This window comes from Pseudomonas sp. GW821-FHT09D08 (assembly GCF_059416305.1).
The window spans coordinates 1-41,351 of record NZ_JBWKOX010000034.1 but is presented as its reverse complement, the minus strand read 5'-3'; the positions used below and the strand labels follow the sequence as shown (position 1 = coordinate 41,351).

Sequence of the window (41,351 nt, the reverse complement as noted above, 5' to 3'; positions counted from 1 at the left end):
AGTTCAGTCGGTTAGAATACCGGCCTGTCACGCCGGGGGTCGCGGGTTCGAGTCCCGTCCGCTGCGCCATATTCGGTCACCTGGCCCACTGAACGCCAGGTCACCACAGAAAGCCCGCTCAATGAGCGGGCTTTTTTTTGCCTGCGATTTGATCATCCTGCGCCTTGCCGTTGTGCATGGCCTGCTCCTCCCGAACTGTGCTGGTGCGTCATGACGTGGGGGAATACCCCCATGCACATTGGTCGATTGCGCCCCCGGCCGCTTAAACGGTTATCTATCACCACGCGAAGACTTCCAGGCGAGCTACCGGCAGCAGGACGCTGCGGTGCCCGCTCTCTAACAATGGCCTGTCAGGGCGATAAAAATAGTCTGCAAGGGGAATGGCACTGTATGAAATATCCATTGCGTCCGTTGGTGTTCTGGCCAACGTTCCTGATTCTGCTGGCGGCGGTGATCGCCAGCTACATCGACCTGAATGCTTTCCTCGCGGTCAGCAAGCAACTCAACAGCATCATCCTTAACAACTTTTCATGGCTGTTCAGTGCCGGCTCGTTTGCCATGGTGGTGTTGACAGCGATTGTCTATCTGTCGCCCCTGGGCAGGGTGCGTATCGGTGGCGAAGACGCTCAGCCGTTACTGAGCAAATGGCGCTGGTTCATGGTGGCGCTGTGTACCACGCTGGCGGTGGGTGTGTTGTTCTGGACCACCGCCGAGCCGCTGTACCACGTGTATGGGCCCCCCACCAGCCTGCCGATCGAAGCGGGCAGCGGTGCGGCGAAAAGCTTCGCCATGTCTACGATGTTCCTGCACTGGACCATCACCCCCTACGCCATCTACCTGGTGCCCTCGCTGGTATTCGCGCTGGTGTTCTATAACCGGCGCAGCAACTTCTCAATCGGCGCCATGCTCGAACCGTTGCTGGGTGAGGCGCGGGTCAAACGCTATGCCGGGCTGATCGACACCCTGGCGATGTTTGCCTTGGTGGCTGGCATGGCATCGTCCCTGGGCACCGGCGCGTTGACCTTGTCGGGTGGCCTGAGCCAATACATCGGTGGCGAAACCACACCGTTCCGCCTGGGGATCATCATCGCGATTATCGTCATCACGTTTGTGGTCTCGGCGGCGAGCGGCCTGCAGCGCGGCATTGTGATGCTGTCGTCGTTCAACACCTGGATCATGCTGGCCTTGGGGTTGTTCGTGCTGTTGTGCGGGCCGACTCTCTACATGTTCAGCCTGGGTGTCGAGTCTTTGGGTGTTTACCTTGACACTTTCTTCAGCCGCAGCCTGTTCACCGGCGCCGCCAGTGGCGACACCTGGCCGCAGAGTTGGACAGTGTTCTACTGGTCGGTGTGGTTTGCCTGGGCGCCGGTGAGTGCGCTGTTCCTCGGTAAGATCGGCCGTGGTTACACCGTGCGCGAATTCATTCATATCAACATGCTTTACCCGGCGCTGTTTACAGCGGTGTGGATCTGTATCTTCTCTGGTACGAGCCTGTATTTCGATGCGCTCGGCGATGGCAGCCTTAACCGCGTGCTCAACGAGCAGGGCGTGGAGCACGTGCTGTACCAGATGTTCCAGCAACTGCCGGCCAGTGCTCTGATGATCGCGTTCTTGCTGTTCGTGGCGTTCATCTCCTTTGTCACGGCGGCGGACTCCAGCACCGACGTGATCGCCAACCTGTGCAGCAAAGGCGTGACGGCCGATTCCGACCTGGATGGCAACCCCGCGTTGAAAATCGCCTGGGGCGTGATCATCGGCACAGTGTCGTGGGTGATGGTGTCGTTCATTGGCATCGATGGGGTGAAGATGCTTTCCAACCTCGGCGGGCTGCCGGGGATGATCCTGGTGCTGCTGGCCAGTACTTCGCTGATCTTCTGGCTGAAAAATCCGACATTACTCGATGTGAAAAACCTACAGTCCGTGACTCAGCCCAACCTGAGTGGCGCCAGCCCCGTCGCGGAATTTGCCCGCTAGAAGCTAAAACCTGTGTGTCTCCCCACGCGCTCCCAGGCGGGCGCGTGGGGGGCGTTTGTTCGCAATAAATGTTTGGAGCTACCGATGGAAATCGTTACCGAATTTGCCTACAAGGTCCGTGAAATCGAGCACTGTCTCATCCCGTTGAGAGACGGCACCCAACTGGCGGCACGTATCTGGCTGCCGGAGACCGCGGGCCTGCAAACCTTTCCGGCGATCCTGGAGTACCTGCCCTACCGTAAGCGTGATGGCACCGCCGTACGTGACGCGCTGACCCACCCTTGGATGGCAGGGCAGGGCTATGTGTGTGTGCGTGTGGACATGCGTGGCAATGGTGAGTCCCAGGGACTGATGGCTGACGAATACCTGGTGCAGGAACAGGACGACGCCCTTGAAGTGATCGACTGGCTATGCCGGCAACCCTGGTGCGACGGGCATGTCGGCATGATGGGCATCTCCTGGGGCGGATTCAACGGCCTGCAAGTTGCGGCACGCCAGCCCGAGGCGTTGAAGGCGATCATCACGTTGTGCTCCACCGATGATCGTTTCGCCGACGACATCCACTACAAGGGCGGCAACCTGCTGATGGAGAACTTCGGTTGGGCCGCGACCATGCTCAACTTCAGTGCCGCAGTGCCCGACCCTCTGCTGGTGGGTGATGATTGGAAAACCCTCTGGCTTCAACGCCTGGAGGCGATGCCGCTGCTTGCCGAGACCTGGTTGAAGCACCAGACCCGTGATGATTACTGGCGTCACGGCTCAGTGTGCGAGGACTATTCGCAGATCAAGGCGGCGGTCTACGCGGTGGGTGGCTGGGGTGATGCCTACCGCAACACCGTCTCGCGTCTGATGGAGCATTTGCCAGGACCGAAAAAGGCCATGATCGGCCCGTGGATTCACAAATACCCGCATTTCGCCGTGCCCAATCCCGCGATCGGCTTCCTGCAAGAGGCCAAGCGCTGGTGGGACCACTGGTTGAAGGGCATCGAAAATGGGGTGATGGATGACGCTGCCTGCACCTTTTACCTACAGGATATTCTGCCGCCCAAAGGCAGTTATGCCGAGCGCCCAGGTACCTGGGTGCAGACATCGGGCTGGCCTGACCCGCAGGTGCAATGGACCGATTTCAGTCTTGACGAGCGCGGCCTCAACCCCGGCCACCAGGCCTTGGCCGTTGCTCGCAGTGTGTGCTCGCCGCTGACCACCGGCCTGCATCAGGGCGAGTACTGTGCCATCTGGTTTGGTCCCGATGGGCCCACGGATCAGCGCCGCGATGACGCCCACGCGCTGTGTTTCGACTCCCAGCCCCTGACCGAGCCCCTGGCGCTGCTGGGTGATGCACGCTTGAAGTTGCGTCTCGCCAGCGACACCGCCTGCGGGCAACTGGTGGCGCGCTTGAACGCCGTGGCGCCGGACGGGCAGGTCACGCAGGTCAGTTACGGGGTGCTTAATCTCAATCTTCGCGAGGACTTTTCCCACGTCACTCCTGTAGTCCCGGGTGAACCGATGGACGTGCACCTGAACCTTGACCATGTCGGTATGCGCCTGCCCGCTGGCTACCGTTTACGCCTGGCGTTGAGCACCGCGAGTTTCCCGTTGTTATGGCCCAGCCGTGAGCTGACCACCCTGACCTTGCTGCCGAGCCTGCACAGTTTGCAGTTACCGGTTTTTATCGGCGAGGCAGTGGAGTGTCCGTTCGATGCGCCCCAATCGGCGACGCCGGCTGCCCTGGAAGTCCTGCGCGCCGCTGCGCCGAAACGGACGTTGATCGAAGATGTGGGCAGTGGCGAGGTGTGCGTGAAGATCGAAGATGACCTGGGCGCCATGCGGTTTATCGACCATGGCCTATGGGTGGACCAGCGTTGCACCGAGCAATACCGCACGTTGCCTTGGAATCCGTTGTCGACGAGTGCTGATATCCAGTGGCATTACCGCGTGGGCCGCGACGCATGGGAGGTGGAGGTGGAAAGCCGCCTGAGCGTGCATGCCGATGCCGAGTGGTTCTATGTAGAGGCGGAGCAAACGGCCTGGGAAAATGGCCAGCTTGAACACCGTCGTCAATGGAGCAAGCGTGTGGCCAGGGTCGCGCTGTGACTGAGCAACTGGCAGGATACCTGCCAACATGATCTCTGCGGGCGTGGGGAAACCTGGGCCCGTTTCTGCCATTGGAACTGCCCATGTCGCGCCGAAACGTCGATCTTCCCCCGCTCAATTGCCTGCAAGCCTTTGAAGCGGCAGCCCGCCATTTGAGCTTTACCCAGGCCGCTCATGAACTGAACCTGACCCAGAGTGCGGTCAGTCGCCAGGTCAAGCGGCTGGAAGAAGACCTGGCGCGCCCACTGTTCTACCGACTGGCCCAGGGGCTGAGCCTGACACCCGCCGGGGTGCGTTTCTTTCGCACCATCCAGCGCTTGCTGCGCGAGCTGGACCGCGAGTCCGCCGAGTTGCGTCGGCGCGGTGCCGATCGTCAACTGACCCTGGCCAGCACGCCTACCATCAGCTCCATCTGGCTCGCCGGCTTGCTGCCGGAGTTCCAGCGCGAGCACCCGGACCTGGATATCCGCATTCTGTGCAGCGAAAGCCCCAGCCACTTGGATGTCAGTGAATATGATCTGGGCCTGTTCTATCACCTTGACGAACTGGCCGCGCCCCATGGCCTGGAATTGTCACCGGTGTTCGACAGTGAGCAGGTCATCACCGTATGCAGCCCTGGCTACATAGAGCGCCATGGTCCGATTCACGATGTTCAACACCTGCTGCACGCTCACACCTTGCTGATCGTCGAGGACCACTACCATGACTGGCTGACCTGGACCGATTGGTTTGCAGATGTTGGTGCCCACTACTACACCCCGCGCCATGCGTTGCGCACCAACAGCTATCAGTTGTTGATGCAATCGGCGGTCATGGGCCACGGCGTGGCCCTGGGCTGGAAGAGTTTGCTCGCGGGCGAGTTGGCGTCGGGTCGATTGCAAATGGCCTTGCCCCACACCATGCACAGTCGCGGTCGCCTGCACCTGATGCAACCTCATCATCGTAATCCGCCTTTGGCGGCACGCAGTTTCCGCCAATGGTTGCAGGCCCACGCCAGCCACTTGAACACGCCCTCCGAGTCGCCATGAACCTGACCTTCCTGACCTTCCCCGCGCTGTATAGCGCCACTATCCTGATGCTCACCGGCAATGGGCTGTTTTTCAGTTTTATCGGCCTGAGCCTGAGCAGCCAGGGCATCAACGAGGTGTGGATCGGTGCGCTGACGGCCGCGTACTACGGGGGAATGGTCTGTGGGGCCAAGTTCGGACATCGCATGATCGCAGGCATCGGGCATGTGCGTTCGTATGTGGCCTGTGCCGGCGTCGCCACCATCATCGTGTTGCTGCATGTGCTGTTCGAGCAACTGACGTTCTGGCTGGTGCTGCGATTCGTGATGGGCGTGGTGATGATGAACCAGTACATGGTCATCGAAAGCTGGCTGAACGAGCAGGCTGAAAACAACCAGCGCGGCGCGGTATTCGCCGGCTACATGGTGTCGGTTTCCCTGGGCTTGATGCTGGGGCAGGGCATATTGATAGGGCTCCCGGAGCTGGATTTCAAGCCGCTGGTGATCGTGGCGATCTGCTTTGCCGCTTGCCTGCTGCCAGTGACCATGACCCAGCGACTGCACCCGGCGAAGCTCGTGGCGGCCCCCCTGGAAGTGGGTTTTTTCTGGCGCCGCGTGCCCCAGGCGCTGACCACGGTTTTTGTCACCGGGCTGATGATCGGCGCGTTTTATGCGTTGGCGCCGGTATTCGCCACCCGCAACGACCTGAGCACCGCCCAGGCCGGTACCTTTGTTGCGGTATCGATATTTGCCGGTCTGTGTGGCCAGTGGCCGATCGGTTGGTTGTCAGACCGTATCGACCGCTCCCGGCTGATTCGGGCCTGCGCCCTGGCCCTGGGGATGGTGGTGATTCCCCTGTGGGGGCTGGTGCAGTTGCCGTATGCCCTGTTGCTGGTGTTCGGCTTTCTCAGCGGTCTGTTGCTGTTCACGCTCTACCCGCTGGCGGTGGCGCTGGCCAATGACAACGTCGAGCAACCCCGGCGTGTACCGTTGAGCGCCATGATGCTCGCCACCCACGGCATTGGTGCCAGCCTTGGGCCGCTGCTCAGCGGTACGCTGATGACCACCTACGGGCATGGCGCGTTTTACATGCTGTTCTCGGCCTGCGCACTATTGCTGGTCTGGCGCGTGCAGCCCAAACAGGTCACTGGCGAATACCGCGTCGAAGGGGCGCCGTTGCACCATGTGGCCATGCCCGAGCATCCGATGGGCGCCATGGCCGCGGTACTCGACCCGCGGGTGGATGACATTCCCGAGGAACTGGTGATCAACGAGCCCGTGCCCGACAGTAAACCGTGACGGCTACTTGGCTTTTTTCTTGCGCGACTGGCGGGTAGCAAGGTGCTCGAAGCAAAACGAGGCGGTGCCGAATACGGCGATCAGGGTGAGTACGATCATGCCGAGGGTTGCGCTTTCCACGGTGGACTTCCTACGTGATGGGGTAGGTAGTCACGGTAGAGGCACGGCGAAAACGGCTCAATAGACCCGACGCGATCCTTACGGCACCGGGGCCATTGTTACGCACTCTTTACGGGGCGTTGCGGCTGTGGCGGTAATCGCTGACGGCTTCGTACACCGCCTTGCGCAAGCGATTGATGCCACCGATGGGCCGATGCTCGGCTATGCCAAACCATGGGTTGAACGACTGGTTGTCACACGCCAGGTTCTGCTCGGGCGTATCGAAGTCCTGAGCCGGGATCCGCACCCTGGCCACGCTCTCGTAGGGCGCATCGCTCTCCTTCCACTCGATGCTGGTGTCTTCGATCGGCATGAACTTCTGCGGGTTCTGCCGCTGGATCTGCAACACGAAACATGCCGGCACGCGGTCGGTGGACAGCTGCTGGCTTAAGGCGCTGCGCAGGAAGTTCGGCAGGTCCTGGTTCTGCTTGGGCAGGGCGTATTCCGGGCAGCCCTGTGGGTCGGGCGCGACGCGGAACTTGGCATTGGCCGCGCCGAACTTGTAGGGCGATACCGAAAAATAGGTGGTCTGCGTCGGGCTGGCCGGTGCGGGTGCCAGGGTTGCCAGAGCAATAAACAGGTGACGCACCTGCCAGCTGCGCGGGTCGGCCTTGGGGAAGAACGCCAGGACTTTCTTGCCATCCGCCTGGGCGCCGATGTTCTGCGCGTACTCCGCTACATCGCTGACAAAGAAATTCGGGTGGCTGAACATCACGAAGTCCTGTTCCGTGCGGGCCTGCTGGTCGGCGAGCAATTGTTTGCCCGGCACATCCAACAGCTTGAGCGCCATGCCCCGGGCATCGCGGATGCTGTCGAACTGCGGGTAGGCGTTGCCGTTGGACAACCGCATCATGGCCTGCCAGGTCTTGCCTGGTTCGGCAAATACACCCTGGCGCAACGCCGGGTCGAGATCGGCCAGCACACTGACTTCGGCTTTCACGCAACCATGGGCCTTGGCGTGGGCATCGCGCAGGTAGCGCGTGCCTTCGCGATGCTGGTCAACGATGCGCACGGCGGTCTGGATAATGCCTTGCGTCATTGCTGCTTCACCCGCAGGGATCTGCTCGTCCGGCGACACCGGCCCGCTGTGCTGCCAGGCAAACCACGCCGTGCTCGCCAGCCAGCCGAGCAGGCCCAGGCCCACCAGCCACAGCAGGGTCTTGCCGAGAAACCGGCCAATGCCCAGCCACAGGCGGGCGAGGAGGGAAGGTTGGTCGTATCGAGATCGGATCATCATGGCAGTTGTTGCTCCAGCGGGCCGCCCAGTACTTTGAGGTATTCCAGCAGTGCCCAGCGTTCCTGCGGCAGCAAGCTGCGGCCGATAACGCCATTGCCACGCTTGCCGGCACGGAATTCGTGGCCGCTGTTGTGGTTGCCGGTGAGTTTGGTATCGAACAGGAAGGCATTCTTGAACGCTGCGGTCTCAAAGCCCAGGTGACGCGGGTCGTAGTTGAAGGTGCCTTTATAGAAGGTGGTGCTGCGCTCGTCCTGGGGCGAGAGCAACTGGTAGATCGTCGGCACCGAGCCGTTGTGCAGGAACGGCGGGGTCGCCCATACACCGGCCAGCGGGCGGGCCTTGTAGGCACGCAACTCGCGCACGCCAATGGGCAGGCCGTAGCCATCCAGGCGCGGGCGCTCGGCCGGGGTGACGCCGGCAGCGCGGTAGGCGTGGTCTTCGACGAAGGCCGTGACGTAGGCCAGGCCCTTGGCCACGGACATTTTCTTCAGGTCCAGCGGCTCGGTGGGGGTGGGGTGGAGTTCGACATTGAGCTTGGCCAGCTCCGCCGGGTCCCACTGCAGGGCGCTGAGGTCATAGCGCTGGTCGGCAATGTTGCTGGCGGTACCGGGGTCGGTGCCGATGTACGCCACCGGCAGCATTTTCAGCTGCTGCACCGGGCGGCCATGTTCCTCGGTGACGGCCGGCACATGGCAGCCGGCGCAGTTCTCGGCGAACAGCGCACGGCCCTGGGCGGCGAGGGGCTTGTCGACGGGGCCGAACAAGTCCTCGGGCCAGGTCGGTGGTTTGAGGCGTTGCAGGGTTTCTTCGATCCGGTTGAGGTCACGCACCCTGACACTCGACGGGTAGCGCGCATCGCCCTGAAGCGGTTGGCCGGCGGCGTCGAAAAAGCTCAACGTCGCGCCTACACCGAGGGCTTCACCGATATTACGCGCCATGGGTTGCTGGGCCGAGCCGTTCCATTGCACCCAGTCGAAGGTCCAGATGTCCCACAGCTGCGGGTAGTCCACCGGCGCATTGGCGACGCGGTAGTTGTCTGGCGAAATGGCATCGCCAAAGCTGGCATTGGCGATTCGGCCAAAGGCGTCGGTGCGGCCCGGGCCTTCTTCGGTGGGGTAGAGGCCGCGGTGGGTGTCGTTCCAGGCGACCTTGAGGAACTGGTTCAGCGACTGTTTGAAGTCTTCGCGCAACTGGCTGTGCTCGGCATCGTAGCGATCCCCCAGCACCTGGCGGGCAAACCGCTCGAATTTCCAGGGGTTGTAGTAGGTGGCGGCGAGGCTGGCGACCAGGGCCTGGCCGAAACTGCCACCGCGCAAGGTGGGTACGCTGGAGGGCAGTACGTGTTGGGCCGAGCCGCCGTCGATACGCAGGGCCTGGCCCTTGAAGTGCAATTCGCCGGTATGGCAGGCGGCACAGGTAATATCCAGGTACTCGACGTTGCTGTCGGCGTTTTTGTGCCGGGCGAAGCCCACGGGCAGGTTGCCGGGGTTTTGCGTGGTGGGTACCTGCTTGGGGTCCACCAGGAAACCGAAGCGCGCCAGGTACTCCGGCGTGGCAAAACGCCGCTCGGAGAACGGCAGTTCCAGGGCGGTGAACCAGTTGTAGTGCAGGCCTTTTACTTGGGTGCCCTGGGGCGTGAAGTAATAGGTCTGGCGGTCGGCGGCGCTCCATTGGTCCTGGTAGTGCACCTGTTCCACCGGCACGTAGTCGGGCAGCCTGGGGTTGACGGTGTAGTACAGCACCACGGCCACGATCAGGCCCAGCGCGATGAGTATCAGCAGTAAAACACGGGAAAAAATGCGCAAGATGGCTATCCTTGTCTCGGCCTTGTCGAGTGGTCGCGTTGTTATGCCACTACGCCACGGGTGCGGCAAGTGGCCATGAGTCAGATGAGAGGCGGTCCCGCGATCCGTCGCGGGCTCCCATAATGAATGAAAATGCTTTTAAACACGTGAACTTATCGGAAGTTTCCTGCTCACATGCCGGTAGCCATTGGTCGTGGCCGCCTGATAAGCTCGCGACTTTATTCGAATGCCCTTTTGGCGCATGAACAAGGAAATAGCATGAAACAGCATCGGTTGGCGGCGGCGGTGGCCCTGGTTAGCCTGGTACTTGCGGGTTGTGATTCGCAGACCAGCGTAGAGCTGAAAACCCCGGCGCAGAAAGCTTCCTACGGCATCGGCCTGAACATGGGCAAAAGCCTTGCTCAGGAAGGCATGGATGACCTGGATTCCAAAGCGGTAGCCCAGGGCATCGAAGATGCCGTCGGCAAGAAAGAGCAGAAGCTCAAAGACGACGAACTGGTTGAAGCGTTTGCCGCACTGCAGAAGCGTGCTGAAGAACGCATGACCAAAATGAGCGAAGAGTCGGCAGCCGCCGGCAAGAAATTCCTCGAAGACAACGCCAAGAAAGACGGCGTAGTCACCACGGCTTCCGGCCTGCAGTACAAGATCACCAAGAAAGCCGACGGCCCACAGCCTAAGCCGACTGACGTGGTGACTGTTCACTACACCGGCAAGCTCACCAACGGCACCACCTTTGACAGCTCCGTGGATCGCGGCAGCCCGATTGACCTGCCGGTCAGCGGCGTGATTCCTGGTTGGGTCGAAGGCCTGCAACTGATGCACGTTGGCGAGAAGGTCGAGTTGTACATCCCGTCCGACCTGGCCTACGGTGCCCAGAGCCCGAGCCCGGCAATCCCGGCCAACTCGGTGCTGGTATTCGACCTGGAACTGCTGGCCATCAAGGACCCAGCCAAGGCTGAAGCCCCGGCTGCACCTGCCGCCAAGAAGTAATCGGCGCTTGAACAAACAACGCCCCGTCTTGACGGGGCGTTGTTGTTTCCGGGGTTTTCAAAATCAGTGCCTGTAGACATCCGATCGAACGCCCGTACGCGGTAACAGTCTGATGTAAGACTCGAGTACGGGTATCGGCACATCTGCGCCAAGTCAATGAATTCTTGGGTTTTTTTGATGTGCGCAAAAAACGCCCGATCTGACTGGAAGCCTTGTAGACCGTGGCTTTCAGCCGGTAAAACAGGCTCTGTTCACAAGGTTATCCACAATTTGTGTGGATAACCTTTCTGTTTGATGGAACTGGAGTGACAGATGAAACCACCCTTCAATTTCACCCGTTTCCTGCCCATGGCTGCGCGCTTGCTGGGCCGTGGACGTTTGCCGACCCTGCTGTTTGCTGTCGCCGCCAAAGGCTCCAGCCAGGGCAACCGCCTGGGCAAGCTCAAGGATGATCTCAAACTGCTTCAATCCCTGTGCCTGGCCTACTGGCGTGGCGAGTACCGGGCCATCAGCCCAAAGGCGCTGATCTCTGTGGTGGCGGGGTTGATGTATTTCCTCAGCCCGATTGATGCGATCCCGGACTTTATCCCCATGTTCGGCATGCTCGACGACATCGCTGTACTGGCGTGGGTCATGAAGACCCTGGAAGGCGAACTGAGCGCGTTTCGCGCCTGGCGTGACGCACAGCGCCCGGAAAAACTCGCGGTGGTTGAGCGTTTGCCTGCGACCCCAGCCTTGCTGGCCAGGGAAAACCCGCAAAAAAACGGATGACGTGGCTATCCCCCTGCGACCTTTGTGGCTGTTAGGATTACACTCCTAAGGAAAGAGCTTACTCAGTAAGTGCAGTTATCCTACGGGGCGGTCATGGATATTCAGATAATTTCACGCAATGGCGAACCCGAGTATGCGGTGTTGCCATGGGATCAGTACCAGGCGCTGCTAAAAGCCTCCGGTCAGCAACAGCCTTCACCGACGCCTTCTCCTACTGCCCAAGCCGCACCTGACCAGGTTTTGCGCCCGCTCGCAGACCTGCGCGGCTTGCGTGAAGCCAAGGGCCTGGCGATTGAAGCGTTGGCCCGCACCGTGGGCATCAGCCCCTCGTATCTAGGATTGATCGAAAGTGGTGAACGTCAGCCGGATGCCGCAATCCGCCGCAGCCTGGCCTGGGAATTAGGCGTTGCAGGTTGGAGGGATGAATCTTGAGCCTACGTATCAGTCGTCAACATTGGGATGGGTTACTTAACGAACTGGATCAGGCGCGCCGCCAGCGCCATCTGCTGACCTACCGGGCACTGTTGGAGCGCCTGCAATTTCCGACGCCGGCGATGCAAACCCTGGCCGCTGCCCTGGAGCACCTGGCGGCGCTGGACGCCAAGGCCGAGCAACCGTTGCGCAGCTCCCTGGTGATCAGCCAGGGCGCCAGTCGCCTGCCGCGTACCGGGTTCTTTGAATGTGTGGAGCGCCTGGGGCGTTTCAGCGGGCCGTCCGATGGCGTGGCCGCCGCCTCCTGGCATGCCTCGGAAGTGGTGCGGGTGTTCGAATACGAGTATCCGGAGTCTGCCGAGGCTTAAAGCGCCTGGGCCAGGATGTCCATGCTGTCGATCACATGGATGCTGTAGCCGGCCATGTCCTTGGCATGGTGCTTGGCCTGTGAGGCCAACTCTGCCAACTGGCTGGCATCGAGTTGTCCACAGGCCTGTGGATACAAATGCACCACCCCGATCGACAGTGACAGCAACGCAAACTCCTGGCGTACGCCCTGGCGGTTCAGTGCCACGAAGCAGCCGGCGTCGAGGTGCTCGGCGCGGTAGAAGCGCCGGCACTGGGTATGGAAATCGTCCAGCAGCTGGTTGAGCCGCTTGCGCCAATCCTGTGGCCCCAATACCAGCAGAAAGTCATCGCCACCGATATGCCCGACAAAGTCGCGGCTGGGGTCGACCCGGTCGTTCAGGCACTGCGCCAGGCACAGCAACACCTCATCCCCACGCCCGTAGCCGTAGATGTCGTTGAACGGCTTGAAGCTGTCGATATCCACGTAGCAGATCACCGACTCCCGCTGTTGCTGCAACAGCCGCGTCAGGCACTGCTGGATCGGCACGTTGCCGGGCAGCAGGGTCAGCGGGTTGGCATAGCGTGCCTGCTGAATTTTCAGTTCGGTGATCAGCTTGAGTACATCGATTACCCGGCCCAGGCCGAGGTAGTCGCCATTGAGGGTGATGATGAAATCTTCTTCGATACGTTGCCGGGCGCGGCTGGTCAGCAGGCGGCTGACCTGTTGCAGCGACTGGCTCAACTCCACCGCCAGAAAATCCGTACTCATCAGCCTGCTGATGGGCTTGCGTGCAAACAGGTCGGTGGCAAACGGCTTGAGCAGCGCATCCGACAACGAATGCCGGTGCACGATCCCCACCGGGTGGCCGCGTCCATCCAGCACCGCCAGGGAGTTAAGGTTGGCCTGGCGGCGGAATGCCTCCAACACCTGGGCGGTGGCGGTGTCCTGATCGACCGCCGGTTGCTCGTTGAGCAAGGCGCTGAGGTCGCCGGCTTCTTCGCTGAGGGCCACGTTGGCCTGGTCGGGCTTGGGCAGCATCTGGCGCGCTTCCTGGGGCGGCTGCTCCTGTGGACGGCAGAGCAGGTAACCCTGGACCAGGTCGACGCCCATCTCGGTCAATACCGCCAGCTCTTCCGGCAATTCGATGCCCTCGGCGATCACCTGGGCCCGTGAGGCCCTGGCGATCTGCAGGATAGAGCCGACAAACTCACGCTTGAGCGCATCCTGATGGATACCGTCGATAAAATGCCGGTCGATCTTCACGTAATCCGGGCGCAGCTCCGACCACAAGCGCAGGCTGGAATAGCCGGCACCCAAGTCATCCAAAGCAATCGAAAAGCCCATGTTGCGGTAATGGTGCAGGGCGGTTTGCAGCAGGTCGAAATCGTCGGTGGGGGTCTGCTCGGTGAGTTCGATCACCACCTGGCTTGGCGGGATGCCGAAGTCGCGCAGCAATTGCAGGGTGCGGCCCGGTTGATGAGCGGTCTCCATCAAGGATTCCGGCGAGACATTCAGGAACAGCTTGCCCGGCAGCTTTTGCTCGCTGAAGCGGCGGCAGGCGCTTTCGCGGCAGGCCATTTCCAGTTCGCTGAGTCGTCCCGCATGGCGCGCCACCGAGAACAGCGCGATGGGGGAGTGCAGCGGGCTGTTCGACGGGCCGCGGCTGAGGGCTTCGTAGCCAAGGATGCGCCGTTCCGACAGACAGATAATGGGTTGGAACAGGCTGTGCAAACTGCCTTGAGCCAGGATAGAGCCCAATGCACTCAGCTGTTCGGTCATAGTCATGGCGATCTCGATCGAAAAAAAAGGACCGCGGGCGTTACGCCGACGGTCCTTCATTTCACGACAGAATGATGTCTATATGATGACACTCCAAGGAGCGATCACATTAAATAGCCATCATTTACTGCTTGGCCACCTGTTTGGTGATTTTCAGGTAGTCCAGCAGGATCCGGCCGCTCTCGGCCAGGTAAGCGTCGTCTTCCGGCTTGGTTTTATCCGCTTCGGTCGGCAGCGCATCCTCGTCTTCTTTCTTCAGCTCCTTGAGGGGTTCTTCACCCTTGGCCTTGCGGCGGATGTTTTCCAAGGCAAGTTGCTTGTTTTCGATGTCGGAGTGCTGTGCACGACGGTCCACTTCATTGAGGCTGACGGTTTTTTCTTCCATCAACTTCTTGGCCAGGGCCAGCTTGTCGCGGATGAACACAAACTCGGCATCCTTGGCGGAGCGGGTATCGTGGTCAGCCTTCAACTGCGCGAGGAACGGTTTGAACGGGTCCGAGGCCGGCTTGATCGCAGGACGGATGGTGTCCCATGGCATGGCTTCCGGCAGGGCGCTTTCGCCGATTTCCTTGGTGTCGATGATCGACGGGAAATCGATGTCCGGCAGTACGCCCTGATGCTGGGTGCTCTGCCCGGATACCCGGTAGAACTTGGCCAGCGTCAGCTTGAGCTCGCCATGGTTCAGCGGCTGGATGGTCTGCACGGTGCCTTTGCCGAAGGTCTGGCCGCCGATGATCAACGCGCGGTGGTAGTCCTGCATGGCGCCGGCGAAAATCTCCGAAGCCGAAGCCGACAGACGGTTGACCAGCAACGCCATCGGGCCTTTGTAGAAGGCACCCGGGTTCTCGTCTTCGAGCACGTCGACACGGCCGTCAGCGTTGCGTACCAACACGGTCGGGCCCTTGTCGATAAACAGGCTGGTCAGCTCGGTGGCTTCCTGCAGGGAACCGCCGCCGTTGTTGCGCAGGTCGATGACCACGCCGTCGACTTTTTCCTTTTGCAGTTCGGTAAGGATTTTCTTCACGTCGCGGGTGGTGGACTTGTAGTCCGGATCGCCGGCACGGAAGGCCTTGAAGTCCAGGTAGAAGGCCGGGATTTCAATCACGCCCAGCTTGTAGTCCTTGCCATCCTGCTTGAGGTTGAGGACTTTCTTCTGCACGGCCTGGTCTTCGAGCTTCACCGCTTCACGGGTGATGGACACGATCTTGCTGGTCTGGTCGTTCGGTGCATTGGTGTGCGGAATCACTTCCAGGCGCACCACGCTGCCTTTCGGCCCGCGGATCAGCTTGACCACTTCGTCCAGGCGCCAGCCGACCACATCGACCATCTCTTTGTCGGCCTGGGCCACACCGATGATCTTGTCGGCAGGCGCCACCTGCTTGGTCTTGTCTGCCGGACCGGCCGGCACCAGACGCACGATCTTCACCTGGTCATTGTCGCTTTGCAGGACGGCACCGATGCCTTCCAGGGACAGACTCATGTTGATATCGAAGTTTTCCGCGTTATCTGGCGACAGATAATTGGTGTGCGGATCGTAGGACATCGCGAAGGTGTTGATGTAGGCCTGGAAGATGTCTTCTGCGCGGGTCTGGTCCAGACGCGCCAGTTGATTCTTGTAGCGCTTGGTCAACAGCTCCTGGATAGCCTTGGGCTCTTTGCCGGCGATCTTCAGGCGCAGCACTTCGTCCTTGACGCGTTTGCGCCACAGGTCGTCGAGGGCGGCGGTGCTGGTCAGCCAAGGCGCGTCCTTGCGGTCCACCAGAAGGGTTTCCTTCTGGGTGAAGTCGAGCTTGTCGACACCCTTGTCCAACTCACCCAGGGCGAAGTCCAGACGCGCTTTCACGCGGTCCAGGTAGCGCTTGTAGATGGTGAAGCCAGGCTGCAGGTCGCCGCTCTTGAGGAAGTCGTCGAACTGCGTCTTCCACTTGTCGAACTCAGCGATATCGCTGGCCAGGAAGTAGCTGCGCGACGGATCCAGCAGCTTGAGGTAGCTGTCGTAGATGATCACCGAGCGGGCGTCGTCCAGCGGCGGCTTGCTGTAGTGATGACGCTTGAGCAACTCGACGACGTTAAGGCTGGCAATCACCTCATCGCGGTCCGGCTGAAGGTTGTCCCAGCTGTTGGCTGCGAGCGTATTGGTCGACATCGACGCGAAGCCGATACCAATGAAAAGAGCGAGGGCGGTGCTGGGGAACAGATGCTTCATGCTGATTCGACGCGGGGGCAATTGATAACGCATATTAGGCCGTCTTTGAAGTTGCCGGTTCCATAGGGGCCGGTCGCATAATGCAAAAAGCCCGACGCTACTGCTACGGGCTCAGTCCAGACTCACTATGGAGGCACTGTGAAAGCATTGCAAGGCGTTGAAGGTCATGTGGAGTGGTTGGACGAACCCAGTCCTACATGTGATGTAGGCCAAGTTCGCATTCGCGTGGCGGCTGCGGGCCTTAATCGCGCCGATTTATTGCAGCGTGCGGGGCTCTATCCGCCACCGCCTGGCGCCAGTGCCGTACTGGGCCTTGAGTGTTCCGGGGTGATCAATGAAGTGGGCCCGGGTTCGTCCTGGCAGGTGGGCGATCGCGTCTGTGCACTGCTGGCCGGTGGCGGCATGGCCGAAGAAGTGGTGGTGGATGCACGTCATGTGCTGCCGGTGCCGGAAGGTCTGTCGCTGGTCGAAGCGGCGGCGCTGCCGGAGGTGTACAGCACCGCGTGGCTCAATCTGTTCCAGCTGGCGGGCCTCAAGCCCGGTGAGAAAGTGTTGCTGCACGCCGGCGCCAGTGGCGTGGGCTCGGCGGCCATCCAGCTGTGCAAGGCATTTGGCAGCCCATGCTGGGTCAGCGTCGGCTCGGCGCAGCGCCTGGCCTACTGTGAAGACCTGGGCGCCCAGGGCGGCGTAGTACGCACTGACGGTATCGAAGGGCTGCGGGATTTCGGGCCATTCGATGTGATCCTCGATCCGGTCGGCGGCAACTACGCCGCGCTGGACCTCAAGCTGCTGGCGCTGGACGGTCGCTGGGTGTTGATCGGCTTGATGGGCGGCCGCGAGGCGCAACTGGACCTGGCCCAGGTGCTGGCTAAGCGTGTGCAACTGCTGGGTTCGACCCTGCGCAGCCGTGACGATCAGTTCAAGGCCGACCTGTTCAGCGACCTGAGCCAGCATGTATGGCCGCTGTTTGCCGAAGGTCGCCTGAGCCCGCAATTGGCCAGGACGTTCCCGATCAAGGATGCCGAGGCGGCGTTTGCGGAGCTGGCGACTAACCAGATCGCCGGGAAGCTGGTGTTGGTGATTGACGAAAGCCTGACCTGATCCCGGATTGGAATAGGGTCGATGTGGGAGGGGGCTTGCTCCCACATTTGATTGGATTTCAAGTCGGGATAGGCGGTGTCAGACCCAGTGGTGGATTGGCCAGCCGGCCTTCTCGGCATGCTCGCGCAATACCGGATCCGGGTTCACCACCTGCGGGTGCTCCACCTTCAGCAACAACGGCAAGTCATTGCGCGAATCCGAATAGAAATACGCGCCGTCCAGCGTCTCACCTTCCTGCTCCAACCATTCCAGCAAACGCGTGATCTTGCCTTCGCGGTAGGTCAGTACACCGACGGTACGGCCGCTGTACACGCCATGACTCACTTCCAGTTCAATCCCCAGCACCTCATCAATGCCGATACGCGCCGCAATCGGTTTCACCAGGTGAGTCCCCGAGGCGGAGATCACCAGGATCCGGTCGCCATTCGCCCGATGGCGGGCGATGGTCTTGGTGGCGTCGCTGTAGATCAGCGGTTCAATCACGTCCTCGACCCATGGCTCCACCAAATGCTCGATTTCCTCCGGGGTGCGGCCGATCATCGGTTCCAGGCTGAAGTCCATGAAGTCTTCCATGGCCAGCTCGCCCCGGCTGTAGGCGTCCATCAGCTCGTTGTTCCTGTCCATGAACGACGCCGGGTCGACCCAGCCCAGGCGCCCCATCTGTTCGCTCCAGAGGGTGGCGCAGTCGCCGTGGATCAGGGTGTCGTCCAAATCAAAAATTACCAATGCCATCCGTTACGCTCTCTCAAGATTCACTGCGGCTCAGGCTACTTCACATAGCGCACTGGGGTCGATGGAAAGTGCCAGGCGCTGGCCGTCCGGGTGCAGATCGTCTGCCGAGCGGTTGAGCACGTCCACCACCAATTCCACGCCACGGGCTTCGATGCGGTAGCGAATCACGTTGCCCAGCAAGCTGTGGCTGCGCACCAGCGCGTCGAGTTCGCCGTTGCGGCTCAGCTCGATGGCCTCCGGGCGAATCGCGATGCGCCCGCTGATCGGGCGTTGCAGCAGTTGGCTGGCCTTGTCGGCGTCCAGCAGGTTGTAGTTGCCGATAAAACCGGCGGCGAATACATCCACCGGTGCGGTGTAGAGGGTCTCGGCATCGCCGCTTTGCACGATCTTGCCCTGGTTCATCAGGAAGATCCGGTCCGACATGGTCAGGGCTTCTTCCTGGTCATGGGTCACGAAGATCGTGGTCAACCCCAGTTCGCGCTGGATCTGGCGGATCTGTTCGCGCAGGTGCTTGCGAATCCGTGCATCCAGCGCCGACAGCGGCTCATCCAGCAGCAACAGGCGCGGGCGGGTGACCAGGGAGCGGGCCAGGGCCACCCGCTGGCACTGGCCGCCGGACATCTGGTGCGGGTAGCGGCCGGCCAGGTCCTTGAGTTCCACCAGTTGCAGCACTTCCTGCACGCGCTTGTGGCTGTCATCGGCGTTGACTTTTTGCATGCGCAGGCCGAAGGCGACGTTTTGTTCCACGGTCATGTTGGGGAACAGCGCGTAGCTCTGGAACACCATGCCGATGTTGCGTTTCTGTGGGCTCAGCGGAACGATGTCCTGGCCGTCCAGCAGGATTTTCCCACTGTCCACCGCGGTCAGGCCGGCGATGCAGCGCAGCAGGGTGGACTTGCCGCAACCGGATGGGCCGAGCAGGGTGACGAACTCGCCCTTGGCGATTTCGCAGTTGATATCACTGAACACCGGGGTGCCGGCGTAGCCTTTTTGCAGATGTTGGACGCTGACGAAGCTCATTGGCTTTTGTCCTTGTTCAAGATATTGGCGGCCCAGGTCAGCACCAGCACAAAGAAGAAATAGGAAATCACGACGGCGCTGGTGAAGTGGCCGCTGCTGTTGCGCATGTTGTTCAGGTACACCTGCAGGGTTTCGTAACGGGTGCCCACGAGGATATTGGCGAACACGAACTCACCGAACAGGAACGAGAACGACAGCAGCAGCGCCACCATCAGGCCTTTGCGCAGGTTGGGCAGCACCACGAAGAGCGCGGCCTGCCAGGTGCTGGCGCCAAGCAGTTGCGAGGCGTCCATCAGGTCGCGCAGGTTGATGGCTTGCAGGTTGTTGGTGATCGCCCGGTACATGAACGGCAGCGCCACGGTGAAGTAGCAGCCGATCAGGATCCACGGCGTGCCCACCATCGCCAACGGCCCGGAGCCGTACAGTTGCAGAAGGCCCACCGACGACACCACCGGCGGTACCGCGAAGGGCAGCAGGATCAGGATGTTCATCAAGGCGTCGAGCCTGGGAAAGTGGTAATGCACCACGAACAACAGCGGCAGAATCAACACCACCGACAGGATCAACGCACCCACGCACACCAGCAAGGATTGCCCGAAGGCCATCAGGAAGCGTGGGTCGCTCCACAGCTGCACATACCACTTCACCGTGAAGCCCGCCGGCAGAATGGTTGCTGACCAACTGCTGGCAATGGAGTAGACGAAGGTGCCAATCAGCGGCAGCACCAGGATCGCGAACAACAGGTACACCACCACGCGGTGGTAGAGGGAGGCCGGGCCGGCTTCAGCGCGAGACATGGTAGCTCCTCTTGAGCAGCAGTTGATGGACCACGGTGACCACGGTCATCAGCGCCACCAGCACCACGGCCAGGGCGCTGGCCATGTTTGGATCGAGGGACACATCCCCCGACACCAGGCCGGCGATACGAATCGGCAGCACGTTGAAGTTACCGGTGGTCAGGGCGTAGACCGTCGCATAGGCACCCAGGGCATTGGCCAGCAGGATCACGAACGTGCCCAGCAGCGCTGGCGTGAGCACCGGCAGGCCGATATGCCGCCAGAACTGCCAGCCATTGGCGCCCAGTAACGCAGCGGACTCGCGCCAGTCTTCGCGCAGGGCGTCAAAGGCAGGGTAGAGCAGCAGCACGCCGAGGGGGATCTGGAAGTAGGTGTAGAGGATGATTAGGCCGGTCTTGGAGTACAGGTTGAAGTCCTGAATGATCCCGGCTTGCTTGAGCATGATGGTGATGCTGCCGTTGAACCCCAGCAGGATGATGAACGCAAAGGCCAGGGGCACGCCGGCAAAGTTGCTGGTCATGTTGGCGAAGGCAGTGACGAAGTTGCGCAGCGGCGAATCCACCCGGCGCAGGGAGTAACTGCCCAGCGTGGCAATGATGATGCCGAAGATGCTCGAGTAGAAGCTGATCTCCAGGCTGAACTGGATGGCCTGCAGGTAGAACTTCGAACTGAAGATGCGCGTGAAGTTGTCCAGCCCCCAGCCGGTGTCTTCGGTCTGTAGGCTATTGATCAGCACCCAGACCAGCGGGGCGATTTCGAACACGATAAAGAACAGTGCGAAAGGCACCAGGCACAGGAGGGCCAGCCATTTGCCGCGGGATATTGAATTCACTTCAGTAACTCCCGGCACACAGGTTTGTCGTGGGGTACGCCCAGCAGTTCGCAGACGGTGCCGCACAGCTCGGTCTGTTTCGGTGCGGCGTGGGTGTCCAGGCTGAAGGCATCGCCGAGGACGAACAGCGGCACTTCCCGTTCTTCCGGCAGCAGGCCGTTGTGGGAGCGGTCGTTGTTCATGCCGTGGTCGGCGGTCACCAGCACCTGGTAACCCGCATCCAGCCAGGCTTGCAGGTAGTCGGCCAGGATGATGTCGGCCGAGCGTGCGCTGTTGCGGTACTGCGGCGTGTCGAGGCCGTGCTTGTGGCCGGCGTCGTCGATGTTCATCGGGTGCACCACCATGAAGTCCGGCGTGTGCTTGAGCCTCAGGCTGTCGGCGTCAGCGAACAGGTGGGAGTCCGGGTAGTGGTCATTCCAGTAGAAATGCCCGTGCTGGATCGCCAGCGCCTTGTCGTCGGTATGACGATCCCGGGCGGCGAGAAAGGGCGTGCGGTTATACAACTCGCTGACCCAATGGTAAGCCGCCGCTGCAGTGGTAAGGCCGGCGTCGGTAGCGTAATGGAAAATGCTGCGCTGGTTGGACAGGCGCGAGACTTGGTTGTGGACGATGCCGCTGTGGATCGGTGGCACGCCGGTGAGGATGCATTCGTACAGCGGGCGGGACAGGGCGGGCAGTTCACATTCCAGCTTGTAGAGGGCTGCGCGTCCTGCGCCGACATAGGCCTGCAAGTGCCCCATGGCGTGCCTTGCAACCTCGAAGTTAAGGCCGTCGAGCACGACAAGGATGACGGGGTGTTTCATGGGGGGCGACGCTCCGCAATGATTGACTTGGCTCAATTCCTCTGGAGGAACGGGGTCAAAAATGAGGGAGGGGGCTTGCCCCCGATAGCGGTGTGTCATTCAACGAATTTGTTAGCTGATCCACCGTCATCGGGGGCAAGCCCCCTCCCACATTGGATCTCCACTGGAGCTCCAATGTGGGATAAACCCTTACTTCATCTCTACGATGACCTGCTCGTTCCACAGTTGCGGCAGCTTCTTGGAAGTCGCTTCCCAGGCATCGGCATCCTTGATCGGCTGCGGGTTGGCCTTGGTGTACTGCTCGCCCGGGATCAGGTTCTTGGCGATATCAGCCGGCAGTTTCAGGTCGGTTTCGGCACGGATCGGACGTGCGTTGCCACGCGCCAGGTTGAGTTGGCCGGCGTCGCTGAAGATGTATTCGCGGGTCAGCTTGGCGGCGTTCGGGTGCTTGGCGTATTTGTTGATGATGGTGGTGTAGCCGGATTTCACCGAGCCGTCCGATGGGATCAGCACCACGTAGTCATCCGGGTTGGCCATCTTGGCTTTGTAGCTCAGGCCGTTGAAGTCCCAGACGATACCCACTTCGACTTCGCCTTTTTCCATGGTGGCGATGGTCGGGTTGGACAGGCCGAGGCGACCTTGCTGGGCGATCTTGGTGAAGAATTGCAGGCCGGGGGCAATGTTCTTTTCATCGCCTTTATTGGCGATGGCGGCGGCGAGTACGGCGTTGGAGGCCTGGGCCGCAGTGCTCACGTCACCCACCGAGACTTTGTATTTGCCGGTTTGCAGGTCAGCCCAACTGGTTGGGACTTCGGAACCGTGCAGCAGCTTCTTGTTGACGATGAACGCGATGGTGCCGGTGTAGGCCAGGGCCCAGTGACCGTCCTTGTCTTTCGCCCAATCCGGCACCGAAGCCCAGTTGGACGGCTTGTACGGCTGGGTGACTTCCTGCTTCACCGCGATCGGGCCGAAGGCGGCGCCTACGTCGCCGATGTCGGCGCTGGCGTTGTCTTTTTCGGCCTTGAACTTGGCGATTTCCTGGGCCGAGCTCATGTCGGTGTCGATGTGCTTGAGGCCGTAGGTCTTGGCCAGGTCTTCCCAGGTGCCTTTCCAGTTGGCCCAGTCATCGGGCATGCCGACGCTGTTGACGGCACCTTCCGCTTTCGCGGCGGCTTCCAAGGTTTTTAGATCGGTATCAGCGGCCATGGCGGCGGTGCACATGGCAATGGTCGAGCCTAACAGTGATGCCAGGAAAAGCTGTTTCATCCGAAGCTCCTTTGGGCGTTTTCAACGCGGCGGTGTTTTCTACGGTGTTGTTGGTCTAGGTCAGAGCAATACCTGAGCCAATCTAGACGCGATGGATGACAGTTTCATGTCGATGTCGTTTTTAAAACCTTGATGTCGCTCAGCGCAGACTTAGCGTAGACCATGCTCAAGTGCCCGTAGCGACTGGACTTGGCCGATGTATTGCAGGGTGTGGTGCAGAGACGGGGCAGGGACTGTCATCTGTCGGTCATCAGGAGTGCCTAGGCTGGCAAGCAGTCGTGCAAGCCCACTTATGCAGCGGTTTGTGCACCTGAACAGTGCTGGTCTAGTCCAGATAGGTAACGTTGATGCGTGATGAGGCAATCAAGGCGGTGACATCCATCGGGCTGGCGCTGCAAGAGCAGATCGACCACGGCCTGTTGGCGCCTTCAAGCAAGCTGCCTGCCGAGCGCAAGCTCAGCGAGTTGTTTGGTACCACTCGAATTACCGTGCGGGAAGCCTTGTTACAACTGGAGGCCCAAGGGCAGATTTATCGCGAGGAGCGCCGGGGCTGGTTCGTTTCGCCGCCACGCCTGGCCTACAACCTGATGCAGCGCAGCCACTTTCACGCGATGGTCAACGACCAGGGGCGGGTGGCATCCACCGAAGTGATCAGTGCACGGCTGCAGCCGGCCTCGGCTGCAGTGTGTGCGTGGTTGCAGCTGCCGGCGTTGTCCAGGGTGATCCAGATCTGCCGGGGACGGCGGATTGACGGGCGGCTGGTGTTGTATGTGGAGCACTACCTGAACCCGCAGTATTTCCCGGGGATTCTCGAATGCGACCTGAATCAGTCGATGACCGAGTTGTATGCGCGCAAGTACGACTTGCACTACGGGCGGGTGCGCTTCGAGATCGTGCCGACCTCATTGCCGGTGGAAGCGGCGGCGGCATTGCGCGTGTCGGTGGGCAGCCCGGGCTTGCGGATCGCCCGGGTCAATTATGACCAGCACCAGCGCTTGATCGACTGCGACCTGGAATTCTGGCGGCATGATGCGATTCATGTCGGTGTGGATGTGGTGTGATCGGGGGGCCTCCTGTAGGAGCGAGCTTGCTCGCGAAAGATGTCAACGATGACGCGGGAGGCCTGGCTCCCCGCAGCGCCCTCAGGTTTTTCGCGAGCAAGCTCGCTCCTACAGTGAGTGCACCGTGAGTGCCTTGATCACTTGGTCCACATTGCTCTCCAGCTCCGATACCGGGTCCGCGCCGTCTACGTTCAATACCAGCAGCGTTGAACCGCCTGCCGTGATGGCGGCTTTCACTGCATCACTCGGCTGGCGATGATGCAGCACCACGGCCACGTCGTTGTCCTTCAGCTCGGCACTGAGCTTCTGTAACGCCTCAGGTGTCCAATCGGCGTCGGGCCGGGCATCGGTGCTGAGCAGTTCGAGATTCAAACTGCTGATCAGATAGGCAAAGTGATCGCTCAAACTGACCACACTCAGGTTGTCCGCCTTGGCCAGTCGCGCCTCGCTGTAGGCGCTGAGCTTGAGCAGGCGTTGCTTGAGGGCGGCCAGGTTGGCGTCGATCTTCGCCTTGGCGCCCGGTGCCAGGCGGCTCAGGTCGGCGGCCAGGACATCGGCCATGCGCCCCAGGTTGTTGCTCGATTGCCACGGCTGGCTGTTCAAGCCATCGGCGACGCCAGGTTGCACGGCGATGCCCGGCAGGCCGCCATCCACCGGGCGTGCCGCATCGATTTCGACGATACGGATATTGCTGCGCCGGGCCACGGGGTAGAGCGGGTCGTCGGCCCACAGCGAGCGCAGGCCGATGGCAGCGTCGGCGTCCTGGGCCAGGGTGTTCAGTGCCGGCGCGCCACGGCCGGTAAAGTACGACACCTGCCGCGAGCCCGGCAGGTTGGCCGGGGCGGCGCGTTCAAGCTGCACGTCGGTGCCCTTGAGCAGCACCTGCGCCAGGCCGTAGGTGATCGGCAGCGAGGCCAGGACTTTGACCGGTTTTGCAGCGTGAGCAGCAGGTTTGCCCGCGTCGGCCGCCATCATCGGCGTGGTGATCAGGCAAGCGATGGCCAGGGCCAGAGGTTGAAGAACGGAGCGCATTATCCAAGGTTCCCTTTGAGGCTGGGCACGGTGCCCCGCGCGACGGCGGCAAGGGCGAAAGCGATACCTGCCATCAGGATGATCGCGGCACCGGAGGGGATGGGCAGGTCGAAGATGATCGGCAACAGGATCCCGCACAGGGTGCTGACGGTGGCGATCACCACCGAGATCCAGAAGAAGCCTTTGAGCGATTGGCTCAGCAAGCGTGCCGCCGCAGCCGGAATCACCAGCAGCGCGCCCACCAGAATGGCGCCGATGACCTTGACTGCCGCCACGGTGATCAGCGTCACCAGGATCACGAACAGGTAGTCCAGGGTCTTCACCGCCACGCCGCGCACCGCCGCCAATTGCGGGTTGAAGCTGGCGAGCATGATGCGGTTGTACAGCGGCAGCGCCAGGGCCATCACTAGGGCGCCGACAATCGCCAGTACCAGCAGGTCGTTGCCGTTGACCGTGAGCACCGAACCGAACAGCACGTTCTCGAGGATATGCACGTTGATCTTGCCCGCCAGTATCAGCAGCAGGCTGGCGCCCAATGCCAGGGACACCGACAGGAACACGCCGATCAAGGTGTCCGGCGCCAGGCCCGTACGGTTGCGCAGGTAGTTGAGCAGGATGCCGAACAACAGGCAGTAACCGAACAGGCTGCCATAGGGCCCGGTGTAGGGCTCACCCAGCAGGATGCCCACGGCCACGCCGGTCAGCGCGGCATGGCCGACCGCTTCGGAGAAAAACGCAAAGCGCTTGACCACCACCAGCGTGCCCAGGCCGCCCAGCACCGGGCCGATCAGCAGACCGGCGAGCAGGGCGTTGACCACAAAACCATAGGCCAGTGCCTCCGGCAGGTAACCGGACGAGGCCCAGCCCTGGACCATCAGGCGAAACGCTTCATAACTCATGGCGCCGGGCTCCGAGGATGGGTAGAGAACAGGGTCAGCAGGCGCTCCGGGGTCAGCGCTTCTTTCGGCGTGGCGTCGAACAGCAGGCGGCGGTTCAGGCCGGTGACGCGGTCGGCCAGGCGGCCCACGGCTTCCAGGTCGTGCTCGATCCACAGCACGGTGATGCCGGCCAGGCGCCAGTCATTGAGCAGGCGTTCGAACACCTGGATGCCCGCTTCATCGAGGGCCGACATCGGTTCATCCAGTACCAGCAACTGTGGCGCCGGGATCAATCCCTGGGCCAACAACACCCGCTGGCGCTCACCGCCGGACAGCGCGCCCATGCGCCGCTTGCGCTTGTCCTGCATGCCGACCCGTTCCAGCGCCTCGCCAATCGCGGCGGCATAATGTTTGGACAAACCCAGGAATGCCGGGCGCCGCTGGCACATGGCAGCCATGAAATCATCCACGGTCATCGGCAAGCCACGGTCGAACTCCAGCGCCTGGGGCACATAACCGATGGTGCCGGGTGTGCCCGGCCATTGCAGGCTCAGTTGCCCCTGGTGCGGTGTCTGCCCCAGCAGGGTCTTGATCAGCGAGCTTTTGCCGCCACCATTCGGGCCCACCAGCGCATGGATGCTGCCCGGCTGCACCTGGAAGCTCACGCCGTCGAGGATCACGGTGCGGCCCAGGGTGAGGGACACCTGATCGAAGTCGAGGGTCGGGCCGACGCTCGCGACCTTAAGTTGCTGCGCTGCGGTCATGCCCCGGACTCCTGAATCGCCCGTACCACGGTGTTGAGGTTGCCGGTCATTTCCACTTCATATTTTTCAGCGCTGTATTCGCCGTAGGAAATATGCGACAGCGGGTACAGCTTGACCCCGGATTCGCGCTGGATGGTGTCGACATAAGTCGACGGGAAATCCATCTCCGAGAAGATCACCTTGACGTCCAGGGCGCGCAGTTCGTCGATGGTCTTCTTCAACTGGCTGGGGCTCGGCTCGATCCCGTGGGCCGGCTCGACCACGGCCGTGACTTCCAGGCCGAACTCGCGCAGTAGGTAATCGTAGGCCGCGTGCACGGTGGCGACACGCAGGTCCGGGTTGGGGGCGCCGGTCAACTTGGCCAGGGCATCGGCCCGCATCTGCCGCAGGCGTTTGCCGTAGGCACGGGCGTTCTGGGTGTAGGTCTTGGCATTGTCCGGGTCGAGCTTGCCCAGCTCGCGGGCGATGTTGTTGACCTGGGCAATCGACGCACTGATCGACAGGAAGGTGTGCGGGTTGACCACCTTGCCGGCACCGCGCGCGGCGTTGCCGGTGGCTGCCAGCAGCGGCACGTTGGCGTTGGCTTCGATCACCGGGATGTCCGGGCGCTCGCTGGTGGCGATCATGCGGTCGGCGAAATCGTCATGGCCGACGCCGTTGAGCACGATCACATCCAGGGTGCCGATGCGCTTGATGTCTTCGGCGCGTGGCTCGTAGGCGTGGGGATTGAAGCCGGCCGGGATCAGCGGCACGACGTCGGCCTTGTCGCCGACGATATTGGCCACGTAGCTGTAATAAGGGTGCAGGGTGATGCCGATACGCAGGCGTTTGGCCGCTTCGGCATTCGCGAGGGGGGCAAGTATCAGGCTGAACAGGCCAACCAGAAACACGCGCAACAGGGGCGATGAAATAGACATGGGCAATCGGTCTTCTCGTTCAGTGACGGTGCTGGCGGGTGACGCCGGCATCGAATTGCGCGACCACCTGCTGCCAGCCGGCTGCGATCAGCGCCTGGTCAGTGAGGTCGGAGGGGGCGGCCAGGTGTGTGCTGCGGTTGAGCCAGATATCCGGCTCGCTGCCCTGTACGCGCATCAGCAGTGAACCGCTGGTGGTCGGGGTCTGGCTCAGTCCCAAGTAGGCCGAATTCGCCAACAACTGCCAGCGATGGTCGCCGCGGCTGACCGAACTGGCGTCCTGGGCAAAGGGCGCGAAGCCTTCTTCGGCCAGTTGCTCGGGGGTGGGCAGGGCGCTTTGCTCCTGCTGCAGCAAGTGGATTTCATCCAGCGTGACCCGCAGGTCGGCGTAGATGCCTTGTTCGGCGGCGCTCAGGTCGCGGCGGGCATCCAGCTGATGGCGGGGCAGCGCCGCGACTGCCTGGGTTTCACCGTGCAGCGCCACCACCGTACCGGCCACCGCGAGGATGATCAGGCACAGCAGCAGTACGTAGAGGGTTTCGTGGCCGGCACCGGCGGGGCGAACAACCTGTGTCGTACTCATTGAGGCTGGATATCCGCTTGGTCGATTTCCACCACGTGACCGGGGCCGGCATCAAACAGCACGTAGAACTCGGCGGACGGCTTCTTGAAGGTCAGGGTGGAGTCCTGGCCGAGCTTGCCGGGCACCAGGATGGTTTCGTCATAGCCGATCACATCCAGGGTCACGCCGGGGGCACCGCTGCCGTCGGAGAAACCGCCTTTGCACTGGATCTGCTCGCCGGGGATTTCCTTGCATTCGCACATCGGGTTGTGGGCAAAGACGGTGGTACTGAAAGCGGCGCACAGCAACAGCGCGGCGCGGGACAGGCGCTTGAACGTCATGGTTTGACTCCTTGCTTGTTCAGCCAGGCAATGGTGGCAGGCGAGGCCTGGCTCAGCGGGATGGAACCCTGGTGCATGGTGCCGTCCCAGCCTTCCATGGTGACCCACAGTTCGGCATCGACGGGGGTACGTTCCGGCACGGGCAGGCCGGCACCCATGCGGTACGGGGTGCCGAAGAAGATCACCCCGGCGGCACGCAGGCTGCGCGGCTTGCCGATGCGCAGGTACGTGGCCTTGACCTGGTCGGCGCAGGTGGCGCAGAGGGCGGCGTTGAAGAACTTCATCGGGCCGGCCGGGTCGGGGCGCGGCCCTTCATTGCGAAATTCGGCCAGCGTGAGGCTCCAGGGGCCGACCTGTACTTCGCCGGCCACCCGCTCGCCGATGCCGGTGTCGCCGCGAAACAGCGCGGCATCGGCGAAGTACTTGGGCATGAAGCCCAGCGGTACCAGCAACAGCAGGACATTGATGTGGAAACGCCATTTCAGCCAAAAGGTCCGCAACGGTGAAGGCGGGGTAGCGTTGGCGGACTTGCTCATGGGTTGGCCTCCGAGGTTTCAGACCGCATGGCCGGAATGGCTGCCGGCGCACGTTGTGTCTTGGCTTCGCGCTTGAGAGCGTTGAGGGTGGCCAGGGCCGTGCGCTTGGTCCAGATCAACAGGCCGCTCAAGACCATCATGCTCAGTACCAGGCCGAAGAACGCCCAGATCAGCTTGATCCAGAGGCCACCGAAGTCGCCGGTATGCAGGGGGCGCATGGATTCGGTGACGAACTCCAGCTTGGTGCGGTCGGACAGCAGGTGCGACGAGGCGATTTCGCCGTCATACGGGTTGATCTGAGCGGTCTGGAACATCAGCGGGTACCAGCCCCTCCCGCCGATTTGCAGGTGGCTGTAGGCATTGAGCGGCAGGCTCACGAAACTCGCCTCCAGCCCCGGGATACGTTGGGTGGCGATCGCGATCGCCTCATCCACCGGAATCATCGGCGCAGGCACGCCGGGGGCTGAGGTTGGGACTTTTTCGCGGGCGATCACCGGGACGATGGGCTCGCTGGAGATGGAGATCTGGTTGTCACCCAGGATTGCCTGGATCAGGAACCAAGTGCCAGTGATGGAAATCACCGCAATAAACCAGATCGACCAGATACCGCTCAGGCGGTGGAAGTCGCCCCAGAAAATCCGCGCGCCGTGGCGGATACGCAGGGTCGGCTTGAAAAAGCCTTTCCAGAAGCGCTTGTACACCACCAGGCCGGTGACCAGTGAGGCCAGCAACGGCAAGCCGAGCAGCGACACCAGGTACCAGCCCCAGCTGAAGCCATTGGTAAACGGCACCAGCCACCAGCCGTGCAGGGCGCGGGTGAACTGACGGAAGTTGAACGACGGGCTGATGCCTTGGATCGCCCCGGTGTACGGATTGACGTAGACCTCTACCGAGCGCCCGTCCGGGTAGCTGAGGTCGACACTCAGGGCAAAGTGCGATTCATCCGGACGACTGAGAGACTGCACGATGACCTGGGGTTCGGCCCGCTTGATGGCGCTGATCACCTGGTCGTAGCTCAGCGGCTCGGCATCATCCGACGGCTTGCTCGCACGGATGTCCGGATTGGCCAGCCACACGATTTCCTGGCTGACCACCGCCAGGGTGCCGGTGACGCAGACAATCAGTACAAAGAACCAGATGGGCAAGGCCAGCCAGCTATGGACGAGAAACCAGAGTTTTGAGCGTGACTTCTTCGACATGTGAAAGAGGGTCTTGATCAGGAGAGGGCGAGGGAGGCCCGGAAAAGGCCAGTCGTAGCTTTTGCTGACGCGACTGGCTGTATCTAAGTTAAGACGGATGAGAATGAGAAATCCCCAAGGTGGATATGAAAGAAAATGTTTCAGGTTCACATCCAGCGGTTTTTTACAGCGTGGGGGGTATTCATGAAGTGGGGTTGGAGCCGGCGGACCGGCCCCGGTGCTCAGCCTTGCTTGAACATTTCCATGGCGCGCTGACGGATCTGTTCTTCGCTGAGGTCTTCCTTGCGGGTGGCGAGGTACCAAAGATGACCGTATGGATCCTTCACGCTGCCCGAACGGTCGCCATAGAATCGGTCCTCTGGTTCGGACATCACGCTGGCGCCCGCTGCGACGGCTTGTTTGAACTGTGCGTCTACGTCGTTCACGTACAGATGCAAAGCGACACTGGTGCGTTCAGCCGGATTGCTCAGGGACATCTCATCGCAGGGCGTGCCCAGCATGATCGCTGAGTCACCAATGCGCAGTTCGGCATGGCCGACCCTGCCATCGGGCATGTCCAGGCGCATGATTTGGGTGGCGCCGAAGGCCTTTTTGTAAAACTCGATAGCCTCTGAAGCTTTGTCGATGCCCATATAGGGCGTGACACTGTGATAACCCTCGGGAATGGGTTTAACGCTCATTTCGTTCTCCTTGATTGTGGTTGTGGAGGCACGGCCTCTTCACTATAGGCCATGCCCATCAAGGGCTCCGAGGGCCCCGACAAGGGGGCGTTCAGCCGGGCTCCAGCAATTGCGCCCCCGGCCCGCGCCCACCGAGCTGGTCATCCGGGTTGCGCAACGGGCACGCGTCCAGCGACAAGCATCCACACCCAATACAACCGGTGAGTTTGTCCCGCAGCAGCATCAGCTTATGGATGCGCTCATCGAGGTCTTCCCGCCACAGCGCGGACAACCGCTCCCAATCCTGAGCGTTGGGCGTGCGCCCTTCCGGCAGCGTCTGCAACGCCTCGCCAATCGTTGCCAGTGGAATTCCCAGGCGCTGGGCGATCTTGATCACCACCACCCGGCGCAGTACATCCCGTGGATAGCGTCGTTGATTGCCGGCATTGCGATGACTCTTGATCAGCCCCTTGGTTTCGTAGAAGTGCAGGGCCGTAACAGCTACACCGCTACGGGCTGCCAGTTGGCCGACGGTGAGCTCTTTGGTAACCATGAATACTCCAATTAAGCGCTTGACCTTGACTTAACTAGAGGTTTTACCCTGCGTGGTATCGAATCACAAGATTCTGCCTACAGAGAAAGGAGAGTGTTCATGCCGTTATCAGAGAAGAATCGCAGTTTCACTCAACTGATCGAGTTTCACATCGAGCCCCAGCAACAAGTGGCGCTGGTGGCGGCCTTGTCCACCCAAAGTGAACGCCTGGCCCAGGGCCATGGCGGCTTTATCAATGCGAGCGTGCAGGTCAGCGAAGACGGGCGGCGGGTGCTCAATTACCTGCAATGGCGCTCCCGCGCGGACGGCGAAGCGGCGTTCCAATGCTTTGAGCACGGCGAGGAAGATTTCTGGACGCTTATTCGCGCCCACCAGGCCACGGCCGTGACCTTTGGTTCGTTCCAGGTGCTGCGCAGTTTCGAGCGCAGCCATGACAACGCGTTGCACTGTCGCCTAAATGGATAGGTGCAGCATGCGCTCGCCCTGCACATTTTCTCCAGGGCGACGCTTGTTCACCGCCAACTCACCGATCTTGATCAGGCGCGTGCGCGTGACGTTGCGGCTCAGGCCCAGCAAGTTGGCGGTGTGCACCTGGTTGTAATGGCTGAAGCGGTAGGCGGCGCGCAATAGCGCGTCTTCAACCTTTTCGTGCAGGGCGCCGGCCTGTTCTTCGAAGAGCTTTTGAAACGCGCGCTCCAGCAAGGCTTCGGCGCTGTTGTCGGTGCCGTGCTGGCTGTCGTCCTGGCGCTCGATGCGCATGTTTGACAGGCGCAGGTCGTCGCGTTCGATCACACCGTTACGGCAGATCAGCAGGGTGTGGTGGATCACGTTTTCCAATTCGCGGATGTTGCCCGGCCAGCTGTAGCTCTTTAGCTTGTGTTCGGCCTCGCGGCTGATGGTGATCGGGCCGTAGCCCAGGCGCTGGCTGTAGGCTTCGATAAAGTGCCGGGTCAGCGGCAGGATATCGCCGGGGCGCTCGCGCAGCGGGCTGAGCTCGAGGCTGACGACGTCGAGGCGGTAGTAGAGGTCTTCGCGGAAATGCCCGGCGTTGATGGCCTTTTCCAGCTGCACGTTGGTGGCGGCCAGTACCCGCACATCGATCGGAATGCTCTTACGCGACCCCAGGCGCACCACTTCGCGTTCCTGTAGGACGCGCAGCAGCTTGACCTGGATGGGCATCGGCAAATCGCCGATTTCATCGAGGAACAGCGTGCCACCATCGGCCTCTTCGAACCAGCCGGCCTTGGCGCTGAGGGCGCCGGTAAATGCGCCTTTTTCATGGCCGAACAGCTCGGCTTCCACCAGGGATTCGGAGAACGCGCCGCAGTTCACCGCCACGAACGGCCGGTTGCGCCGCGCGCTGAGGTTGTGGATGTGGCGCGCCACCAGCTCTTTACCGGTGCCGGTCTCGCCGATGATCAGCACGCTGGCTTCGCTGGGCGCCACTTGCTGGATATGGTCGAGCAGCGCCTTGGATTTCGGGTCTTCGAAGACCTGGGCCGTGGCGCGGATCGACGTCGCGAGGGCGGGCGAGGGCGGTAAGGTTAGAAGCTGCATGGGCACCTCTTTTTATGAGTAGAACGTCGGAATCGGCAGGGATTGGTTCAACGCCCAGTCCCCCAGTTCGTGGAGCTTGTAATCCACCGGGTCGTGCAGGGTTTGCGTGCGCAGGTTGCGCCAATGACGATCCAGGCGCAGGGATGCGTGGGTGGAGCGTGCGCCGGTGACTTCAAACAGGCGGCTGCACAGGTCCAGGCCTTGGCGGGTGGCGGCGACCTTGGCAGTCGCAATGGCAATCGCCAGTTGACCGCGTTCGTTTTCGCTGAGGTTGGGGCCTTTTGCCCATGCCTGGTCGAGCAGCTCGGCAGCGCGTTCCACCAACAGGCGCACACCCTCCAGGGCCACCCAGAATTCGCCGTAGTGATGCAGTACGTAAGGGTCCTGGCGCACGTCTTCGGTTGAGGACTTGTGCCAGGAGCGGGTCTCGGTGAGCGTGTAGTTGCGCGCTTCTTCGAAGGCGCCTTCGGCGATGCCGAGGAACATATGGGTGAAGGTCAACTGGGCGATCAGCGGACGCAGGCAGGCAAAAGGCGTGCTCAGCGGGCCCGGGTCGAGCAGCAATTCCGACTCCTCGACGCGCACCCGTTCGAAGCTGGCGCTGCCGCTGTCGGTCTGGCGCTGGCCGATATTGTTCCAGTCGTTGTGCAGGGTGATGCCGCTGCGCCCGCTGGGGATGGCGGCGATCAGCAGCTTGCCGCCGGCGCTTTCATCCACCGCCGAGGCAATCAGCATTTCCGAGTCGCTGGCGCCGGAGCAGAAGCTCTTTTTGCCGGAGAACTCGCGCCAGCCGCCGAAGTCCTTGACCACGGTGCGTGTGTCCAATGGGTTGAGGGCGTTGCCCCAGAACCAGTTTTTGCGCGCGGTCTGTTCGAACCAGGGTTGCCATTGGTCCGGCCGCGAGAACAGGCGCACGGTGGCGAGCATCAGGTGGTGGAAGCCGAAGACGTGGGCAATGGAGCTGTCGACCTTGGCGAACTCGCGCACGATGGCCAGGGTGTCACTCCAGCGGGCGCCGAGGCCGCCGTATTGGGTGGGAATGCTCAGGGCCAGCAGGCCGCTTTGGCGCAGGGCGTCACGTTCGGTCTTGGGGGTGCCACCGCGCTCGTCGCGTTCGACAGCGGTGAGGGCGAATTCGGCGGCCAGCAGTCTGGCGGTCTGCAACGGTGATGGCAGGACGCTATGGGGTTTGGCTGTCACGGGTTTTCCTCTTTATAAGCGGGAACGACCAATGCCGCTCCCGCCGCTGCGCCGATCAGGCCTTGGCTGGCAGAACATCGTTGGCAATCATTTCGCCGAACGGGCCAGTGAGGTTAGTGATGCCGCGTCCGGCCAGGCTGGCATAGGGTTCCGGCAGCAGCGGGAACACCAGCTCGGCAAAGCGATAGGCTTCTTCCAGATGCGGGTAGCCGGAGAAGATGAAGCTTTCGATGCCCAGGTCGGCGTATTCCTTGATGCGCTCGGCCACTTGCCGGGGGTTGCCCACCAGCGCGGTACCGGCACCGCCGCGTACCAGGCCGACACCGGCCCACAGGTTGGGGGCGATTTCCAGGTTGTCGCGGCGCCCGTCATGCAGGGCGGCCATGCGTCGCTGGCCTTCGGAGTCGAAGCGCGAGAAGGATTTTTGCGCGGCGGCGATGGTTTCGTCGCTGATGTGCTCGATCAGCTTGTCGGCGGCTTTCCACGCGTCTTCTTCGGTCTCGCGCACGATCACGTGCAGACGAATGCCGAACTTCACCGTACGCCCGTGGCGGGCAGCGCGTTCACGTACATCCGCGAGTTTTTCGGCGACGGCGGCGGGCGGCTCGCCCCAGGTCAGGTACACATCCACCTGTTCGGCGGCGAGGTCGTGGGCGGCATCCGAGGAACCGCCGAAATACAACGGTGGATAAGGCTTTTGCACCGGTGGGTAAAGCGTCTTGGCGTTCTGCACTCGCAGATGTTTGCCTTCGAAGTCCACTGATTCGCCCTGCAATACGCGGCGCCAAATCTGTAGGAATTCGTCGGAGACTTCGTAGCGTTCGCTGTGGTCGAGGAAGCTGCCGTCGCCGCGGTTCTCGTCGGGATCACCGCCGGTGACCACATTGATCAGCAGGCGACCGTTGGACAGGCGATCCAGGGTCGCCGCCATGCGCGCAGAAACGGTCGGCGAGATGATGCCCGGGCGAATCGCCACCAGGTAACGCAGGCGTTCGGTCAGCGGCACCAGCGCCGAGGCGATGACCCAGGAGTCTTCGCACGAGCGGCCGGTAGGAATCAACACGCCGTGGTAACCCAGGCTGTCAGCCGCCTGCGCGACTTGCTTCAGATAATTGAGGGTGACCGGCCGTGCACCTTGGGTGGTGCCCAGGTAATGACCGTCGCCATGTGTTGGCAGAAACCAGAAAACATCCATGACCAATCCTTAAGCGATTTTCAGCAGAGAGGGGGAGTGCGCTGCAAACAACGGTGCTGCGCGTTCTGCCGCAAGGCGTATACGGCCCTTCAGGGGCTCACTGGTTATTTGGTAATCGGTGAAGTCGGCTTCGGTGGCGTACACCCCGATCGGCAGGGTCAGGGCCTGGAAGAAGCTGAACAGCGGACGCAGTTGGTGATCGAGAACCAGCGCGTGGCGCTCGCTGCCGCCGGTGGCTGCGAGTAATACGGGTGTGTCGATCAGGGCGTTGAGGCCAACCAGGTCAAACAGATGCTTGAGCAGGCCAGGGTAGGAACCGCGATAGACCGGTGCGGCGACGATCAGCAGGTCGGCCTGTTCGATGGCCACCAGTTGGGCTTCGACCTCGGCGGGCAACTCATCCCGTGACAGCGCACCACCGAGCGGCCGGGCAATGTCGCCCAGCTCGATCAGGGTGGTCTGGATCGGCAGCAAGGTCGCCAATTCAGCCAGTACGGCTTGGGTCAGCACGAGGGTACGGGACGGGCGCCAGGTTCCGCCGGAGAGGGCAACGACATTCAGGGGACGGGTCATGAACAGTTCCTTTATCAACAGTGGTTCATAGCAGGTGGAGTGCAACCTGTTGAGCAAGAGCTGTACCAACGGGTGCAGGCCTTGATTGGCGTGGGTTGCAGGTTCACTGCTGAAAAATGCTGCTGTTGTCTGACTGGTGATTTGTTGAATGGCTGTTGCCTGGCAAACAGTTGCGTGGCGAACAGTGCAGTTGCGGTGCAAGTCCTTTATAGAACGTTGCATTTATTCCGTAAATGAACGTATTTCCATATTTATAGATCATAAGGAAATATAAGGGGGTGGCTATCGAGGGGGCGTTGGCGGTTGATAGCGACTATCACGGACGGTGATTTTTCACTCTGTGAGGTCGGGAGTAGCCTGTGTTCATTGACTCGAAACCTTCTTTCCAGGGCTACCGCCATGAACCGATTTCTTGCTGTTTGCTTAGTGATTGTCAGCGCCATACTCGCCGGGTGTGCGAGCCATCCATCGCCGGAATTGCGTCCCTACACGGCCGAAGAGAGCAAGCAACTGGCCCTGGAAGCGCTGAGCCGTCGGGGTTTGTCGTTTGATGAATATCAACAGCAGCGCGCCGCACTGACCGGCCAGCCACACAAGCCCTTCGGATTTGATCGCCAGGGCGAAATGAACGCCGAGCGCAACGTGGTTTTGCATGGTCGTCCCAGTTGAGTTGGCACTGCGCAGCAAAAAGCCCGAGGCTTCCCTTGAAGGAACCTCGGGCTTTTTGTTTGCCATGGCACGACTTCAGCCTGTTAAGCTGAATTTCAGGAGCGTTCCTACGCACATTTACTTAAAGTTGTCCTTCTTTAATGGCATTCGATCCGGTAAACCTGACGACCTCTGTTCCGGCCGATGCCCCTGAGACGCTGCTCTCGGGAACCTGCTCTGCGAGTCTTGACTGTCATGAATAAACGTCCGCTGTATTTCGACTACGCCGCTACCACCCCGGTGGACGAGCGCGTCATCCAGGTGATGGCCGAGTGTCTGGGCTTCAATGCCAATTTCGGTAACCCCGCGTCCAGTTCCCATGCGTTCGGCCAGGCGGCCCGGCAAACGGTTGAGCAGGCGCGTCGCCAGGTGGCCGAACTGGTCGGCGCACAGCCTGAACAGATCGTCTGGACCTCCGGCGCTACTGAGTCCAACAACCTCGCGATCAAGGGCGTTGCCCAGGCGCGTGGCGTGGCGGGCGGGCATATCATCACCAGCCAGATCGAACACAAGGCCACGCTGGATACCGCGCGCCAGTTGCAGGAAGCCGGTGTGGCCGTGACTTACCTGGTGCCGGACGCCGACGGGTTGATCAGCGCCGACGCCGTCAGCGAGGCATTGCGTGAAGACACCTTTCTGGTATCGCTGATGCTGGTGAATAACGAACTGGGCACCCTCAATGACATCCCGGCTATCGGCGCACGTGTGCGTGAGCATGGCGCCTTGTTGCATGTGGACGCGGCGCAAGGGGCGGGCAAGGTGGCGATCGATTTGGCGCAGTGGCCGGTGGACCTGATGTCGTTTTCCGCGCACAAGCTGTATGGCCCCAAGGGGATTGGCGCGCTGTATGTCGGCCCTCGGGCGCAACAGAAAGTGTCGGCACAGATTCATGGTGGCGGCCACGAGGGGGGCTTGCGCTCCGGTACCCTGGCCACCCATCAGATTGCGGGCATGGGCGCGGCATTCGCCTTGGCGGCGGCGTCTTTTGCGCAGGAGAAGGTAGTCATCATGGCCTTGCGCCAGCGCCTGCTGGATCAGTTGGATACGGTCGGTGGCGTACGCCTCAATGGCAGCCCTGCGCAGCGCATTCCCCACACCCTCAGCCTTACGTTCAGCGAAGGTGAATTCGACGCTGCTGCGTTGAGTGCGGGCATCGCCTTTTCGGCGACCTCGGCCTGCAACTCCGCGAGCAATGCGCCTTCTCACGTGCTGCTTGCGTTGGGCCTTGACGCACGTTCTGCCGGCCGCACCATACGTTTGAGCCTGGGCCGGTTTACCACCGAGCAGGACATCGACCAGGCCGTGCAATTGATCAAGGCCGCACTGGCCAGCGCACCGGCGTTCTGGGCCGTCTGATTTTCACATAACAATTATTAGTGGTTAGCAGGAGACACAATGAGTACGCAGCCTTTGACCCATGGAACGGTTCCCCAGCGCTTGGCGCACACCCGCGAACTGATGAGCCGCGAGGGCATTCACGCCCTGCTGGTGCCATCGGCTGACCCGCATTTGTCCGAGTACCTGCCGGGTTACTGGCAGGGGCGCCAATGGTTGTCGGGGTTCCATGGTTCGGTAGGCACGCTGATTGTCACTGCGGATTTCGCCGGTGTCTGGGCCGACAGCCGTTACTGGGAACAGGCGACCAAGGAGCTCAAGGGCAGTGGCATTGAATTGGTCAAGCTGCAACCGGGCCAACCCGGGCCGTTGGAGTGGCTGGCCGAGCAGACGCCGGAAGGCGGTGTGGTGGCGGTGGACGGTGCGGTCATGGCTGTCGCGTCGGCGCGCATCTTGGGCGCCAGGCTGGCAGAGCGCGGGGCGCGCCTGCGGACCGATATCGACGTACTCGATGCGGTTTGGAAAGACCGTCCGAGCCTGCCGAGCCAGCCGATCTATCAGCATCTGCCACCGCAAGCGACCGTCAGCCGTGGCGATAAACTTGCCGCACTGCGCGCCAGTTTGAAAGAGAAGGGCGCCGACTGGCACTTCATCGCCACCCTGGATGACATCGCCTGGCTGTTCAACCTGCGCGGCGGCGATGTTTCGTTTAATCCGGTGTTTGTGTCGTTTGCGTTGATCAATCAACAACAGGCCACGTTGTTTGTGGCGCTGAGTAAAGTCGACGCGGACCTGCGTGCGGTGCTTGCGCAGGATGGTGTGACGTTGCGCGACTACAGCGACGTGGCGGATGCACTGCGCGCGGTGCCATCGGGCGCCAGCATGCAGGTTGACCCGGCCCGCGTTACTGCCGGTCTGCTGGAAAACCTGGATCCCGGCGTCAAGCTGATCGAAGGGTTGAACCCCACCACGCTGGCCAAATCCCGCAAGAGCCTGGCGGACGCGGAGCACATCCGCCGAGCCATGGAACAGGACGGCGCGGCGCTGTGCGAATTCTTCGCCTGGCTGGACAGTGCACTCGGACGTGAACGCATCACTGAATTGACCATCGATGAACACCTGACGGCTGCGCGCACCCGTCGCCCCGATTACGTGTCGCTGAGTTTCAATACCATCGCAGCATTCAATGCCAATGGGGCCATGCCGCATTACCACGCTACCGAAGAAGAGCATGCGGTGATCGAAGGCGATGGTTTGCTGCTGATCGACTCGGGTGGCCAGTATTTGGGAGGCACCACGGATATCACGCGGATGGTGCCTATCGGTATGCCGAGCGACGAACAGAAACGTGACTGCACCCGTGTGCTGAAGGGCGTGATTGCACTGTCACGTGCGCATTTCCCCAAGGGGATTTTGTCGCCGCTGCTGGATTCCATTGCCCGCGCGCCGATCTGGGCCGAAGGGGTGGACTACGGCCACGGTACCGGGCACGGCGTAGGTTATTTCCTCAATGTGCATGAAGGCCCACAAGTGATCGCCTACCAGGCCGCCACTGCGCCGCAAACCGCGATGCAGCCAGGGATGATCACCTCCATCGAGCCGGGCACCTACCGCCCTGGACGCTGGGGCGTGCGTATCGAGAACCTCGTATTGAACCGCGAAGCAGGCAAGACCGAGTTTGGTGAGTTCCTCTCGTTTGAAACCCTGACCTTGTGCCCGATCGACACCCGTTGCCTGGAGCCGTCGCTGCTCACCGCGGATGAGCGCGAGTGGTTCAATGCGTACCACGCTCAGGTGCGTGAACGCCTGAGCCCGCTACTCAGCGGTGCTGCGTTGGAGTGGCTGCAGGTGCGTACGACGGCTATTTGACCTGTTGCAAAATCAGGAGCTGCAATCATTCAGTTGCAGCGCCGCGAAGGGGCGGGGTTGTATCAGGCATTTATATGAGCAGTCGCTGGTGACTGCTCGGAGGAGATTACTTGCAGATGACGATCATGCTGCGGCTGGTATAGCCGGCAGGGTTGATGCCGAAGGGGTAGTCCCCTGGCTCCTCGGAATTGTCACCGGACTTGGCGATAACCCGGTAGCCCTTGGCGCCACAAGAGTTGGTTGCACTGGTGTAGCACTGGTCCCAGGAAGAAGACAGGCCGGAACAGTTGATATGCAGCCCTTTTTTGCCGCGTTTTACTTCTGTCTTGGTAGTCGCGGCACAGCCAGCAAGGGCCACGACCATTAACAGTATCAAAATTCGCTTCATTCCCATCCTTATATAGCCGCTTCACAATGCTCGAAGTCGGCTCTACTCGCTCTCGAGTGTAGCGTTCGCGCTGTCCTTGTCGAAAAACTCCATGAATGACATTCGTTTGCAGTTTAAACATGGCCTAAATACGCGGCAAATACCAGAGCAACTTTCAAAGATGATTCAATCCGCCGGAACCAGCGGCTTGGAGTCATTGCGCATTGTCAACGTCGCACCTACCGAGGCCATGATGATGCAACTTATGGCCAGCCATTGCGGTAGGGATAGATGTTCCTGCAGGAAGAAAAGTCCTGAGAGCGCACCGAAAGCAGGCTCAATGCTCATAAGCGTTCCGAATGTGCGGGCGGGGAGGCGTGTCAGCGCAACCATCTCCAGGGTGTAGGGAAGTGCCGTGGACAGAATCGCGACACCAATGGCGACAGGGATCAATGCCGGGGTCAGTAGTGCGGTACCGGCGTGGACAATGCCGATGGGCGCAACAAACAGGGCAGCGATCATTACGCCCAGAGCGGCGGTCTGGACGCCGTTGTCGTTGCCTGCTTTCTGTCCGAACAGAATGTAGAGTGCCCAGCAAGCCCCTGCCCCCAAAGCATAGGTCGCACCGGCCAGGTCGATTCCGCTGCTGGCTTCCCCCGTGGGGATCAACAGGAGCAGGCCGATGATAGCGAGTGCTATCCACAGGAAGTCTACCGCTCGGCGCGATGCGTAGATCGCGACGGCGAGCGGTCCGGTGAATTCAAGGGCTACGGCAATGCCCAACGGAACGCTGCGCAAGGACATATAGAAGAGGAAATTCATGCCGCCCAAGGCCATGCCGTAAACAACCACTGTACGCAGGGATTTTGCGGTCAGCCTGGCGCGCCATGGTCGCAAGATTAGTAACATGATTACGCTGGCGAAGATCAGGCGCAGGGTTGTGGTGCCCTGGGCTCCGACAATCGGGAACATGCTCTTGGCCAGTGAGGCTCCGGACTGGATGGAGGCCATGGCGATCAACAGCAGACCGACAGGAAACAATGCCGAGGCCAAGCTGCGGGGGGAGGTGGTCATTGGGGCGTTCGTCCGAGGTCATATTCGAGAAGCAGGGGCGGCTATGATGCTTAACTGTTCGGGTTTGAGCAATATATTGCTCAATTTGACAACGAGACCTTCTATATAGAGAGATTTATAGGTTGGCAGGCGCTTTGATAGAAAAAGCTAAATTAAGTATTGACGGCAGATCCTGGAAGTCTATAATTCGCCCCACTTCCGGCGCAGTCGAAACGTAAAACTCCTTGCTAAACAATGAGTTATGTAGAATAAGGCAGCGGATTGCTTCAGTTCATCGAAGCCCAGAAGGAGTTGGTAGGGTCGTGTTGTTTGACGCTATTAA

At 61.2% G+C, this 41,351-nt stretch carries 40 protein-coding genes and 1 pseudogene; 15 read left to right on the top strand and 26 right to left on the bottom strand.

Features of this window, described 5'->3' with window-relative positions; genetic code table 11:
• Window positions 1-390: 390 nt before the first annotated feature.
• The 4 genes from AC07OP_RS30730 to AC07OP_RS30715 all read left to right on the top strand — a co-directional run bounded on the left by AC07OP_RS30730 (window position 391) and on the right by AC07OP_RS30715 (window position 6,373).
• Window positions 391-1,974, top strand: coding sequence for a BCCT family transporter (locus AC07OP_RS30730; RefSeq protein ID WP_495103211.1), 1,584 nt, complete (start codon window positions 391-393; stop codon window positions 1,972-1,974).
• An 84-nt stretch (window positions 1,975-2,058) separates the two neighbouring features.
• Window positions 2,059-4,068: a CocE/NonD family hydrolase gene (locus tag AC07OP_RS30725; RefSeq protein ID WP_495103210.1), complete on the top strand. Its 2,010-nt coding sequence runs from the start codon at window positions 2,059-2,061 to the stop codon at window positions 4,066-4,068.
• An 83-nt stretch (window positions 4,069-4,151) separates the two neighbouring features.
• Window positions 4,152-5,096: a LysR substrate-binding domain-containing protein gene (locus AC07OP_RS30720; protein ID WP_115488141.1), complete on the top strand. Its 945-nt coding sequence runs from the start codon at window positions 4,152-4,154 to the stop codon at window positions 5,094-5,096.
• Window positions 5,093-6,373, top strand: coding sequence for an MFS transporter (locus AC07OP_RS30715; RefSeq protein WP_495103209.1), 1,281 nt, complete (start codon window positions 5,093-5,095; stop codon window positions 6,371-6,373). The genes AC07OP_RS30720 and AC07OP_RS30715 overlap by 4 nt, the downstream gene beginning before the upstream one ends.
• Window positions 6,374-6,602: 229 nt before the next feature.
• Here AC07OP_RS30715 and AC07OP_RS30710 read toward each other — a convergent pair whose 3' ends face one another.
• Together AC07OP_RS30710 and AC07OP_RS30705 are read right to left on the bottom strand one after the other, a co-directional pair.
• On the bottom strand, window positions 6,603-7,769 hold the full coding sequence (locus AC07OP_RS30710) for a catalase family protein (protein WP_495103208.1): 1,167 nt from the start codon (window positions 7,767-7,769) through the stop codon (window positions 6,603-6,605).
• On the bottom strand, window positions 7,766-9,574 hold the full coding sequence (locus tag AC07OP_RS30705; RefSeq protein WP_495103207.1) for a di-heme-cytochrome C peroxidase: 1,809 nt from the start codon (window positions 9,572-9,574) through the stop codon (window positions 7,766-7,768). Before AC07OP_RS30705 ends, AC07OP_RS30710 begins: the two co-directional genes overlap by 4 nt.
• 258 nt (window positions 9,575-9,832) lie before the next feature.
• Here AC07OP_RS30705 and bamJ point away from each other — a divergent pair, with 258 nt between their 5' ends.
• The 4 genes from bamJ to AC07OP_RS30685 all read left to right on the top strand — a co-directional run bounded on the left by bamJ (window position 9,833) and on the right by AC07OP_RS30685 (window position 12,135).
• Window positions 9,833-10,564 carry a BamJ family beta-barrel-assembly machinery protein gene (bamJ, locus tag AC07OP_RS30700; protein WP_012723274.1) on the top strand — a complete coding sequence of 244 codons (732 nt, stop codon included), beginning with the start codon at window positions 9,833-9,835 and terminating at the stop codon, window positions 10,562-10,564.
• A 312-nt stretch (window positions 10,565-10,876) separates the two neighbouring features.
• On the top strand, window positions 10,877-11,335 hold the full coding sequence (locus AC07OP_RS30695) for a YkvA family protein (RefSeq protein WP_495103206.1): 459 nt from the start codon (window positions 10,877-10,879) through the stop codon (window positions 11,333-11,335).
• A 93-nt stretch (window positions 11,336-11,428) separates the two neighbouring features.
• Window positions 11,429-11,767 carry a helix-turn-helix domain-containing protein gene (locus AC07OP_RS30690; protein ID WP_495103205.1) on the top strand — a complete coding sequence of 113 codons (339 nt, stop codon included), beginning with the start codon at window positions 11,429-11,431 and terminating at the stop codon, window positions 11,765-11,767.
• Window positions 11,764-12,135 carry a hypothetical protein gene (locus tag AC07OP_RS30685; protein ID WP_005786715.1) on the top strand — a complete coding sequence of 124 codons (372 nt, stop codon included), beginning with the start codon at window positions 11,764-11,766 and terminating at the stop codon, window positions 12,133-12,135. The genes AC07OP_RS30690 and AC07OP_RS30685 overlap by 4 nt, the downstream gene beginning before the upstream one ends.
• Here the strand turns inward: AC07OP_RS30685 and AC07OP_RS30680 are convergent.
• Both AC07OP_RS30680 and AC07OP_RS30675 read right to left on the bottom strand, forming a co-directional pair.
• Entirely contained in the window at window positions 12,132-13,901 is a 1,770-nt protein-coding gene (locus tag AC07OP_RS30680) for a bifunctional diguanylate cyclase/phosphodiesterase (protein ID WP_065939992.1), read from the bottom strand. The genes AC07OP_RS30685 and AC07OP_RS30680 overlap by 4 nt on opposite strands.
• A gap of 118 nt (window positions 13,902-14,019) precedes the next feature.
• Window positions 14,020-16,101, bottom strand: a complete 2,082-nt coding sequence (locus AC07OP_RS30675; RefSeq protein ID WP_169898467.1) for a carboxy terminal-processing peptidase — start codon at window positions 16,099-16,101, stop codon at window positions 14,020-14,022.
• A 138-nt stretch (window positions 16,102-16,239) separates the two neighbouring features.
• Between AC07OP_RS30675 and AC07OP_RS30670 the strand changes: the two genes are divergently transcribed.
• Entirely contained in the window at window positions 16,240-17,202 is a 963-nt protein-coding gene (locus tag AC07OP_RS30670; RefSeq protein WP_495103204.1) for a zinc-binding dehydrogenase, read from the top strand.
• A 78-nt stretch (window positions 17,203-17,280) separates the two neighbouring features.
• Here the strand turns inward: AC07OP_RS30670 and AC07OP_RS30665 are convergent, their stop codons facing one another.
• The 6 genes from AC07OP_RS30665 to AC07OP_RS30640 form a co-directional block, all read right to left on the bottom strand.
• On the bottom strand, window positions 17,281-17,934 hold the full coding sequence (locus tag AC07OP_RS30665) for an HAD family hydrolase (RefSeq protein WP_495103203.1): 654 nt from the start codon (window positions 17,932-17,934) through the stop codon (window positions 17,281-17,283).
• 30 nt (window positions 17,935-17,964) lie between these two features.
• A complete protein-coding gene (locus AC07OP_RS30660) occupies window positions 17,965-18,954 on the bottom strand; it encodes an ABC transporter ATP-binding protein (RefSeq protein WP_092490276.1) in 990 nt (329 codons plus the stop codon).
• On the bottom strand, window positions 18,951-19,751 hold the full coding sequence (locus AC07OP_RS30655) for an ABC transporter permease (protein WP_065939888.1): 801 nt from the start codon (window positions 19,749-19,751) through the stop codon (window positions 18,951-18,953). The genes AC07OP_RS30660 and AC07OP_RS30655 overlap by 4 nt, the downstream gene beginning before the upstream one ends.
• Window positions 19,738-20,583 (bottom strand): ABC transporter permease, encoded by an 846-nt coding sequence (locus AC07OP_RS30650; protein WP_115488147.1) that lies wholly within the window; start codon window positions 20,581-20,583, stop codon window positions 19,738-19,740. Before AC07OP_RS30650 ends, AC07OP_RS30655 begins: the two co-directional genes overlap by 14 nt.
• Window positions 20,580-21,386 (bottom strand): alkaline phosphatase family protein, encoded by an 807-nt coding sequence (locus AC07OP_RS30645; RefSeq protein ID WP_495103202.1) that lies wholly within the window; start codon window positions 21,384-21,386, stop codon window positions 20,580-20,582. Before AC07OP_RS30645 ends, AC07OP_RS30650 begins: the two co-directional genes overlap by 4 nt.
• 189 nt (window positions 21,387-21,575) lie before the next feature.
• Window positions 21,576-22,652, bottom strand: a complete 1,077-nt coding sequence (locus tag AC07OP_RS30640) for an ABC transporter substrate-binding protein (RefSeq protein WP_027607118.1) — start codon at window positions 22,650-22,652, stop codon at window positions 21,576-21,578.
• Between the two features lie 347 nt (window positions 22,653-22,999).
• Here AC07OP_RS30640 and AC07OP_RS30635 point away from each other — a divergent pair, with 347 nt between their 5' ends.
• Together AC07OP_RS30635 and AC07OP_RS30630 are read left to right on the top strand one after the other, a co-directional pair.
• Window positions 23,000-23,713 (top strand): UTRA domain-containing protein, encoded by a 714-nt coding sequence (locus AC07OP_RS30635; protein ID WP_495103201.1) that lies wholly within the window; start codon window positions 23,000-23,002, stop codon window positions 23,711-23,713.
• Window positions 23,710-23,829 (top strand): annotated as a pseudogene (locus AC07OP_RS30630) (outer membrane lipoprotein carrier protein LolA); the annotation flags it as partial. The gene AC07OP_RS30635 and the pseudogene AC07OP_RS30630, both read left to right, overlap by 4 nt.
• Here AC07OP_RS30630 and AC07OP_RS30625 read toward each other — a convergent pair.
• The 10 genes from AC07OP_RS30625 to soxR all read right to left on the bottom strand — a co-directional run bounded on the left by AC07OP_RS30625 (window position 23,822) and on the right by soxR (window position 31,151).
• Window positions 23,822-24,745 carry a metal ABC transporter solute-binding protein, Zn/Mn family gene (locus AC07OP_RS30625; protein WP_495103200.1) on the bottom strand — a complete coding sequence of 308 codons (924 nt, stop codon included), beginning with the start codon at window positions 24,743-24,745 and terminating at the stop codon, window positions 23,822-23,824. The pseudogene AC07OP_RS30630 and the gene AC07OP_RS30625 overlap by 8 nt on opposite strands.
• A complete protein-coding gene (locus tag AC07OP_RS30620) occupies window positions 24,745-25,644 on the bottom strand; it encodes a metal ABC transporter permease (protein ID WP_027607121.1) in 900 nt (299 codons plus the stop codon). Before AC07OP_RS30620 ends, AC07OP_RS30625 begins: the two co-directional genes overlap by 1 nt.
• On the bottom strand, window positions 25,641-26,387 hold the full coding sequence (locus AC07OP_RS30615) for a metal ABC transporter ATP-binding protein (RefSeq protein ID WP_027607122.1): 747 nt from the start codon (window positions 26,385-26,387) through the stop codon (window positions 25,641-25,643). The genes AC07OP_RS30620 and AC07OP_RS30615 overlap by 4 nt, the downstream gene beginning before the upstream one ends.
• Window positions 26,384-27,304, bottom strand: a complete 921-nt coding sequence (locus AC07OP_RS30610; protein WP_027607123.1) for a metal ABC transporter substrate-binding protein — start codon at window positions 27,302-27,304, stop codon at window positions 26,384-26,386. Before AC07OP_RS30610 ends, AC07OP_RS30615 begins: the two co-directional genes overlap by 4 nt.
• Window positions 27,305-27,323: 19 nt before the next feature.
• A complete protein-coding gene (locus AC07OP_RS30605; protein ID WP_092358577.1) occupies window positions 27,324-27,884 on the bottom strand; it encodes a DUF6162 family protein in 561 nt (186 codons plus the stop codon).
• Window positions 27,881-28,204 (bottom strand): hypothetical protein, encoded by a 324-nt coding sequence (locus AC07OP_RS30600; protein ID WP_115488153.1) that lies wholly within the window; start codon window positions 28,202-28,204, stop codon window positions 27,881-27,883. Before AC07OP_RS30600 ends, AC07OP_RS30605 begins: the two co-directional genes overlap by 4 nt.
• Window positions 28,201-28,740, bottom strand: a complete 540-nt coding sequence (locus tag AC07OP_RS30595; RefSeq protein WP_495103199.1) for a PA2404 family protein — start codon at window positions 28,738-28,740, stop codon at window positions 28,201-28,203. Before AC07OP_RS30595 ends, AC07OP_RS30600 begins: the two co-directional genes overlap by 4 nt.
• Entirely contained in the window at window positions 28,737-29,939 is a 1,203-nt protein-coding gene (locus AC07OP_RS30590; protein WP_495103198.1) for a PepSY-associated TM helix domain-containing protein, read from the bottom strand. Before AC07OP_RS30590 ends, AC07OP_RS30595 begins: the two co-directional genes overlap by 4 nt.
• A 221-nt stretch (window positions 29,940-30,160) precedes the next feature.
• Entirely contained in the window at window positions 30,161-30,619 is a 459-nt protein-coding gene (locus AC07OP_RS30585) for a VOC family protein (RefSeq protein ID WP_115488154.1), read from the bottom strand.
• A 91-nt stretch (window positions 30,620-30,710) separates the two neighbouring features.
• Window positions 30,711-31,151: a redox-sensitive transcriptional activator SoxR gene (soxR, locus tag AC07OP_RS30580; protein ID WP_027607129.1), complete on the bottom strand. Its 441-nt coding sequence runs from the start codon at window positions 31,149-31,151 to the stop codon at window positions 30,711-30,713.
• Window positions 31,152-31,250: 99 nt separating this feature from the next.
• Here soxR and AC07OP_RS30575 point away from each other — a divergent pair, with 99 nt between their 5' ends.
• Complete coding sequence (locus AC07OP_RS30575; RefSeq protein WP_495103197.1) at window positions 31,251-31,616, top strand: antibiotic biosynthesis monooxygenase; 366 nt, start codon at window positions 31,251-31,253, stop codon at window positions 31,614-31,616.
• Here the strand turns inward: AC07OP_RS30575 and AC07OP_RS30570 are convergent.
• Genes AC07OP_RS30570 through msuE form a run of 4 tightly spaced genes read right to left on the bottom strand, consistent with a single transcriptional unit; the run spans window position 31,605 to window position 35,676 of the window.
• Window positions 31,605-32,708: a sigma-54 interaction domain-containing protein gene (locus tag AC07OP_RS30570; RefSeq protein ID WP_092358583.1), complete on the bottom strand. Its 1,104-nt coding sequence runs from the start codon at window positions 32,706-32,708 to the stop codon at window positions 31,605-31,607. The two genes, AC07OP_RS30575 and AC07OP_RS30570, sit on opposite strands and share 12 nt — an antisense overlap.
• 12 nt (window positions 32,709-32,720) lie before the next feature.
• The gene (locus AC07OP_RS30565) at window positions 32,721-33,908 is read right to left on the bottom strand and encodes an acyl-CoA dehydrogenase family protein (protein ID WP_065924542.1); all 1,188 of its coding nucleotides are present in this window, start codon (window positions 33,906-33,908) and stop codon (window positions 32,721-32,723) included.
• Window positions 33,909-33,963: 55 nt separating this feature from the next.
• Window positions 33,964-35,103 (bottom strand): FMNH2-dependent alkanesulfonate monooxygenase, encoded by a 1,140-nt coding sequence (ssuD, locus tag AC07OP_RS30560; protein WP_495103196.1) that lies wholly within the window; start codon window positions 35,101-35,103, stop codon window positions 33,964-33,966.
• A 9-nt stretch (window positions 35,104-35,112) separates the two neighbouring features.
• Complete coding sequence (gene msuE, locus AC07OP_RS30555) at window positions 35,113-35,676, bottom strand: FMN reductase (protein ID WP_027607134.1); 564 nt, start codon at window positions 35,674-35,676, stop codon at window positions 35,113-35,115.
• Between the two features lie 399 nt (window positions 35,677-36,075).
• Here msuE and AC07OP_RS30550 point away from each other — a divergent pair, with 399 nt between their 5' ends.
• The 3 genes from AC07OP_RS30550 (at window position 36,076) to AC07OP_RS30540 (ending at window position 39,588) form a co-directional block, all read left to right on the top strand.
• On the top strand, window positions 36,076-36,345 hold the full coding sequence (locus AC07OP_RS30550) for a hypothetical protein (RefSeq protein ID WP_115488157.1): 270 nt from the start codon (window positions 36,076-36,078) through the stop codon (window positions 36,343-36,345).
• 234 nt (window positions 36,346-36,579) lie between these two features.
• Window positions 36,580-37,740 carry a cysteine desulfurase family protein gene (locus AC07OP_RS30545; protein ID WP_495103195.1) on the top strand — a complete coding sequence of 387 codons (1,161 nt, stop codon included), beginning with the start codon at window positions 36,580-36,582 and terminating at the stop codon, window positions 37,738-37,740.
• 39 nt (window positions 37,741-37,779) lie between these two features.
• Entirely contained in the window at window positions 37,780-39,588 is a 1,809-nt protein-coding gene (locus AC07OP_RS30540; RefSeq protein WP_495103194.1) for an aminopeptidase P family protein, read from the top strand.
• 106 nt (window positions 39,589-39,694) lie between these two features.
• On the opposite strand, the gene AC07OP_RS30535 is transcribed toward AC07OP_RS30540, so the two are convergent.
• Entirely contained in the window at window positions 39,695-39,976 is a 282-nt protein-coding gene (locus AC07OP_RS30535; protein ID WP_495103193.1) for a hypothetical protein, read from the bottom strand.
• A gap of 165 nt (window positions 39,977-40,141) precedes the next feature.
• Complete coding sequence (gene rhtA / locus AC07OP_RS30530; RefSeq protein ID WP_065939873.1) at window positions 40,142-41,029, bottom strand: threonine/homoserine exporter RhtA; 888 nt, start codon at window positions 41,027-41,029, stop codon at window positions 40,142-40,144.
• Window positions 41,030-41,351: the final 322 nt, after the last annotated feature.

Excerpts from the sequence above, each read along its gene's own strand:
- AC07OP_RS30590 (WP_495103198.1), bottom strand. The coding sequence starts at position 29,939 with ATGTCGAAGAAGTCACGCTCAAAACTCTGGTTTCTCGTCCATAGCTGG.
- AC07OP_RS30665 (WP_495103203.1), bottom strand. The coding sequence starts at position 17,934 with ATGGCATTGGTAATTTTTGATTTGGACGACACCCTGATCCACGGCGAC.
- AC07OP_RS30545 (WP_495103195.1), top strand. The coding sequence starts at position 36,580 with ATGAATAAACGTCCGCTGTATTTCGACTACGCCGCTACCACCCCGGTG.
- AC07OP_RS30710 (WP_495103208.1), bottom strand. The coding sequence starts at position 7,769 with ATGATGATCCGATCTCGATACGACCAACCTTCCCTCCTCGCCCGCCTG.
- AC07OP_RS30680 (WP_065939992.1), bottom strand. The coding sequence starts at position 13,901 with ATGACTATGACCGAACAGCTGAGTGCATTGGGCTCTATCCTGGCTCAA.
- AC07OP_RS30720 (WP_115488141.1), top strand. The coding sequence starts at position 4,152 with ATGTCGCGCCGAAACGTCGATCTTCCCCCGCTCAATTGCCTGCAAGCC.
- AC07OP_RS30645 (WP_495103202.1), bottom strand. The coding sequence starts at position 21,386 with ATGAAACACCCCGTCATCCTTGTCGTGCTCGACGGCCTTAACTTCGAG.
- AC07OP_RS30625 (WP_495103200.1), bottom strand. The coding sequence starts at position 24,745 with ATGCGCTCCGTTCTTCAACCTCTGGCCCTGGCCATCGCTTGCCTGATC.
- soxR (WP_027607129.1), bottom strand. The coding sequence starts at position 31,151 with ATGGTTACCAAAGAGCTCACCGTCGGCCAACTGGCAGCCCGTAGCGGT.
- AC07OP_RS30730 (WP_495103211.1), top strand. The coding sequence starts at position 391 with ATGAAATATCCATTGCGTCCGTTGGTGTTCTGGCCAACGTTCCTGATT.
- AC07OP_RS30605 (WP_092358577.1), bottom strand. The coding sequence starts at position 27,884 with ATGAGTACGACACAGGTTGTTCGCCCCGCCGGTGCCGGCCACGAAACC.
- AC07OP_RS30615 (WP_027607122.1), bottom strand. The coding sequence starts at position 26,387 with ATGACCGCAGCGCAGCAACTTAAGGTCGCGAGCGTCGGCCCGACCCTC.
- AC07OP_RS30695 (WP_495103206.1), top strand. The coding sequence starts at position 10,877 with ATGAAACCACCCTTCAATTTCACCCGTTTCCTGCCCATGGCTGCGCGC.
- msuE (WP_027607134.1), bottom strand. The coding sequence starts at position 35,676 with ATGACCCGTCCCCTGAATGTCGTTGCCCTCTCCGGCGGAACCTGGCGC.
- AC07OP_RS30585 (WP_115488154.1), bottom strand. The coding sequence starts at position 30,619 with ATGAGCGTTAAACCCATTCCCGAGGGTTATCACAGTGTCACGCCCTAT.
- AC07OP_RS30535 (WP_495103193.1), bottom strand. The coding sequence starts at position 39,976 with ATGAAGCGAATTTTGATACTGTTAATGGTCGTGGCCCTTGCTGGCTGT.
- AC07OP_RS30575 (WP_495103197.1), top strand. The coding sequence starts at position 31,251 with ATGCCGTTATCAGAGAAGAATCGCAGTTTCACTCAACTGATCGAGTTT.
- AC07OP_RS30620 (WP_027607121.1), bottom strand. The coding sequence starts at position 25,644 with ATGAGTTATGAAGCGTTTCGCCTGATGGTCCAGGGCTGGGCCTCGTCC.
- bamJ (WP_012723274.1), top strand. The coding sequence starts at position 9,833 with ATGAAACAGCATCGGTTGGCGGCGGCGGTGGCCCTGGTTAGCCTGGTA.
- AC07OP_RS30595 (WP_495103199.1), bottom strand. The coding sequence starts at position 28,740 with ATGAGCAAGTCCGCCAACGCTACCCCGCCTTCACCGTTGCGGACCTTT.
- AC07OP_RS30550 (WP_115488157.1), top strand. The coding sequence starts at position 36,076 with ATGAACCGATTTCTTGCTGTTTGCTTAGTGATTGTCAGCGCCATACTC.
- AC07OP_RS30715 (WP_495103209.1), top strand. The coding sequence starts at position 5,093 with ATGAACCTGACCTTCCTGACCTTCCCCGCGCTGTATAGCGCCACTATC.
- AC07OP_RS30570 (WP_092358583.1), bottom strand. The coding sequence starts at position 32,708 with ATGCAGCTTCTAACCTTACCGCCCTCGCCCGCCCTCGCGACGTCGATC.
- AC07OP_RS30610 (WP_027607123.1), bottom strand. The coding sequence starts at position 27,304 with ATGTCTATTTCATCGCCCCTGTTGCGCGTGTTTCTGGTTGGCCTGTTC.
- AC07OP_RS30640 (WP_027607118.1), bottom strand. The coding sequence starts at position 22,652 with ATGAAACAGCTTTTCCTGGCATCACTGTTAGGCTCGACCATTGCCATG.
- AC07OP_RS30690 (WP_495103205.1), top strand. The coding sequence starts at position 11,429 with ATGGATATTCAGATAATTTCACGCAATGGCGAACCCGAGTATGCGGTG.
- rhtA (WP_065939873.1), bottom strand. The coding sequence starts at position 41,029 with ATGACCACCTCCCCCCGCAGCTTGGCCTCGGCATTGTTTCCTGTCGGT.
- AC07OP_RS30660 (WP_092490276.1), bottom strand. The coding sequence starts at position 18,954 with ATGAGCTTCGTCAGCGTCCAACATCTGCAAAAAGGCTACGCCGGCACC.
- ssuD (WP_495103196.1), bottom strand. The coding sequence starts at position 35,103 with ATGGATGTTTTCTGGTTTCTGCCAACACATGGCGACGGTCATTACCTG.
- AC07OP_RS30725 (WP_495103210.1), top strand. The coding sequence starts at position 2,059 with ATGGAAATCGTTACCGAATTTGCCTACAAGGTCCGTGAAATCGAGCAC.
- AC07OP_RS30635 (WP_495103201.1), top strand. The coding sequence starts at position 23,000 with ATGCGTGATGAGGCAATCAAGGCGGTGACATCCATCGGGCTGGCGCTG.
- AC07OP_RS30655 (WP_065939888.1), bottom strand. The coding sequence starts at position 19,751 with ATGTCTCGCGCTGAAGCCGGCCCGGCCTCCCTCTACCACCGCGTGGTG.
- AC07OP_RS30600 (WP_115488153.1), bottom strand. The coding sequence starts at position 28,204 with ATGACGTTCAAGCGCCTGTCCCGCGCCGCGCTGTTGCTGTGCGCCGCT.
- AC07OP_RS30540 (WP_495103194.1), top strand. The coding sequence starts at position 37,780 with ATGAGTACGCAGCCTTTGACCCATGGAACGGTTCCCCAGCGCTTGGCG.
- AC07OP_RS30675 (WP_169898467.1), bottom strand. The coding sequence starts at position 16,101 with ATGAAGCATCTGTTCCCCAGCACCGCCCTCGCTCTTTTCATTGGTATC.